The organism is Paenibacillus sp. MT124, from assembly GCF_058792755.1.
Window position 1 is genome coordinate 4197844 of sequence record NZ_CM179500.1, and the last position, 57321, is coordinate 4255164.

The following is a 57321-nucleotide window of genomic DNA, read 5'->3' on the forward strand; positions in this document are numbered from 1 at the left end:
TTTATAATATTGGAGCCATAAGGGTTTGGATGGATTCGCAAGACTGTCAGCAGCGAGCCTCAGCTTGGCAGAAGCCTGCTGAAGACCGGTATCATCACTTTTGACGCGGACGGCTGCTTGTTTGACTTCCACAATCGTTTCGGATAAGGCATGGATGCCTTCGACCGTCGTCTGACCTTCAAACGAAATATGCTCCAGTCGTTCGCTAATTCGCATAATACCGTTTCTGACTTCTTCGATATTATGATCCAAGGCATGCCTGTAGAGCGATGTCGCTTCCTGATTAAGCTGCTGAATGGAACTGTTGACAAGGGCTTGTTGATCCGCTTCCCCTTCATTCCCTTCACTTTGTGCAGATACACTGTATGACAAGTTCGTCCAAAACAACAGCGCCATGAACGATACTACCAATAACCCGGTTTTGTTCCAGAACATTCTCTTCATGGACATCCCCCCCCATACCAATGTATGGCAGGGCACAGCCACTTAGAACAAGCTTGCGAAATCAGGCTCGTTTAGCCTGTCTTAATGCCAGCCACGCACACAGAATGCTAACCAGGGTAAGCCCGAAAGTGAAATTGCGTACGCCATCCAGATGCTCATAGAGGGCACTAGGCAGCCAAGGGAAAATATTATATGTATAGTCCATCGTATCGTTCAATAACGTCCATAGACTGGCAATAAGCAGCGCTACCCATCTGAAACCAAAGAACCTGACATAAATCAAAGCTTCAATGGCCATGGCACTGTGTGAGGCGATCAGCATCCAGTCCTGCCAATGCGGCGACCCACCCTGCATCCAACCCGCAAAAATAATCGAAACGGCCCAGACCCCATATTTCACCGATGTAACCACAGCAAGAGCTTGAATAACATGTCCGATTCGGTTGAGCACCACAGACTTGGGTTTATATAGAACCCATAAAAGACCAAGGGTAAAAAACAAACTCGCTGTAGGACTGTCCGGAACAAACAAAACCTGCCATATGGGCTGTTCCGCCAGTGTTAATTTCAGCTGATCTCCGTACCATATGTACCCATACACGGTACCCACTGCATTACACCAAAACAGAAGCCACAGAAAATACCGATTGGTCAGAAACTCCCGGCTCCAGAAAAACGATAAAGACACGTTCGCTGCCCCTTCCTTCATACTATTTCTATTGTCTTTATGAAGCGTTGATTGGTAAATCACTCAAAAAAACCTGACCGCAACAACAGTCAGGTTTTTGGCTTAATTTGATTTTACTGTTCTGCCTTCTGTTTCGCAAGCCATTCCGCCAGGTGATTGATATCGTCGTCCGTAAGACCTTGGGCGATAGCTTGATCATACATCGCAGGCATTGAGTTATATCCTTCTTTGATAATGGTCAAGATCTCTTCCTGGCTGTGCTTGTCACCCACACCACGAAGTGAGGGGCCACTTGCACCCTTCATATCTGCGGCATGACATGCCACACAACCTGCCTTTTTAAACGTTTCCATTGCAGGATCATCCTTCTCAACGATGGCCACTTCTTGTTGTTGGCCCGGTGCATTGGACGTTGGCAAACCTTGTGCATGTTTCTCAAGCGCCTCTTCCTCACGCTGAATGTGCTCAGGCTTCTGGCCCGTCGCTTCAAGCTCGTGCTTGTAGTGTGTCCAAGCCACATTCGTGAGATAAAATACAGAGAGGATTGACAGAACCATGAGTGATGATGCAATTGGACGTTTGTAAAACCGTCGTTCCTTGCCTGTATCCAAGAACGGGGCAAGCAGCAACGCTCCAAAAGCAACCCCGCTGACACCCAGAACACCGAGCAGGACATAATCGCCTGACGCATAAGGATATTTCAGATATTGGTACAGAAATAGGAAATACCAGTCCGGCATTGGAATAACGGATGCGCTTGGATTGGCTGGATAACCAAGCGGCGCAGGTTCAGAGATGGTCAGTACCAGGATACCCACCAGCACCACAACACCAACCATCCATTCTTTCAGCAGAAAGTTAGGTATAAATGCTTCTGATTTGCCTGGATACGCTGTATAATCCGGCGGGGTAATAAAACCTGCCCCTTTTCGGACGCGTGAATCACCGACAAAGATAATCTTCTCCTGGTCATCAGGCTTGTGTCCGTGAGCCATTGCGATTCCTCCCTTCTCAAGTTATAGTGGTCCCGAAATGCCCTGTCTGCGGATCATGATGAAGTGTCCGACCAGAAGCACCAGAAGCACAGCGGGAAGGAAGAAGACGTGCAGGGCAAAGAATCGTGTTAGCGTCTGTGCACCGACAATGGTTCCACCTTGAAGGAATTCTTTAATAATGGGTCCGAGCCATGGGACGGTATTGGCAATTTCCAGGGTTACTTTGGTTGCAAAATAGGCTTTGTTATCCCATGGCAGCAGGTACCCGGTCAATCCAAGACCCAGCATGACGAAAAAGATCAACATGCCAACAACCCAGTTCATCTCACGGGGCGCTTTATAAGAGCCTGTAAAGAATACACGCATCGTATGTAAAAACATCATTACGATTACCAGACTGGCTCCCCAGTGGTGCATGCCGCGCACAATTTGGCCGAAAGCTACCTTGGTCTGCAGATACTCGACACTGGCATAAGCATTGATAATATCAGGTACGTAATACATCGTAAGAAACATTCCTGAGAGAATCTGAATTACGGTGATAAAGAACGTCAAGCCACCAAAGCAGTAGACGAATGCGGAAAAGTGGTGAGCCGGGTTTACGTGCTCTGGAACTTCATGATCCGCAACGTCCCTCCAGATTGGCGTGATATCGAGACGCTCGTCAATCCAGTCATAGACATTTTTAAACATCTGCGTTCACGCCTCCTATTTCACTCGGGTGTTCGGAACAATCTCGCCCAGGTATACCCAGCCCTGTTCCTCCTTGACCACATATTCATCCAGCGGTTTCGGGGCTACGGCAAGATTTTTCCCTTCCTTGTCATAGTGCGCGCCATGGCACGGGCAATGATACTCATCAGGATAATTTTTGTCACTGTTCCAGCCGACTGTACAACCCAAATGTTTACAGATCGGTGAAAGCGCATAAATTTTACCCTGCTCATCCTTACGAATCCATGCCACAAGCGAAGCATTACTCAGGTACCAACCATCTTGCTGCTGCAATTCAAATGTGAATTCTTGAGGTTCGTTCGTGATTTTGCTGATTTCAGCTACTTTGACAGAAGTGCCTTCTCCCTTGTGCTGCAAAATTGGGTCCACCGCAAAACGGACCATGGGAAGAATCGCACCGGCGGCCATATAGGCTGTAGCTCCACCAAGCGTGTACGTTAAAAACTGCCTGCGCGACATTTCCATCCGACTTGGTGGTTTGTTCGAGGCTTCGTGCTGGTCATGCTCACTGCTCATACTGTCTCCACCCCCCTTTTTCAGCCAACTCTCTCATACGTTTTCATTATCAGAAATTCCACGACTTACTAGAACATACATAATCATATAGTAGCCCTAGAACACCGTCAAGAATTTGTCACACATTTTTAAGGTTCTATTGTAAGCGTTATTAAAAAAGTGTTGATAAATTGTCACATTTCCAGTCAGATGTTAATTTTTCCACATCTCGCGCACTTTTTCCCCGACATACCCTGCTATTTTCGCTTCATCTATTTCCTCAACCATTTGAGAACGATTAAAAACCAGATCTGCAGATGAAATTTTGTCTCTGTCCAAAAAACCATCTGATGTCATTATCACCACATATTTGAATCCTGAGCGCTTCAGCTGCTCGCATATGGTGTTTAATGCCATTGACATTTCCGGAATAGCGAAATGGAATGCTGGATATGTCATGATCCTCCCTTTAAACGGGACTTCAATCAGATCCAGAAAATCTCTAAGCCTCTCTAGTGCTTCCGTGGCTTCAGCCGGCGAATGATTTCCCGTAAGACCGGTGAATGGAATAAGGCATGTATCCAGATAGAGTTGCAGTTCAGCCCAGCTGTCTTGAGTCATCTCACTGAATTTCAATTCCCTATTTCCCCTCTCTATCCATTTTATTCCCATATTATATATGAGCAAACGATGTAAATCTATAGAGTTATTCGTAAATCCCTCCCTAAAAACACAAAAGGAAATGCGTAATCACGCATTTCCTTCTTATATGGTTGGATCATCAGTTCATCAGTTTATGGTTTTCAGTTCATCCGTCAGACTCCGGAAAGCTACTTCGTCTCCGGTAGCCAACGCCTTGTCGATTTCCATATACAGCTTCTCGCTACGCTGTTTACGAAGCGCTTCGTCCCACACCATCTCAGCAGCCAGCCCCAACATGACTTCATACGTAACTTTCATTTTATCCAATAGGATGCACCTCCAAAACGGATTTAAGAGCTCCTATATTCCTTACCTTTGGCAACATAACCAAGTGAAGTCCTCGACATCCGCTCAAGGTCGGCATCCGTCAATTCACGGATCACTTTGGCTGGTGTTCCCAGAGCCAGGGTATAGGGCGGAATTTTAGTATTTTCAGTTACAACAGAACCGGCCCCAATCAGTGTGTATTCACCAATTTCAGCTCCATTGAGAAGGATGGCTCCCATACCGATCAGTGAGCCTGTTCCAATGTGACAACCATGAATAATCGCGGCGTGTCCCACTGAAACGTCATCTCCCAGAATCAAAGGTTGATTCGTATTCACATGTCCAACAGCATTGTCCTGAATGTTACAACGTTGTCCGATCCATATTGGCGCCAGATCAGCCCGTAATACGGCATTGAACCAAACCGTAGAATCTGCACCTAACTTCAGGTCACCAATCAGTTTGGCCCCTTCAGCTACATACACCGAAGAATGAAGCTGCGGTTGTTGACCCTTGAATGGGATTATCATATCAGTATCACTCCTTAATTTGGGAGTGATTTTAGCAACTTGTCCCCTAAATGTCAAACACCAGAGGAGTCGTGTCACCAGATAGCGATCGGCAGGTTGCAGCGAGCCGCAAGCCCCATGCTGTCATTTGCACGGTACTCTCACCCTCCTGCTCTCCGATGCGAAGCATCCCCAGATGCAGCATCATTTTGACAACTCTCGTTTCATAGATCGTCTCCGGTGTGTCGTAATAAAACGGCTGGATTAACGGGCCAATTTGTCGGAACAAGGACGCTGCGGTGGACCAACCAGGCGCACATTCTCCTGTCCAATACACAATGGAGGACAAGTTCGGAATAGCACCTTTATAAAGTCTTAACCAAAACCGAAATAGCTGTATCATCTCGCCTGTATTCTCTGCACCCCGTTTTTCCTCGCCGGCTGCAGTCAATTTCAGCAGCCCCTGTTCCTCCCGAACAAGCCGGTGGTGGAATGCATAGTCATATAGCAATGCAAACCGGTCAGGGTAATCCTTGAAGGAACGACCGTAGCCAAACCTCCATCCTGCTTTTCCAACCAATGTTTCACTGACATGAAGATGATCCATCACCTGCTGCTGAGAACGTCGGTACATCATGCCTTCTGCGTTCAGCGTAATTTCATGCTGCTGCACAAACTGCAGGAACAACTTCAGATCGTCTACCAGCAGATGGTATTCATCTCGATACATCGGTGGTTCATTTGTCGTTTTAATACCTGCCTTCAGGTGAGCGGATAACACATCCCGGAACCTCATTTTCAAATCCTGGGGTACCTGGTATAGGTACTTCGTATGCTGTGTTGTTCCATTGAATAACCATCCACTCTTGGTGAACCGAACGATAAGATCTCGCGGACTTGCGCCGGACTCGCTATCTTTTTTGTCCATCGATTGACGGGCAATGGCGACAAGCTCCTCCATACCAAAGTATTGACGAGGATCAAATAGCAGGTTGTTCAGGAAACGCAGATGCGCCACATTAAGTTCGCTGACCTGTTGCTCAAAAAATCGTCTACTTCCCAACGTTGTGAGAATACTCTGGATGAGTTCATGTTTGGAATTGGGTTTGCACTCACATTGGTAATAGTCCGCTATACGATTAAGCTGGCCGATATCGGCAAAAGTTAGCATATCCGCTAGATTCATGGGTCCATCGCCTCGCCGTTAACTACTATTGGGCTACTGATTCGGGGCCGGAGTAGTTTGGTTTTGTAAACATGTTTGACGGAATTCCCATGATCTAAACCTCATTTACCAAATCTTTTATCTTTTTATTCATCCTATGCCCGAACTTGTCTGCTCAGAAGAAAAATGAGAGGCACAGAATGATACCAAACGACAGTTTCGCTCTTTCAAAACAAAAAAACAACCTGAGTCCAATTACTCAGATTGTTTAGCTGCATCCAATGATAGATGTCGTGTGCAATTATATAACAAGGGACTCCAGTCATCCTGTTCTTTTTCCAGGATCGTAAGCGACAGGTTTCCAATTCGTTCCGTATAGCGGTCTTTGAACAAGGCAGACAACAGGTTTGCGAGAAAAGCGCCATGAGTTACAATCAAAATATTTTTGTCCTGATATGCAGCCCACAAATCTTCTAAAAACGCTAAAGCGCGAGTCTGTATATCAATAATCTGCTCCTGTCCCAGATCCAGCGTCTCCCAGTCCGTTCCCCAGCGGGTGATTCGTTCATCCGAGGTCAAACCTTCGATCTGACCGAAACCTCTTTCTTTTAAACGCGCATCTGGCTCAAGCATAGGCACGTCTAGCAATCCAGAGATAATCTCTCCTGTCTCCTGGGCCCGCGATAAACCACTGGTAATGATATAGTCCCATTGATAATCCTCTGTCAACAGACGGTGTCCCAGACGTTCTGCCTGCTGACGCCCTTCGGCATTCAATGGTATGTCTGTCTGCCCTTGGATCCGCCCTGCAGCGTTCCAATCGGTAAGACCGTGACGAATAAGCCCAATTCGCATCTCATCCCTCTTTTCTATACGGCGAACGCCTGGTTAACTACGCACGCGCACCTTGTTTACGTTTGTTGGTCGTTCGATGCATCCGCCCCAGCGAAAACAAAGCCATGCCAATAGCGAGTAATGACAAGGCCATCCAGTATCCCGGATACGCAGGTCCCATACTTACGACAAAGGGTTCAATGATGCTTCCTCTGTCGGCCCCTGGCATGTCGTACTGATACATACCTGAAGCAGTCAGATCGCTTCCAGCAACAGCTGTTTCGAGAATCCCCGTAGAAACGACGCTTTGCTGTTCAGCTTCTGATACCCCAGACTTAAACATCGCCATGTATAAGAAACTGCATAAAAAAATGGCCAGAAACGCAGCAATCCACAACGTCATATGCTTGCGGATCGCAGCAGAGAATCGATTCACTTTTGCCTCTTCAGGCAAAAGCCACGGGGACTCCGCATAAATGCGGTCCATTACGTTGCGATTGACTCTCTCTGCCTGCTGCTCTGTCACTGGTTCCGGTATGCTGTGCAGCAGCACTTGGGCTTCTTCCCAAACTTCAAACTGCTGCGAGCACTCCTCACAACCATCCAGATGAGCATGAAAAGCAAGCCGCTGAGGATGATTTGCCGGCAAGTCCCAGATCAGTGCAAACAAGTCCTGGGCTTCATTGCAATTCATCGGTTCTTCATCCCTTCATATGGCTCGTACACCGGTTCGAAGAAATAAGGTTCCAATTGGGTTTTTACGCTTGATCTTGCTCTGAACAATAACGATTTTACAGAACTGACGCTCTGCCCAAGAATATTCGCAATCTCCTGGTAGTCTAGTTGATCATATTCACGGAGTATGATGGCAGAACGCTGCTTCTCCGGTAAGTTGTTAATGGCATCTCTAACCAGCATGACCCGCTCACTGCGCAGTACAGCATGCTCTGGAGCGTTCTCGGAAGGAGCAATGGGTACAACCCCGCTCTCTTCTAGAGGAACACTGCCACTGCGCTGTTTGCGCAGCTCACTCAGTACCGTATTTCTGGCAATGGTATATAACCACGTCGAGAATGAGGCATCCACCTCGCGGAATGAGTGTAAACTGCGGAACGCCTTATAGAAAGTCTCAGAACAGAGATCTTCCGCAAGCAGCTCCATATTGGAACTTTTCAACATATGATATACGAAAGCCAGTATTTTACGCTGATAACGACGCATCAGCTCGGAATATAACTCCAGGTTACCTTCCTTGATCTCTCGAATCAACTGGGAATCCGTCATTTGAGTGCGACCCCTCCTCGCCCATCCATGTGCTTCTCCCCGTTCGACTCTATCCATGTATTACCGAACAGGCACAAAAAAGTTGCGGTTCTCACCGCATAAAACAGCGTAAAGCCATATCAGGCATCTACGCCAAATTCCCCTATGTAATGGCAATTTCCCCAACGTTTCTACATTAACAGTATTTATTGTACAACGGTCAGCAGCCTCCTGGCAAATTCTTTACGATTTACAAAAGCCCGACCTGTCATTCTTATGCCTCTTATTTCACGAGTATGACGACATAAGACCCAATTGGCAAAATTGCACATTGCACACTCATTAGACGCAGAGTTATTCAAAAAGGTTTCAAATTTTTAACCTTTTTTTCGATCCTTTTTTGGAGGATTTTATTTCCTGAATTTACGTAAGTTATAATTTGGTTTAACAAATTTTTATAAAGTGTTGACAAAATGAAAACGTATACATATAATAAAAGTACAGTATGGTTTCTCTCCACTCCTATCCAATAACTGTATTGCTCCACGTGAGCAATGGCCGCTTATGTAAGCGGTCTTTTTTTTGCCCTTCTTTAAGGACGTATCGTAACAACTGTTTATCAACACAAAAAAAGGAGGGCATTCGCCCTCTTTTTTTCTATCCTCATACCCAGACCTGATATCCCAGGGAATCCAATAAAAACTTCGCACGTTCCATATCCTCTTCCTGACGGAATGACAAACGCATGATGCCTGGCACATCAACCCGGTTCTCGATAATCTCAAGGTTGCTCAAGTTGATATCATGTGTCCCGAGCTCTGTTGCAATCTTCCCAATCATCCCTGGCGCATCCTGAACGTCTGTATACAAGTCAAACAGCGGCGAGATCATGCCTTTACGCCGTTCTGGCAATACGCTGCGAAATTCACGGGCCTGACGAAATGCATCTTCGATTCCTGGGCCATTCTCGTTCTCCAGCATATCCGTAAAAGCAGACATCTGGCTGTTCCAGTCCTTCAATAGACCAAGGAGTACTTCACGATTGCTCAGCAGGATATCACGCCATACAATCGCATCACTGGATGCAATACGTGTGATATCACGGAACCCGCCTGCCGCCAACATTTTATACAGGGGATTCGATTCATTATATTCACGTACCTGATTCACGAGCGCTACTGCGATGACATGTGGCAAATGACTGATAGCTCCCACAATATCATCATGTAATAATGGCTCAACTCTGACGATCTGAGCCCGCGTATAGGCTAGAAGCTCGGATAATCTGACATATGCCTCTTCAGGAACATGTGCAGACGGAGTCAGAACATAGTACGCATTCTCGAAAAGTACGGCCGAAGCCGCGTCCACACCAGCACGCTCAGATCCGGCCATCGGATGACCGCCAATGAAGTAGGCATCGGTCATGCGTACATGCTCAGCACAAGCAGCAATCGAAGCTTTGGTGCTGCCAACATCCGTAATGATGCATCCCTTTTTCAAGGGCAGCTTCGCCAATTGTTGAAAATATGATTCAAGCAAACCTACCGGAACGCACAAAAAAATAAAGTCGGCATCGTGCACCGCTTCTTCCAGAGAGAGTGTAGCGTCGTCCACTACACCACTCGCTATGTACTTTTCTTTCAATTCAGGTAGATGTGCATAGCCCATTACAGATACTCCCGGCTTGCCTTTGAAGCAAAGCGCGAGAGATCCTCCAATGAGCCCCACACCAATCATTGCAATTTTTAATTTCATGAGACCTCACTCTTTCATCGCCGGTTTTAGTGGCTTGTTGTCGCCTTCTCAGCCAGCGTGTTCTCCAGTGCCGTCACAAAAGCACGGTTCTGTTCTGGTTTGCCTACAGACACACGGATGTATGTTGGATAGACTTGGAACCCAGGGCGGACAATGATCCCTTGTTTGAGCAAGGATTGGAACGCATCCTTAGATGGCATATCCAAATCGACCAAAATGAAGTTTCCTTGTGACGTGAAGAACGGCAATCCAAGACGGGCAAACTCGTTTTGCAGATAATCACGTTCAGTTGCATTCTGATTCGCACATTCCTGAACAAATGGTTGGTCCAAAAGTGCAGCCGTTGCTGCTACCTGGCCAAAACGCGACGTGTTGAATGGTTCACGTACACGGTTAATCAGGTCAATGACCTCCGGACGTGCAATGCCATATCCAATTCGTAGTGAGGCAAGGCCATAGATTTTGGAGAATGTCCGTAAAATGACCAGGTTCGGATAACGATCCAGCATGGAAACGGTTTGTGGATAAGCCGCATCCGTTACAAACTCATAATAGGCCTCATCCACCACAACCATTACATGAGCAGGTACCCGATCCATAAACGCTACAAGTTCCTGTTCAGAGACAATTGTCCCTGTAGGGTTGTTCGGATTACATACCCAGATGACTTTGGTTTTATCGTTAATTTCTGCGAGCATAGAGGACAGGTCATGCGTTCCATCTTGAAGCGGAACTTCAATTGTCACTGCGCCCTCAATGTCTGCATTGCTTTTGTACACGGAGAACGTCTGATCCGCCATGATTGTCTCATCGCCGGGAAGGAAGAAGGCACGGGTAATTAATGCAATAATCTCGTCTGATCCGCAGCCAAAAATAATGTTGTTCCGTTCCACGCCCAAATGCTTCGCCAGCACCCCTGTCAGCTCGACGGCGCTGCCGTCAGGATAGAGACTAACATGGGCCAACTCTTCCTTAATGGCTTCCAGTACGGCAGGAGAGCTGCCATATGGATTTTCGTTGGAGGCCAGCTTGATCACTTGCTCAAGCCCCAGTTCACGTTTCACTTCTTCAATCGGTTTGCCCGGTTGGTACACAGGCAGATTGACAATCTGGGATTTCGGTTTCAACCCGACCGCCTCCTGTAGTTAAGTTATAAGTTACATGCCGAAACATGCAGGGCAATAACACGTCGTTATCTCCCTATCCTTTTAATTGTGCCACAAAGTTGCGAATTTGCAACAGTCCTGCCGCACGGGTATCCGGATTCCCAAGAAGGGGAATCGCTTCTTCCACCTGACGAACAATGGCACTGCCCACGACCACCCCGTCGCAGATGCGGGAAAAACGCTCTACTTGCTCATGACTGGATATGCCGAAGCCTACTGCAACCGGAATATCTGTCAGACTTTTCACAGTCTCAATAAAGCTTTCTACTCCTTCAAAGAAGGAGGCTCTCTCCCCCGTTACACCTAGCGAAGATACGCAGTAGATAAAACCTCTCGCTCCAGTAACGATACGCTCAATCCGCGCGTTGGACGTAGGGGCTACCAGCGGAACCAGATGCACACCTGCTGCGTCCGCCCTGCGGCGCATCTCTTCTGCTTCCTCAATGGGAAGATCCGGAATAATCATGCCGCTAATATCGTGTTTCACAAGTTCATCAAAGAACAAATCAAGTCCCGTTTGCAGGACAGGGTTGTAATACGTAAAGAGAACAAACGGCAGCTGTACCCCTGCCTCGCGTGCTTTGGCGGCTGTTTCCATGCAGGTACGAATGGAGATTTGGCTTTTCAGTGCACGCTCGGATGCACGCTGGATGACAGGACCATCCGCAAGCGGATCGGAATAGGGAACCCCAAGCTCCAGGATGTCAGCTCCTGCCTGTTCAAGCTCCTTGATAATATCAATTGTCGTCTCCACATCGGGGTCACCAACGGTCAGAAACGGAATAAGTGCTGTACGATTTTGTTCCTTTAAACGCAGGAAGGTCTGGTCCATTAGGTTCATGACAAGTTCCCTCCCGTATATTTCATAATGGATTCAACATCTTTGTCTCCCCGACCGGACAGACAGATGACAACGATATCCTCTGCTGTAAGTTCAGGTGCAAGCTTAACGACCTGAGCCACGGCATGTGCAGATTCCAGTGCAGGAATGATACCTTCTGTACGACTGAGCAGCTGCAGAGCATCCAGCGCCTCCTGATCTGTAATCGGTACATATTTAGCACGTTCAATGTCTTTTAGATAGGAATGCTCCGGACCAACGCCAGGATAATCCAGACCCGCCGAGATGGAATGTGCAGGTTGAACCTGTCCATACTCATCCTGAAGCAAATAACTCATGGAACCCTGAAATACGCCATGTGTCCCTTTACTCATCGTCGCTGCGTGGAATTCAGTGTCCACACCTTTGCCCGCAGCTTCAACACCAACCAGCTTCACATCCTGATCCCCGATAAACGGGTAAAACATACCAATTGCATTACTTCCGCCACCGACAGCCGCAACGATCACATCAGGAAGACGCCCTTCGATCTCCTGGATCTGTCTGCGCGTCTCATCCCCAATGACTCGTTGAAAGTTACGCACCATCATGGGATATGGATGAGGACCAACGACTGATCCAAGCACATAGAATGTATCCTCCACGTTGCTGACCCAGTAACGAAGAGCCTCATTCCCTGCATCCTTCAGTGTCCGTGTGCCCGACGTCACCGGAATCACTTCCGCCCCCAGCAGCTTCATTCGGAATACATTCAGTTGTTGACGCTCTGTATCTTCTTCGCCCATGAACACTTTACACTCAAGACCAAGCAGTGCAGCAACAGTTGCCGTTGCAACGCCATGCTGTCCGGCACCCGTTTCGGCGATGACTTTCTTTTTACCCATACGTTTGGCAAGCAAGCCTTGTCCGATCGCATTGTTAATTTTATGTGCGCCGGTATGATTCAAATCTTCCCGCTTCAGATAGATCTTCGGTCCTCCCAGATGGCGAGACAACTGTTCCGCATGATACAGCGGCGTCTCCCGTCCCGAATACTCACTTAGCAGATAATTTAATTCCTTATTGAATTCCTCGTCTTGAGAGTAACGATCATACGCCTCTTCCAATTCGATTAGAGCGTTCATTAGTGTCTCAGGAACAAAGCGGCCTCCGAAGGGACCGAATCGCCCGTGTTGATCCGGCAATTGATGTGTCATGCCTGCTTCACCCTTTCTACAAATGCTGTGATTTTTGCAATATCTTTCACGCCATCAGACTCTACGCCGCTGGATACATCGACGCCGTCTGGTGCATAGGTCTGTATCAGTTGCTCTACATTATCCGGATGCAGCCCCCCTGCTACGAACAGAGCAATTCCATGTTGAATGGCCCAGTCGGCATAAGCGGGAATACGATCCCACGCAAACGTCTTGCCGGAACCTCCTCCGTATAACGGATCATAGGTATCCAGTAATATGGCATCCACAACGTTTTGATAAGGATCAAGTGCCTTCTTGGCCGTATCGTTCACTTCTGCAGCTGCTTCATCTTTGGGAAAAGAAAGAGCCTTGAACACCTCGGTGCCGAAACGCTGCTTCAGCAGTCCGCAAAATTCCGGAGACTCCTGTCCATGCAGCTGAATAACATCCAGGTGAGCTGCTTCCATGACACTCTCCAGCTCTGTGATTGAAGGATTCACAAATACTCCCGCCAGTTTCGGACGATGAGAAGCATTCCAGTCCATGAGGACCGCTCTTAACTCGGCAGCCTTACGCGCATCAATTTGGCGACGGGACTCGGCAAAGACAACACCAATGTAATCAATCGGCAAGTTTATCATCGATTTTAGCACTTCAACGTCCTGAAGTCCACAAATTTTTACTGCCGCTGCCGATTCCCTAGGCGCCCCGTTATCTCTGCCGCCTACACCGTCATTCATAAGTTTATTCATCCTCTTGGCCCCATCAGTTCGTAAACGGCAGCTTCCACATCATCCTTACGCATCAGATGCTCACCCACGAGGATTCCTTGTACTCCGGCCTCTATTAGAGATCCTAAACGCTCTGGACCGTCAATTCCGCTCTCACTGATTAACGTTACGCCATCCGGAATCAGCTTCATCAGATCAAGCGTTGTACTTAAGCTGGTTTCGAACGTCTTCAGATTACGGTTATTGATCCCAACAAGAGTTGCCTGCGGAATCTCCAGTACCTGCTCCAGTTCCGTTCGGTCATGGACTTCAATTAAGACATCCAGTCCTATACTTTTGGCAAATGACAGATACTGACGGATCTGCTCTGGGGACAGGATGCTTGCAATCAGCAAAATGGCATCTGCACCAAGCAATCTTGCTTCAGCGATCTGGCGCTCATCAATAATAAAATCCTTGCGCAAAAGAGGAATATTTACAGCTTGATGAATGGCCTGCAAATATTCTCCACTGCCTTGAAAGTAGGAGATGTCCGTCAATACGGAAATACAATCTGCTCCTGCCCGTTCATAGGCTAATGCAATCTCTACCGGATGAAAGTCAGGACGTATAAGCCCTTTGGATGGTGATGCTTTTTTCACTTCAGCAATAAGTCCCAGGCTCCGATTACGATTCTTCGATAGCGCCCGTTCAAACCCGCGGGTAACCGGCAATGTTTCAATCTGTTTTAATGCCTCTTCCATCTGAAAGGTCTGGGCCAATACTTCAACCTCTTGCTGTTTCGTTGCTACAATTCGATCAAGATACATGACTGTACGCCTCCGTTGTGTGTATTAGCTGTTCCAATTTCATCGCTGCCTTTCCGGAATCCACAGCATTCGCGGCCATGGTCACACCTTCCGCAATGGTCTCTGCAAGACCCGAAAGGTAGATGCATGCTCCAGCATTTAACAGAACGACATCACGATACGCGCTCCGTTCTCCGTGAAAGATTCGTTTTATGATTTCGGCATTCTGGAGAGCATCTCCTCCAAGAACCGTCTCCAGCGGATGGAGCGACAACCCCATATCACGCGGGTCAATGTCGTACGTCTGAACTTCACCATTACGCAGTTCAGATACCTGAGTCGGTGCGGATATGCTGATCTCATCCAGTCCATCATGACTTGCAACGACGAGCGCTCTCTTTAGACCGAGACGATTGAGAACTTCTGCAATCATCGGCGTACGACTGCGGTCATACAAACCAAGGAGCTGCCGATCCGCGCCTGCGGGATTAGTGAGAGGACCAAGCATATTGAAGATCGTACGTACACCAAGCTCTTTGCGTGGTGCCGCCGCATGTTTCATGGAAGGATGGTACACCTGAGCGAAACAGAAGCAAATTCCGATCTCATCCAGACATTGTCTCGCCTGTTCTCCATCCAGATGAATGTTAACCCCCAGCGCTTCAAGAACATCCGCACTGCCTGCTTTACCTGAAGCAGATCGATTGCCATGTTTCGCCACACGAACTGAAACTGCTGCAGCAATAATGGCTGAGGCTGTCGAGATATTGAACTTGTGAATCCCCGATCCACCGGTCCCGCAAGTATCGAGCAGCCCGCTGCCATCAGTAAGAATCCGGCCACCCTGTCCACGCATCGCCTCGGCAAAACCGGTGATTTCGTCCACCGTCTCCCCCTTCATTCGGAGAGCCATCAGCAACCCTCCGATCTGGGCCGGAGTCGCTTCCCCCCTCATGATGGAGTACATCAAGTTACGTGCTTCCGTCTGCTCGAGATGGTTACCCTCCAAAATTTTGGCAAGTCCGTCCTTCATTCCTTCGTTCTGGCCTAGGGCAGATGCGGATCTCTTGGAATCTTCATTCATCACAGGGTTCATATTCATATTCGGTCTCTCCTCTCTCAGTTCTGTTCAGCCGTGACTGGCGTTACAAAATAATCTGCATTAGCAAGTGTCAGGTGGTTATCTTTCCCCTTGGGAGGGAACATGGCCTCCGCTGTACGGATTGCTTTAAGTAATGCTTTCGCCTTGTTGACTGTTTCCTCGTATTCACTTTCAGGTACCGAGTCCCATACAATGCCTGCTCCGGCCTGCACGTACGCTTTTCCTTTTTTGAAAATGATGGTTCGAATCGTAATGCAGGCATCCATGTTACCGGAGAACCCGAGATATCCGATAGCGCCTGCGTAAGCACCGCGTGCTTCTTTTTCCAGCTCTGCAATAATTTCCATCGCACGCAGCTTTGGTGCACCCGATACCGTTCCAGCTGGGAGACAAGAGAGGAATGCATCGAAGAAGTCCTTGTCTTCTCTGAGCTCACCCGTCACATTCGATACCATGTGCATGACGTGAGAATAACGCTCAATCTCCATGAACATGTCACACTTCACACTGCCAAATTTCGATACACGGCCGAGATCGTTGCGGCCCAGATCAACCAGCATGAGATGTTCCGCCCGCTCCTTCTCATCCTGCAGCAGATCAGCTGCAAGAGCACGATCCTCCGCTTCTGTTGCACCTCTTGGGCGTGTGCCGGCAATTGGCCGTGTCTCCACACGATTTCCGTCCACCTTCACCAGAGCCTCTGGTGAGGTCCCGACAATGATTTCATCATCCATTTTCAAATAATACATATAGGGCGATGGGTTCAGTGTCCGAAGTACACGATACACATGAAGCGGGGAAACTTCAGTATCGATGTGGAAGCGCTGCGACAGCACGACCTGAAAAATATCACCTGCACGTATATATTCCTTGGCTTGCTCCACATTGCCGATAAACTGTTCCTTTGTTAGGTTAGAACGAATATCCCCCAGATCAACGTCTCCCGGAATGGATCGCGGATTCAGGTTTTCCCCTGGTCCCTGCTGCTGCAAGCGCTCAGCGGCCTGCTCAAGCTTCTCTGATGTCACTGCATAAGCTTTCCGGATGTCCTCATCCGTTGCTCCTTCTTTGACATGAACGTTCCCGACAAGCAGCATTTGCTGTTTCACGTGGTCAAACACAATAATCTGGTCACAGAACATGAAGCGAATATCATCCATATTCAGATCATCCAGCGCATGAGCCGGAAGCTTCTCATAATATTGCAGCAGATCATATCCAAAAAAACCAATCGCCCCGCCTGTAAATGGCGGCAGTTCGTCATCTTTGGGACTACGGTACTTGCGCAGCAGCGCTTTTAGTTCTTCAATGGGTTTGCCTGGCAGCTCGCGCTTCTGGCCAGCTTCTTCCACTTCCATCCGACCCTTTTTGGCCGAAATCATCAGAAACGGATCCGTACCAATGAAAGAATACCTTGCCCACTGAATACCACCCTCCACACTTTCCAGCAGGAATGCCCGGTCATTCTCAGCATAACGGCGGAAAATCCGGATAGGTGTTTCCATATCAGCCAAAATCCGTTTGACTACCGGAATCAGATTGTATTCATTCGACATTTTCAGTACTTGATTAACGTTTGGCGTTATCATCAGATCACGTCCTTTCAGATTAGGTAGAAGAAAGTGGTTGTATATAACAAAAAAACCTCTACCATCAGGTAGAGGTTCTGGGTTTATAAGCTGTAATTAACAGTTTGGTGCTTCATAAATAACAAGTCCCTATACTTCCATGCTGGATCACAGACCAGTCTCATGAATGAACGTTCTACATCCACCAACCTGCACGTCTTGAATATGGATTCACTAACTCTTCCTGCTTGCACGATTCCATCACAGAAACAAAATGGGATCTCAGCAAACAAAAATGAGCTTATACCAAAACAAAACGGTGTCACTGGACACGTTTCACAATATGAGGTTCCTGTTCCTATCAATCCTGTAGCACGACGTACCGCGAATCAGTTGGCCGACCTTGTTACTCCGGCTACCACCCGCTGGACTCTGCTATATACTCCACTATCTCAGCTGCTCTCAGCTCAACTCATACTCTACTCAACTGGTTCTCACTATACAGCATTCAGAATGGTTTGACAACCACTCTATTTCTTATGAATTTGAAGGTGCAGCCAAATCAGGCCGCAGGGATTGTGCACCATTCAGGTACACATGATTGATTTCATGTTGTTCTTTGGTTGTGTTCACATGCACCATGAAACGAATGCATTGCGGCAGGGCACCCTTAACGGGTACTTCCAGTGCGCACATCAAAGGTACCAATTCCCAGCCTTCCAGTTGACGAATGGCCTTCGCTGGAAAGGCAGCATCCAAATCACCCGTCATCGTAATCCAGACGCTGCAGATATCTTCCGGTTTAATATCGTTGCGGTCCACAATCTCCTGCAGCAATACCGCTGTTTCCTTCAAAATCTGTTCTTCGTTGTTTTGCGTGACTGTTGTAGCCCCGCGAATTCCACGTGTTACCATCGTTATTCTGCTCCCTTCTTAAGCAATTCAATGACATCCCGAACTGCCGATACGGGCACGTCTTTTACAATTCGCGCTGCTCCAATCCGATCCGGAATAATGAAAACCATATGTCCTTCACGGAATTTCTTGTCATGCATCATGGCATCCATCAACGCATCCGTTTCCAGATGTTTCGGCATAGTGACTGGTAATCGCAGGGAACGAAGCATCCGCACCGTATCGTCATATAGACCTGCAGGTGCACCAAGCTTCTCGCCCAGCAAAGCCGATCCGGCCATCCCGATAGAAATAGCTTCTCCATGCAAAAACTCCCCGTATCCAGCTATCGCTTCAATTGCGTGACCAATGGTATGGCCCAAATTTAAAAGTGCACGCTCGCCGTTTTCCCGCTCATCACGGGACACAATTTCAGCCTTGATGCCGCATCCGCGTTCCAGTCCGTATCCGAGTGCTTCCGGATCAAGCGCGAGCAACGCTTCGGCATGCTCTTCACACCAATGTGCAAACGCTTCGTCGCGAATCAGTCCGTGCTTCAGCATTTCCGATAGTCCGGCTGAAACATCACGCGGCGGCAAGGATTGAAGTGTATCCACATCATAGAGCACAAGCTCAGGCTGATGGAATGCACCAATCATATTTTTGGCCAGCGGATGGTTGACGGCTACTTTACCACCAACACTGCTGTCATGTGCGAGAATTGTTGTAGGTACTTGTACAAACTTGATTCCACGCATATATGTAGCTGCCACGAATCCAGCCAGATCTCCCACAACGCCTCCGCCTAACGCAATAATAGCGGAACTACGATCCAGTTTACCCTCAATGGCAGCTGTCATCATGTCTTGATAAACCGATAGGGATTTGGAGGTCTCTCCCGAAGGAACCACTGCCGAGACGACTGTATAGTCAGCCGCTCGGAGGGTCTGTTCAAGACCAGCCAAATACTTGGGAGCCACATTCTCATCTGTAATAATGAGCAGCGGACTTTTCTTGGTCAATCCATATTGTTCAAAGAAACGAGGCGCCTCAGTGAGCAGACCACTGCCAATCAGAATGGGATATGAGCGTTCCTCCAACTGAACTGTCAGCTGACGCATATTAATAGCTCTCCAATTGAGCATTATAGTTGTTGTAGTTCGCGCGAATTTCCTCCATGGAATCCCCACCGAACTTCTCAAGGAATGCCTTGGCAATCTCCCATGCCACCACATGTTCCATAACTACGCTTGCTGCTGGAACGGCACAAGCATCTGACCGTTCGACTTGGGCAGTGAAGGCTTCTTTGGTATCAATATCAACACTTTGAAGTGGTTTGTAGAGTGTGGGAATAGGTTTCATAACCCCACGAACCACGACCGGCATTCCGTTGGTCATGCCGCCTTCAAATCCACCCAAACGATTGGTTGCCCGGTGGTAACCACGTTCCTCCGTGTGAAGAATTTCATCATGTACCTGGGAGCCACGTATCGTTCCTGCTTCGAATCCGATACCGATTTCCACACCTTTAAAGGCATTAATGGACATGACACCTTGTGCAATCCGTGCATCCAGTTTGCGATCATACTGCACATGGCTTCCGAGACCGACAGGCACACCTTCAACAATGCATTCCACGATTCCTCCGATGGAGTCGCCTTCCTGCTTGATTTGATCAATGTAGGCTTCCATCTTCTTCTCCGTCTCTGCATCCGTTACTCGAACCGAGGAAGCTTCGGTTACTTCAATCAGCTCATCGATAGGCAGGTCTTGGTAAGGTGCTTCGATCTCTCCGATACGCAGTACACGCCCCGCTACCTTAATGCCAAACTCAGCCAGAAATTGACGAGCGATCGCTCCACAAGCTACACGTACCGTTGTTTCACGTGCACTGGAGCGCTCTAGAACGTTGCGCAGATCTTTCAGGTTATATTTGAGTCCGCCGTTCAGATCCGCATGTCCAGGACGAGGGCGATGAACGCGGCGTTTCTCTTCATCACTGCCTTCAATAGGCTCAATATTCATAATGTTCTGCCAGTGTTTCCAGTCATTATTTTGAACGACCAAAGCTACCGGAGCTCCAGTTGTATATCCGTGACGGATGCCACCCACAAAATTGGCCTGATCTTTCTCAATCTGCATCCGGCGACCACGGCCATATCCTTTTTGTCTACGGTGGAGCTGGAAGTTCAGTTCCTCAAAATCAATATTCAGATTGCTTGGCAATCCTTCGATAATTGCGGTCAATTGGGGTCCGTGCGTTTCCCCTGCGGTTAAATAACGTAAACTCATAATACGTTCCCCCTTTAAACTGTTAAACTGCACATTGCTAAAATCCCATAATTTCTTTGCTCATTATAGTATAGCTGACCCGCTTTGACAAGAAAGCCCGTCGTTTCCTACCCAAAAACGAAATTTTGGTCAGCTTGTGCTGGGACAATTCGGAGCTGAAATTACACTCATTTTATCCGGGAATACAAATAACCGTCTGGACACATGTTCGTGTGTAATCCAGACGGTCACCAATCCGTTAACCTTATTTATTTTTTGCGATAGAAGAACGTTTCCGCTGTCTCCAGACCGTATTGTCCAGGGGAGAAGATCTGTTCTGTGCTGCCTACGAATAGAATGCCGCCTGGCCGTAAACTTGCTGCAAATTTATGATACAACAGATTTTTGGCTTCCTCGGTAAAATAGATCATTACATTTCGGCACACAATCAGATCATACCCATCATCAAACGGGTCCAGCAGCAAATTCTGCTTCATAAACTTGATTGAGCTTTTGAGCTTGTCATCGATTCGGTAAACCAACCCGTCCTGTTTAAAATAACGACTGGCTGTCTCTTTGGGGACATCCTTGAGCGAACGCTCCATATAACGCCCTTCCTTGGCTTTGGCCAGTGCGCCTTCGTCCAAATCACTCGCCGTAATGGAACTGTCCTTAAGAATGCCCATCGTATCCAAAATCATGGCAAGTGTATAGGGCTCTTCGCCAGTTGAACAAGCTGCACTCCATACCTTTACCCGGCGCTTTGGACCAATCAATTCAGGAAGGATCTCGTCACGGAGCACTTCCCAGCGGTTAGGATTTCGCCAAAATTCCGAAACGTTAATCGTCATCCGATCGAGAAATTCGTAAAACAGCGACTTATCCTTCTGCATGGCATCAAAAAAATTAGAAAATGTATGAAACCCGTTTTTGTTTCGAAGTGTGGTCAGCCGTCTTTTCATCTGGCCTTCCTTGTATTGAGCAAGATCAATGCCTGTGCTCTCTTTGATTTTCCGAATAAAACCGGCATAATCCGGGTCTAGTTGTTCCTGCTCCAGCATCGTATCACCCTTCTGGCTAATAAATTACAACCAGGCTGCGATGCTCTTGTCGTACGTCACCAATTCATCTGAAGTAAAGAAGTTTGCTGCTTCACGAGTGGCAGACTCCGGGGAATCAGCTCCATGAATCAGGTTATGCGGTGTGTGGCTCGCAAAGTCTCCGCGGATCGTACCGGGAGCCGCTTCCTTTACATTGGTTTTGCCAATAACGATCCGCGCAAGTGCCACAATGTCATCACCTTCCCAGACCATCGCAAATACAGGCCCGGATGTGATAAACTGCACCAGATCATCAAAAAACGGCTTTCCTTCATGTTCCGCATAATGGCGCTTTGCCTGATCCTCTGTCATCTGAACCAGTTTCCCAGCCACCATTTTAAACCCCTTGTCTTCCAGACGGCTAACGATACGCCCAATCAAACCACGCTGCACACCATCCGGCTTTACCATCAAAAATGTACGATCCATACGCTCACTCCTCACTCACGGTTCAAAGTTAGTTCATTATGTAGACGCAATCACTTTGATTGTAACATACATGTCCAATTCCTCCCAATGAGGAATATCACATCTATGTCTTTGGAGTAAACCCGAGCAATAAGCAGCATGATCATATCACTGCACTTTAATGAGTCCGCTTGACAACAAAATGTGCAATATCGCGCAAATTTTTGCTTGTCTTGATATTAGGCAGCTGTTCCAGAGCATCGAGCGCTTTCTTCATATATCGGTCAGCCAGTGCTTCAGCTTTAGCGATTCCTTGACTTTGGCGAATCATTCCAATCGCATCCGAGGCACTTGCCCGTCCGTCTTCACGCTGAACACGCGAAATCTCGTTAAGCAGCGGCTCACGAAGATCACGCTCCTGTAGAGCGTATAGAACTGGCAGCGTAATATTGCCCTGTTTCATATCACTACCCGGAGGCTTGCCCAGCTGTTTCTCTGTTCCCACCAGATCAAGTACATCATCCTGAATCTGGAAGGCCATGCCCACATTATATCCGTAAGTATACAGGAGCGAGGAAACATGTTTTGGTGCACGTGTAGCCAGAGCTCCAAGCTGGCAGCTGACCGCTATCAGCAGCGCCGTTTTGCGACGGATCCGCAGCAAGTAATTGCGAACACTCTGTCCTGTATTGAAAAAGTCACGAATCTGCTCCATCTCACCGATGGACATCTGCACCATGGCCTTCGCCAGAATACGATGGATGTCCGGATCGGACAGGCCAGCTGTCATCTGAAGTGCTTTTCCATAGATATAATCACCGGTGTACATGGCAATACGGTTATCCCATTTGGACTTTACCGTAGGTTTGCCTCTCCGTGTCTCCGCATTATCAATCACATCGTCATGTACCAGCGAAGCGGAATGAATCAATTCCAGCGGTACCGCAATCAACTTCAGGCGTTCAATGTCATATGTACCATATTTACCGCCGAGCAGTACAAATACTGGACGCAAACGCTTCCCGCCGGCTTTAAGCAGATGTAGTGAAGTTTCACTTAGCAGTTTCTGATCTCCCTGCACACTGCGATACAATTCTTTTTCAATGTAATCCATGTCTTTTTTTAACAACCCGAAAATATCCAATAGTTTCATTCGTTCACCCGTGTCAGCGTATTATCAGTCCAAAAATCCATGCTTACCTTCCCCTCCAGCAAGTCGGGCCTGCAGGTATAACGAAAAACCAGGGCTTACCGTTCCTGCTTGTGTTCTACTAAGTCGTACTTACTTCATCGAATGTCAAGGCTGACATCCGGGAATTAAACTCTTCGACTTGTTCTGAAACAAATCCAGAAGTTGCCGGAGCATGGGTCAAGGCTGTGGTTTCACAGAAACTCTACCATCAGCGCTCACCAATACCCCGGGATACCGGGGCGAGCAGGTCGTATCCTGCATAAAGTTCAAACCGTTATAGAAAAAACGGCTAGCCCCGTTGATCCGGTTCTCCCCATCTTGCGAACAGTTGATGCTGAATGCGCAAACTATCCAGCACTTTACCTACCAAAAACAAAATCAACTCTTCCATCGTCTGAGGTTTGTGATAAAAAGCCGGCATGGCCGGAATCATTCGAACACCCAAGCGAGAGAGCTTGAGCATATTCTCCAAATGGATCGCATGCAGTGGAGTCTCCCGTGGTACCAGAATTAGTGGCCTTGCCTCCTTCATCATGACATCCGCAGCACGAGACATCAGATTATCTGACGCCCCCTGTGCGATGGAGGAAAGTGTGCCCATGGAGCATGGCATGATGATCATGCCATCAGCCAGGTAAGATCCGCTTGCAATCGAAGCCCCTATATCACTAACAGGATGATAAACCAGCGAACCGCCGAGGCCGCCGAATTTCTCTTCCAGCACACCTTCACGATTCGTGACATCCCAATCCACTTCTTCTTTTAAAACCCGCCAGCCGGCATTAGAAATCACCAGATGAACCGTGAAATCCAGGCCGAGCAGCGTTTCAATAAGTCTTATGCCATAAATACTTCCGCTGGCTCCGGTAATTCCGACAACAAGTCGTTTATTGTCCAGCTGCTGCATGTTTATTTCACCGCCAGGTCTATCAAAGTAAAGGTAAATACGACCAGACTCAAAACACTATTCATGGTAAAGAAAGCCGTCTGTACACGACTCATATCGTTAGGCGATACAATATAGTGCTCATAGAAAAGAATACCATATGTAATCAGCATGCCTGCACCATACCACCAGCTCAGATCCGTCATCAACAGAAGCGCCAAAAATCCGATGGCTGTAATAATGTGAAAGAACTTAGCAATATTCAACGATTTAATAAGTCCGAAACGGGAAGGAATGGAATGAAGCCCCTCTTCCTGGTCGAACTCCAAGTCCTGACATGCATAAATAATATCAAAGCCTGCTGTCCAGAACACAATCGTAACGTACAGCACAATGGCTGTCCAATCCATGGACCCCGTAACAGCTACCCAGCCTCCAAGTGGAGCAAGGCCAATAGTCATTCCTAGTACAACATGGCAGAGCCATGTGAATCGTTTGGTGTATGAATACAATACCAGCATAAACACTGCGATTGGAAGTAATTGCATGGATAACACATTAAGATTGGATGAAGCCCAGAATAACAGTACAAACGAGACAATAATAAAGATAACAACCTCGCCATTTTTGAGCAGGCCCGCTGGGATGGCACGCATAGCCGTCCGCGGATTTTTGCCGTCGATCGCTTGGTCAATCATCCGGTTAAGTCCAAATGCCGCACTGCGTGCACCAACCATGGCCAGCAGCACCCACATAATCTGCATCCACGTTGGGAACGCTCCGTTCACGACCATAGACCCGAGAATGGCACCCATAAATGCAAAAGGTAAAGCAAAAAGCGTATGTTCAATCTTGATCATTTCTAAAAAGATGCGAATTTTCCTAAACATGCTGATTCTCCTTGGTTCCAATATGCAATGCCGCGATGCCTCCGGTCAGAGGATAGGCCTGCACTTGCTTCAATCCGGTTTCTTCAAAAATGGTAGCCAGTTCCTTCCTTCCCGGAAATAATGCCAATGAATCAGGCAGCCACTTATACTGCTCATAACGTTTGGCGAACAATTTGGCAAGTCTCGGCAGTACTTGTTCAAAATAAAAATAATAAATACCTTTAAACGGTTGCCATGTCGGCTTGGACAATTCCAGGCACACAACCATACCACCTGGTTTCACTACACGTTTCATTTCCGATAAAACCTGTCTCAGATCAGGAACATTACGAAGGCCAAATCCAATGGTAACATAATCAAATGAATTATCTTCAAAAGGAAGTGACATGGCATTCCCCTGAACAAGCGTAATCTGCTTTTGTCTGTTTACGGCATTAACCTTGTTCTGCCCGACTTCAAGCATGTTGCTGCTAAAGTCCAGTCCATGCATGTGACCTGTTTCACTTGCCTCTGCCATCGCCAGCGTCCAGTCACACGTACCGCAGCATAGATCTAAGCCTGTATCCCCTTTGGACATGTTCATTTTCTTCATTGTGAATTTGCGCCAAGCTTTATGCCTGCGGAAACTCAGGATGTCATTCATGACATCATATTTTCCGGCTATACTCTGAAACACCGAATGGACAAACTCTTCTTTTGGTTTCGACTCTGCGCTCCCCATTTGTCTCCCCCTCAATCTTCCCTTACTGCTGCGTGTGAAGGCTCCAGATAACCCAAATAGGTTTCCAAGATGGCATACAGCTCAGCTAATCCCCGCTGGTCTTGTTCTTCCTGAAGCAATTGCTTTATGCGGTTTGTACTTTCACGAAGCCTGTCCAGCAGAAGCCCATCAATTTGATACTTCACTGCCATGGCCCCACATGCCCGCATATCTGGCTCCGGCTGGACAATCAGGTTCCGCTCATCGGCTGTACCTTGCTTGTATATATGCCAGAAAGCATAGCTATGGCTGAATTTCTTCGCGTCATTCATTCGCTGCAGCTCTTCCACAACGGTCTCGCACAAGCTGAATTCGGCAAGAAGACTCTCCCATAGCTTCTGTTCCTTTGATTCGATCATGTCCGCAAAAGAAAGAAACAGCTGCATCTTCAGCTGTACCGTTTCACGCAAGTATTCTTCAGCCGAAACGAGAAGCTTTTTCATCCGATCATACAGCGTCATCTTGCGCACGTTGACTTCAGATACGGCGCCACTGAGTTTGCCGATCATCTCAATACGACCCGCATGGGCAAGCAGCTGATAAAAGCGACTGCTCAAGTAATCACCAGCAAGAACGTTCAACTGGCGTGAGCGCATATCCTGCTCTTTCCGATCCCCGGAGATCGTATCAATTCGATCATGCGTATCCATGGCCAGCTGGACGAGCGAGGTAGCCAGAGCATACAACTCATCATGCTCCTTTTCATCTGTACGGCCCACAAACGCCTGCAGCAGACGAGCCCGGCTATCCGGAAACGGTGGTATTTCCGTATGTTGTCGAATCATGTCGTAATCCGTATATTTTTTTGCTAGTTGGGGTACGCGATATGAATTCATTCTCAGCCTCCGAGCCTTTGCATTGTTAAACCATTTCTGCACTACAATCTTATATATTATAGCATATGTTGAACAGACACGCACTGAATCCTGCTATTCTATTACCCTTCGTTCAACAATTCGAATTGCTTCTTCCACAGATCGGTCTCCATGATGTGAAACCATTCTTTTATTTCACCGGATAGGACGGGGCTTTTCCAATTTCGAAGTGCTTCGATTGCATCTGTTGGCCACTCATTTCTTCGTATATCTGCAGCAAGCAGCAGATGCCTTTTGTGCAGCCACTCATCTTCTGCCATGACACGAAGCAGTATTTGCTCTACGTTATCAAGACCGTGAAATCCAAGCTCGGCCACTGTTGCCATATTATCATAGATTTCGGTGTAACTTGTTCCGGTACCTGTCACCTTCAGATCCAGTTTCAAAATGGACTGCTTCCACTCCACTTTTGCAATCGGTGTAGTCAAATGCATGGAGCTCAGCACGTCCACCAAATTCTCGTCAGACAGTTCCAGCTTTTGCTCAGCTGCAGATACCGGCTGTACCCGCTCTCCGCCCAATGTTCGCATATGTAAGGTTTGCACAGCAACCAACAGGAAAACTGCTGCAACCGTTGCCAGCAGCGAAGCCGTCACGATCATCCGCGGTTTCATAAACGCCTCCCTGCCTTTACATGTTAGTGTAGTCTGTCCGGTAAAGGCTCATACCTCATTGTACAATGAAAAAAAGCAGGCTATGCCTGCAATTTTTCGTTCATACCCAAAGTATCGGCTCTACCCCAATCCACTTCGTGAACAGGCAGGAGATTTCCGTAAAACGACGCTTAGCTCTGATGCAACAGACTCTTAACTCGTCTTTTTATTCTGATTCTATTTGGCCATGCTTTGTAATCATGGTAGCCTTGCCGCGGATTTTGATCGCGGAAGTATGATTCGTAAACTGGGCAATCATGACTTCACCTTTGTCCAGCTTCTCGGTATGATGAAAACGCGTGTCCTGTCCTCGCGTCAAACCGATGACCTGAACTCCGTTTTCCTCTGCCTTAATGACAATGTAATCACTGCCGGTTGGATGGTCCATTACGTAGCGTCCCCTCTCCTAATTGTTCAATAGCGTTAATGATGATTAAGATTGATTCATTTGTCAACTGAGTTTTGCTTGTTAAGCTGCAATAATCTATGGGAACCGGGTCATACTACAGTATACATTCCATAGAAAGGAGCCTCTGCATGAAGTACACCCCTGCAACCTTGACAGACGAGCACATTCATCAGCTACAGGACATTGAACAGCACCTTTCGGAATCAGCAGGAGAAGATCTGATATTGATCGCTTATAGCAAGCAACCGGACGACCCTGAGGACACAAAAAACAGCGAGGCATATCGTTAGAAGACAAAAGAAAAGGCCGTGAACGAGTCACGGTCCTTTCTTTGACATATGGAATATGTAGAAATCTTATTTAATTCCGTCTTTGAGCGCTTTACCTGGTTTGAATGCAGGAATTTTGCTCGCAGGAATTTCGATTTCTTCACCTGTTTGCGGGTTACGCCCTTTGCGTGCAGAACGCTCGCGAACTTCGAAGTTCCCAAAACCAACCAATTGTACTTTGTCTCCGCTTTGAAGAGCCTCAGAGATTGCTTCGAATACGGCATCAACCGCTTTCGTTACATCCTTTTTGGACAATTCAGTCGCTTCGGACACGTGTGTAATCAAGTCTGATTTGTTCATTTGTTTTCACCTCCTGAATCAATGTCCTGAATGTTATACTGTGTTTCCGTTTTAAAGCGAAATATACGTTCATACGCAAAAAATCTACGTACATCTTGAGCGTGATGAACACAATTATCCGCCTGCGGTCAACAGTCATTTCCGGCAGAATGCCGCCTGAAACCAAGCGCGTTTCAGACGCGGAACAAATTTTATACTAATACAGACAGCACACAATTTCAAGTGCGGTTGCGGTTTAGCACGTAAAATGTCACCGCCAGGGCAAGCACGAGGACGCCACCTTTTACAATGTCATGAGTAAAATACTGAACATTCATCATGGTTAAACCGTTCACCAGTACCCCTATCAGAACTGAACCAATGAAGGTTCCGATAACATTTGGTTTCCCCGCACCGAAGACAGAGAACCCTACAAACACAGCTGCTACGGATTCCATTAACAACGGAGATCCTGCATCAATCTGTCCTGATCCCACTTTGGAGGCGTAAATAATGCCCCCTATTGCAGCAAACACGCCAGCAGCCACATAAGCAAGCGTACGCACCTTTTTCACCTTGATTCCGGACAAGCGCGCCGCCTCTTCATTGCCTCCAGTAACGTACATCTGGCGTCCGTATTTCGTATACGTCAAAAAGATATGAACACCAATGACTGCAACGAGCAGGAGGATAACCGATATAGGCATGCCGAGCCATTTTCCTTGACCAATCAGCAAGAACGTAGGATCCATCTCTCCGGCTGCCTTGCTGCCATCAGGAAATTGCATATGATTATAAATGGTGTACCCTTGCGCGTAAGTTTTGTGAATACCTCCAATGATGTACATGGTCGCCAGCGTGGCGAGCAGATCAGGAATGCGCAGTTTTACAATCAGCAAAGCATTCAGGAGGCCAATGACTGCACCGATCACGAGCGGAACAATAATGACAACGGCGAGCGGCTGCTGATACCAGATCATTAACGATGCCGTTACAACGGTCGTCAATGAGACGGTAGCCCCAACCGAGAGATCGAAACCGTCCACAATGAGAGATAACGTTACACCGATGGCAACAAAAGTCACAATCGATATCGATCCCAGAATGTCAGTCAGATTACTGTAAGTAAAAAAATAAGGCAACTTGATGCCAAAAAAAGCAATAACTCCGATAATAACAATAATCGCCCCGTAACGGAACGCAAAATCCATAGATTTGTCCTTCATACCTGCACCTCTTGTCCACCGCTTGCGTAGTATAGCAGCTGTTCTTGGTTGGTCTCGCCACGCTTGAATTCTTTTACGATTTTCCCTTCACACATCACTGCAATGCGGTCTCCTATACCGAGCCCCTCGTCCAGCTCACATGTGAAATAGATGACCGCCTTGCCTGCCAAAGCCAGCTCGTTAATGATACGGAAGATGTCACTTTTGGCTCCAATATCCACGCCCTTGGTAGGTTCATCAAATATAAAGACATCAGCGTCTGCATTCAGCCATTTGCCAATAGCTACTTTCTGCTGGTTACCTCCGCTCAGATACTTCACTTCCTGACGTACCGAAGATGTTTTAATGCCAAGCTGTTGAACCAGGGATTCCGCGTTCTCCCGCTCCTTTTTGCGACTCACGAATCCGAATGTACTAAGACGTCCGAGCAAGGGCAGGCTCAAATTTCGTTCCACATTTTCCTGAATGAGAATCCCCTGCTTGCGACGTTCCTCGGGTACGGAAACAATGCCTGAAGCTGCAGCATCCGCCGGCTGTGAGAAGCGAAGCGGTTTATCGTGTAAACGAATATCCCCTTTCTCCAGCTGGTCTGCTCCAATCAGAAGACGGGAGCATTCCGTTTTGCCCGCACCGACCAGACCGACAACAGCCAGAACCTCACCACGGTGTACAGACAACTCAACCCCCTTCACCTTGATCCCCCGGTGCAGTCCACGTGCTTCAAAGATTACCTCGCCTATAGGTGCTTCCGTCTTCGGAAATTCCTCTTCGAATGGCTTGCCCAGCATTTGTGTGACCAGATCATTGACAGTTAGTCCACGCGCCTCACCCGTAAATACATGCTGCCCGTCTCTCATGACGGTCACTCGATCACAATGCCCAGTCACCTCAGCAAGCCGGTGGGTTATAAAAATGCAAGCTACTCCCCGTTCTTTTAACAAATGAACAATCCGGAAAAAGGCATCGGTTTCTTCCTGGCTCAGCGGAGCAGTCGGTTCATCAAATATAATCACCTTGGCATCCTGAATCAGGATGCGTGCCAGCAGGATCATCTGTTTCTCTGCAAGGGTAAGGTCTGCTACCTTTTTCTGAACTGCAATGTCTGCTCCCAATTCTGTGAGTGCCTCAAGAGCACGCTGCTGGAGCTTACGCGGGCTTTTCCACCATCCACCAACTGGAGAAGCCAGCTGGTCCAGCATAATGTTCTCTGCAGCCGTCAGCTGCGGTACCAGTGCAGCGTCAACCTCCTGATAGACACAGTGAATTCCGTTTGCCTTAGCGTCCCCCGGTGAATTTAGACGTAAATGCTGATCATTTAAACGAATCTGGCCCTGATCCAGTTGATAGGCACCCGACAGAATTTTCATCAAAGTACTTTTCCCTGCTCCATTGGCGCCAAGCAGTGCATGAATCTCTCCACCTTTTACAGAGAAATCAACGTCTTTCAGCGCAGGAACGCCGGCAAACTGCTTATGAATATGTTCCATTTGAAGCAAAATCGGTGCTGTTGTCATCATGTAGACCTCCAATCCCTCCTCCAGGGAGTCATGCTATCCTACAATTCTTTTGTTTTACATACCTGCCTGCGAAAAAAGCGCACCTTCCGGCGCGCCTTCTAACGCTGCTTTATTTAGCAGTGATTCCGTATTCCGCCATCCAATCCTTGATGCCCTGTGTACTTCCTCCCCAACCCTCAACATATTGGGACAATTCGGAAGTAGAGATTTGTGTCTCAGGCAGTGCTTCGCGTTGAACATAAACCGGATTAAGGACCACCTGATCTTCAGTCTCATCACCATTCAGTTTCTGATAAGCGTAACGTACCTGAACACGTCCAATGTCTGTCGGGTCTACCGCTGCGGAAGCAACCCAAGGATTTTTCGGATCCTGAATCATTTGCAAATCCTCATCACTCATATCGATGCCGTAAACTTTAATTTCGTCACGACCCGCTTGCTGGATTGCACGTGCAGCACCTTTGGCAAACTCATCCCACGCAGCCCACACGGCTGTGATTTCGCCTTTCGGGTATTGTTTCAGAATCGCTTCCATCTTGGCTTGTGTATCCAGAGCAGGGTTTTGCGCTGAGCCAAATGTGGCAATCTCCTTGATGTCCGTATTCTCCTTCATGAATTCGCCGTAAGCAATCTGGCGGCGTTCCATAGGAGCGAATCCGGCCACCCATACTTTCACGATATTCCCCTGGCCGTTAATATCCTTTTTCATTTGTTCCAGTGTAAGTTCCGCCATCTTCTGGTCATCCTGAGACAGTACGGTTGCCCCTGGTACTTGGATGGCTGCATCGAAGACTACTACCGGAATGTTTTGTTCTACTGCTTTTTTCACACCCGGTTCCAGAAGCGAGTCCCCGTGATCCGTCAAGATTGCATCGAACTTCTGGTTAATTGCGCTGTCCAGCAAAGAAACCATTTTGGCTTTATCATTATCAGCAACAAACGTAGTTAGCTCACCGCCGAATTTCTCAATTTCCTCTTTTACGCCTTGTACATACTGCTGTGAGAAGGTGCCCGTGTTAAATTCCATGATTAGGGCAATTCGTTTACCACTAAGCGGGCCCGTCACTGCCTCCGTCTTGGGCTTGTCCTCTGATGCTCCGGAAGCTGGAGCTGCTGCTGGTTCTTTTTTGATCCCGCAAGCGGACAGTGCCAATGTAAATACAAGCAGAACACTTAACCATACCCATTTTGTATCTTTCTTTTTCATCTCTGTCTCCCCCTATTCGTGCACTCTCAGTGACCTTGATCACAATAGTTGAATATTAATATAACGGCTAATCCCCAGTATGTAAATGGGTTTTAACAATTTAAAGCTAAAACTCGCTAAGTTTTTCTTGTAGCATGTAGTATACATCCAGTAGTACCGTTTATAGGAAATTAAAATCATACAGCAAAAAGACCACAAGGATGGCCTTGTGGTCGTCTTTTGTCTTACAGAATGATGGCAATCAAGCCGCCTGAACCTTCGTTGATGATACGTCCCAATGTCTCCTGCAATTTGTATCTTGCATTGTCCGGCATCATGGCGATCTTGCCCTGAATCCCTTCGCGCACGATGGAATGCAGTGAGCGACCAAACATGTCTGAATCCCACACCTTGATTGGGTCGTTCTCGAAGTCCTGCATCAGGTACCTCACCAGTTCCTCACTTTGCTTCTCCGTACCGATAATCGGTGCGAACTCGGACTCGACATCGACCCGGATCATGTGAATGGATGGTGCAGTTGCTTTCAAACGCACACCGAACTTGGTGCCTTGGCGAATAAGCTCGGGTTCATCCAGTGCCATCTCAGCAAGCGAAGGTGCCGCAATGCCGTATCCGGTCGTTTTGACCATCTCCAAGGCTTCAGCGAAGCGATCATATTCCCGTTTGGCATGAGAGAATTCCTGCATCAGCTGCAGCAGATGATCCTTGCCTCTGATTTCAATGCCGACCACTTCCACGAGGATCTGATCGTATAATTCATCAGGTGCGTACAGATCAATTTCGGCCACACCCTGGCCCATGTTCATGCCGCTGAGTCCTGCGCGGTCAATGAACTCATACTCCATGAACTGGGATACAACCCGGTCCACGTCACGCAGTCTACGAATGTCCTTCACCGTGTCGCGCACGGAATTTTCGTAGTTGTTACGCAGCCAGTGGGTTTCATTCAGGACCATAACCCAGCTCGGCAGATTCACATTCACCTCATGAACAGGGAACTCATACAGGACTTCACGCAGCACGCCTGTCACATCATCTTCCGTCATGGTGGCCGCGCTTAATGTCATTACCGGAATATCATATTTAGCTGCCAATTCGCTTCGCAATTGAAGAGCCTCTTCACTGCGAGGACGGGTAGAGTTGATGATCAGTACGAACGGTTTGCCAACCTCTTTCAGTTCGGCAATGACTCGTTCTTCGGATTCCACGTAGGAACTACGGGCGATCTCGGCAATGGTGCCGTCTGTGGTAACCACCACACCCAATGTGGAATGCTCCTGAATGACTTTTCGCGTGCCAATCTCCGCTGCTTCCTGGAACGGGATCGGCTCTTCGAACCACGGCGTGGAGATCATGCGTGGACCATTTTCATCCTCATAGCCCTTCGCACCCTCCACAGCGTACCCTACACAATCCACCAAACGTACATTAACATCGAGCCCTTCAGCCACTTTGATCTGGACTGCGTTATTCGGTACGAATTTCGGCTCGGTGGTCATAATCGTTTTGCCTGCTGCACTCTGTGGAAGTTCATCCACTGCACGGGCACGATCAGCCTCGCTTGCGATGTTTGGCAGTACGATCGTTTCCATGAATCGTTTAATAAATGTTGATTTCCCCGTCCGGACTGCGCCGACAACCCCGAGATAGATATCCCCTCCGGTCCGCTCAGCTATGTCCTTAAAAATGTCCACTTTCTCCAATGAAATCCCCTCCCTAAATTACTCCGAAGGAAAAATGCTAAAGAGCATCCGCTTCGTTTTTTCAATCAGAAGACTGAAATCCCTGCAACGGTAGAGCCGCCTTTGTGAGTGCCCGGAAGTCGTCCGCCGCCGAACGTTGCATTCTGATGAAACCGGCGAAAGCGGCGTTAACTCGTACATGCAATTGGACTAGTATCATCTTATGTATCCGTATGCAGCAATATGACGCGTTTTTTTGTTTTTTTCTCAGGTCTTCAGCTCAGGGAAGTCGCCCCGCTCTCGGACTGCGCGTCATTATTTCAATCTACTTTATGAACACCTGGTCGCATTTATGCTGGTTTCATTCATTTCTATTTGGGGTATCGTACACTTGGAGTTAGAGGTATACTGTGAAGAAAACATGGTTTTAGAGCCGAGCTGAGTTAGATTGAAAACGAGATGAGAAAGGTGAGATGAGCATGGCACAGATTAAAGTTTTCGGTATACGTGAGCAGTTAAATCCAATGAAAGAACAGCTTGCTATCGTAATTCATTCCGTTCTGATGGATGTGCTGGGACTGCCTGAGAACAAAAAATTCCAACGTTACTTCCTCATGGATTCGGAGAACTTTCAGTACCCGCCAGATCGATCAGCAGCATACACCATTGTTGAAATCAGCATGTTCGAAGGAAGATCTATGGAAACAAAGAAAGATTTAATCCAGCAGTTATATAAACAAATACATGAAAAACTCCAGTTGCCTTTCCATGATTTGGAGATTACTATTTTCGAGACACCACGTGCACACTGGGGCATTCGTGGAATGTCCGGCGATGAACTTATGTTGAATTACAAGGTTGAGGTCTAACGTATTATCTGATCTGGTTCTTTGAAGCTCCTGAGAACGTAATGCAACAATAAAATAGAAGAGATACTCCTTAATAAGGAGTATCTCTTTTTTGGTGCATTTCATCTATGGTTTTTCTTGTGCCACTGGGGCATTATTCTGCCACGTATAACTAACCGATTTTACAGGAACGAAATGGGAGTGCTCCAGCAAATACTCGCGCACATCATCCCCCTCCACAGGAGAACGATCCGATTTTTCTACCGCCTGCATGATATCGAAGGCATAATCTACGTACACATTGCCTTCACCGTCCATGATAAATGGTAACTCCTGACCGGAATATACACTGTTCAGTGTAACCTCTGGAGCACCTGCCTGAGCAGCTTGTTTCATATCTACAGCATACAGACCGGTATACAATTCCTCTCCGACAGGCAGTTTGCCGTTATGTACTGATTTATACTGGTTAACCATGCGCTGTACATCATTGACCTTCTGTACCGTCTGCAAGTCCATTACTTTTACAGTGGGTGCTACCTCTTCATTTTGAATAAGGAAGTAAGCGCTCCCACCACTTTCAAAGGCAGTACCCGGAATCTCGTCCAGATAACCTTGCTGTTTCAGCTTCGGCAGATCCACTCTGAATTTTTCATATTTTGGTGTATCCATATCCGCATTAATCATGGGCAGAATCCCCTGATCCTTCTGAAATGCCTCTACAGCACTCTGTATCCGGTTCACACTCTCCCTGTATGCAATTTTGGGATCATCGTTACCCTGGGTTGGATACATGCAGCCACTTACTATAGCAAGCATTAAAATCAAGAGAAGGCAGCGGACTCCCTGAATCCCGTACCTCTGCCCTAAACTGATGAAGAGTCTATCTTTGTTTTCGCTCATCCGCATCCTCCTTGAATCTGAAGAGACCAACGGGACAACCCATTCCAATTGAGCTCCATTCAGGTAAGTTTCAGAACCAATCGTCATTCTCCTGCTGCTGGCGTTCCAACTGCTTACGTATCGCAGCTTTGAGTGGATCCTCCGGAACATGAACAGACACTGATCCCCTCACCTTGGCCTGACAAGCAAGACGAGTTCCTGCTTCCAGCAGGGAACCCAGTTTCCGTTGTTCAGCATCTGTAGGGGGGTGCAGCGCCTGCAGCTGATCACCATCTACTTTGACCTTGCACATTAGACAAGCGGCTTTTCCATCGCAACGGGTTGGAATCTTCACTCCTGCACGGCGTGCGGCACTGAGCAGGTTCACTCCCGCTTTTAGGCGAATGCTCTTATTTTGCGGTAAAAATGTAATCGTGTGCTCCATCCTCTTGCCTCCCCAGCTATGAAGTCCATGTAAAACCAACCAACTCTTCTACCTCAGCGGAGAATCGGCTTGTCCACACATTATGCTTACCCAATGAAGCCAGTAAGGACTGATGAAGCTGTGGATCTTTCCGGATTGCTTCGGCAATAGCCTCATAACGGTCAGCTCGACCTCTCAGCAGATTAAAAAGCAGCTCATGAGCAAGGGGCATCAATCTTAACGTGTAAGAACCAATTTGAGCCTGAGGCGCATGATGAATCAGCAGTTGTTCAATCTCAACCCGGTACCAGCTCTGCCTGGACCATACTTCAAAGCCACCTACGAGTTCAAGCGAACACTCTCCGACTTGATAATGACTCAGCAATGAAGCGTATGGCCCTGTTCGATCTATCAACGGTTTATCCAGGGCAATTCCTGGGGCAGCATGATGCAGCCCATGTGCAGCAGCCAGATCGGCGTACACATCAATATCTCTGGGAGCCTGCTGCAACTCGACCTGCTGCAGCAGCAGTCCACAGCTCCCCCCAAGAAGCCAAGTATAAGGTACTGTATTCCAGGTTTTTGCCGTTTCCAGCAACGCAGCGTGCAATTCCGGATAGCGCTCTGTAAGGCCCTCTGTTCCATGCGGTCCCAACCGGCTCACCTTCCCTTCATCCGTTTTCATTGTGTCAGTTCTCTGGTGTACATATGCGGATGTTAAAGCTGCACGCAAGAATAAGATCAAGTGAGCGATGCAATTCCGCCGAAAAAACCAATCAGCATAATCAGAAACGCGATTAATGACAGGATCCCTCGCACAAAGCCTTTGGTTTTGGCTCTCGCGAAGGTGATCAGGAATACAGACAATCCCATTATCAGAATTGCAACCAATGACAGCCACATCTTGTCCATTGCGCTCATAATCCAGCAGTCTCCCCTTCAATCTGTTATTCATCACTGACACGGTGACAATTGAAATTATTATAACACGAAATTCAGAGGACTTTTCCAAAAAAAAGACAAAAAGAAAGCCAGCCTTAGCTGACTCATCTTTTTGTCTTGCTTACCCACGTTGCAGAAGCAAAAACGATCTATTATTTTTTCATCATCATCTTCATTAATGATTCCATGCTGTTTGGATTCAGTCCACTTTTTTTGACCGCACTTACAATATCCTGAACCGTATCTTCAGATACCGGAACTTTCGCCATGGCGGATACTTGTTTAATCAATTGGCGAAGCTGAGCTTCATTTTGCATGGTGGACGGTTTTACTGTGCTCGCCAATTTCTTGACAGCACCTTCTGTAATTGTTTTGCCCGTCTTTTTATTGATCGCTTTCAGTGCATCCTTAGAAATGTTGTTACCCATTCGTCTCCCCTCCTCCGGCAATACTCATGTGTATAGTATGAGTGTAGCGATGAAAAGGTGAATGAGCTTCTTTATTTCTGGTGAGTAAAGCAATGGAGAATCAGGAGTGCCACTGTTCCCATGTTTCCAGTTTCATAACTTCCATTTCGGTCTTGGGATCTCTGCCCATAAGTGCCTCAACCGCATCACGCGGCTCACGATCCTGAAAGAGAACATGGTATAGTTGATCCGCAATCGGCATCTGCACTCCGTATTTCTGGGAGATAAAATAGGCTGCTTTTGTCGTACGAATTCCTTCTACGACCATTCCCATGGAATTCAGTACATCCTCCAGCTTTTGTCCTTGTCCCAGCATGGAACCGGCCCGCCAGTTCCGGCTATGTTGGCTTGTCGCGGTAACGACCAAATCACCGATTCCTGCGAGGCCCGCAAACGTAAGCGGGTTTGCTCCCATCTCCACGCCAATCCGGGTGATCTCTGCCAATCCACGAGTCAATAGAGCGGCTTTTGCATTATCTCCGAAGTCCAGGCCATCCGACATCCCTGCACCAAGTGCGATAATATTTTTGAAGGCACCTGCCAGCTCCACGCCAAGCATATCCCGATTCGTATACACACGGAAATAGGCATTCATGAATAATGCCTGAGCAGCATCTGCTGCGGCTTTGTCGAGTGAAGCCACAACCACTGTTGTAGGACAGCGTTTGACCACTTCCTCCGCATGACTCGGACCCGAAAGTACAACGATATGTCCTTCTTCGCATTCAAGTTCCTCAGAGATCACCGTCGACATCCGTTTGAGGCTTTCCGTTTCAAATCCCTTGGTTGCATGGATTATTAACATGTCTGACGTATAATACGCCTTGAATTGGTTGACTACCGAACGCATGGCTGAGGAAGGCGCAACAATCAAAACGGCCGATGCCCCTTGAACGGCATCCCCCATATTAGTCGTTGCCTGAATGCGAGGTGATAACTCTGCACCAGGTAGAAAACGACTGTTCCGATGCTGGTTGTTAATTTCGGCGGCCTGCTCTTCACCACGTGTCCACATCGTCACTTCCAGCCCATTGGCGGCCAGCACACTTGCGAGAGCGGTCCCCCAACTGCCTGCGACCAGGACGGCAACTTTTTTAGACAACGCGTTTTCCACCCCCAGGTTTATTAGCTCCTAATTTATTTTCCTGTCCTCTGGCGAGCTTCGCAATGTTGGTGCGATGTCTCCAAAAAGCAAACAGACAAATAATCAGACTTCCCCAGAATAGATTCATGGAATATCCCGGGAACACTAGGATGAAGATTGGTGTTAATGCTACAAAAATAAGAGAACCCAGTGAAACGTAACGTGTCAAAACGATGGACAGGATTGCAAAAATTCCGGCAGAAACTGCAGGAACGAATGCAAGAGTGGCGAGTACGCCAATTGCTGTTGCAATTCCTTTTCCCCCACGGAATCGGAAGTAGAGCGGCCAGTTATGTCCTGCAATCGCTGCTATACCGCAAATTGCAGGAATCCACTCGGAGCCGTTACTGAGCCACACTCCGATCCATACAGCTGCAATACCTTTAAGGACATCCAACAGCAGCACAAGAATAGCCGGTCCTTTACCCAATATTCGCAATGTATTGGTAGCGCCTGCGTTTCCGCTGCCATGCTGACGAATGTCGATCCCCCGTATTGCCTTTGCAAGGAGGACACTAAAGCTGATTGAACCGAGCAGATAGCTCAGTACAATCGCTGCGATTGGTAAGATCACAAACTTCTCCCCTAACCTTCGTCGGACTTCCTCCGAGTAAATATGCGAATTGGCGTACCTTCAAAATCAAACGCTCCGCGGATTTTATTCTCCAGGTAACGCTCATAAGAGAAGTGCATCAATTCCGGATCGTTTACAAAAATAACCATGGTCGGCGGTTTGACAGCAACCTGTGTAACGTAGTTAATCCGCATTCTGCGTCCTTTGTCTGTAGGCGGTGGATTAATAGCCACGGCATCAGATACAACATCATTAAGCAAATGCGTCTGAACACGCATAGCATGCTGCTGGGCTACACGAGTTACCACAGGAAGCAATTTTTGTAAGCGTTGTTTTGTTTTGGCTGACAAAAAGACTACGGGAGCATAAGTCATAAACAGGAAGTGATCCCGAATTTTTTTCTCAAACTCATTCATCGTTTTATCTGTTTTATCCACCACGTCCCATTTATTCACAACGAACAGGGAAGCTTTACCGGCTTCAAATGCATAACCTGCAATGTGCTTGTCCTGTTCAATGATGCCTTCCTCGCCGTTTATAACGACCAAAACAACATCAGCACGTTCGATGGCACGCATAGCACGCATAACACTGTATTTCTCGGTAGTTTCATACACTTTACCACGTTTACGCATACCTGCTGTATCAATCAGCACGTAACGCTGCCCATCCTTTTCGAACGGGGTATCAATGGCATCACGCGTCGTTCCGGCTACATCGCTTACGATTACGCGTTCCTCACCCAAAATGGCATTCACCAATGAAGATTTACCCACGTTTGGACGTCCGATTAGAGCAACACGGATGACGTCTTCATCGTATGTCTCTTCTTCAAGTTCAGGCAATTTTTCAACGATCGCATCCAGCAAATCACCAATACCCGTACCATGACTCCCGGATACACCGATGGGATCTCCAAATCCAAATCCGTAAAACTCGTAAATGAGCTCACTGCGCCCAATATTATCCACTTTGTTAACGGCTACAACAATGGGCTTGCCTGAGCGGTACAACATCTCTGCGACTTCTTCGTCAGATTGCGTAATTCCTGCTTTTGCATCACACATGAATACAATAACATCCGCTTCTTCAATAGCGAGCTCTGCCTGCATCCGAATTGATTTAAGAATGACATCCTCGCCGTCGATTTCGATACCACCTGTATCGATAATACTGAATGGTTTACCGTTCCATTCACCGATTCCGTAGATCCGGTCACGGGTAATACCCGGCTTGTCTTCCACAATGGCCAGTCTGTCGCCGATAATCCGATTAAAAATAGTGGATTTACCCACGTTCGGTCGCCCGACAATTGCCACAACGGGTCTTGCCATACATTCCACTCCTCCTGTCCATACTTACGTTACTCATCATAGCAAAAAACACATGTCTTGGCTAACCTTTCATGCCAAGAATGCTTACAATAACAACAATCGGCGAACCCGCTGGGGCTCGCCGATCTTGCTTTTATTGTTCAGCAAAATATGCAGTATAACTTAGAACCATGCATGAATAACTTATTTGAATTTGCTGAGTTTGTCACCGAAACGTTCGCCGAGTGTGATGCTCATACCTTGATTGCTCAAGGAAACGTTCGGGTTGTTGATTTCTTCACGCGGAGCGTTGTTTCTAGCAGGTCTTTCAGCTTTTGGCGCTTGGGCAGGAGCTTCTTCTGTTTCTTTGATGCTCAGGCTTACACGTTGCTCAGCAGGATTCATGTCGAGAATCTTAACTTGAACTTCCTGACCTTCTTTCAGCACTTCGTGTGGAGTGCCGATGTGTTTGTGGGAAATTTGTGAAATGTGCACAAGTCCCTCAACACCAGGAGCGATTTCAACAAAAGCTCCGAAATCAACCAGACGTTTAACAACACCTGTTACGATATCACTAGTGTTGAATTTCTCGCCAGCTGTTTCCCATGGTCCTGGTTGAACAGCTTTCATGCTCAGGCTGATTTTGCCTTTTTCAGGGTCAACTTTCAGCACTTTAACGCTGACTTTATCACCTTCGGAAAGGACATCGGATGGTTTGTCCACATGAGTCCAAGCGAGCTCGGAAACGTGAACCAGACCGTCAACTCCGCCTACATCAACGAATGCTCCGAATTGAGTCAAACGTTGTACTGTACCTTCGATAACTTGGCCTTCTTGCAGACCAGCCATAACCTCAGCTTTGTTAGCTTCGAATTCTTGCTCCAGAACGTCTTTTTGGGAAAGGATCACTTTGTTGTTCTCACGATCGATCTCTTTCACTTTAACGCGCAGTGTGCGTCCTTTGTAGTCGCTGAAGTCTTCTACGAAATGGCGCTCAACCATGGAAGCCGGGATAAATCCGCGTACGCCCACGTCTGCTACCAGACCGCCTTTTACCACGTCAGCTACAACAACTTCGAAAACATCTTGGTCTTCAAAGTGCTTTTGCAATTGATCCCAAGCGTTTTCGCTGTCGATTGCACGTTTGGACAGAACGAGTTTTTCTTTCTCGTCGTCGATGCTAAGTACTTTAGCTTCAACTTCTTGTCCAACTTCTACTGCATCAGACGCGCTGTCAACATGCAATGAGGACAGTTCACGAATTGGAATTACACCGTCATATTTATATCCAATGCTCACATAGGCTTGGTTATCTTCCAATTTGACGATGGTTCCTTTTACAGTATCTCCTTTTTTCAAGGAAACGAATTGATCCAACTCATCTTGGGTTGCTTCTTGATTTTTCATTTCTTCCGACATGTCAAATACCCTCCTCAATTCAAAAACCCCATTATATTCAAACCTGCCTGTAGCAGAGTTCAAAACACTTTCAACGCTGAATGGCTTGGATTAGTTTCCCTCAAAAATATGGAAATAATGCATTCAGACTTTCGGCGAAGAGCAAATTATTTGCTCGGTACACCTGTTTTCACCATCTCATTAATTTTGGACATAATCTTTTCAGTTGCTCTTTCCAGTGCATCACCAGAAGGATCTTCCTTAAACTCGTCCAAATTCACCGGTGCTCCATACACCACTTTCATCTTACGAAATAGCTTGTAGTTGCCGATAATAGCAGTAGGGATAACGGTAGCACCACTCCGAAGAGCAAAGCTCGCTGCACCTTTTTTGCCGATGCCTCCATCGTTGTGCCGACTCCCGGATGGGAAAATGCCGAGCACTTCACCATTGCGCAAAATGTTTAGTGAAGTTTTGATGGATTCCTTGCTAACGCCTCCACGCTTAACGGGAAACGCGCCCACAGCCTTGATGATCTTGCCAAGTACCGGAACATCAAACAATTCACTTTTGGCCATGAAGCGTACCTGCCGGCGAATTTTAATACCTACCGTTGGAGGATCAAAGTTACTGATATGATTGGAACATAAAAGTACGCCGCCCTCTTGGGGGATATTCTCCCGTCCAACTGCTTCCAGGCGGAAAAGAATGGTGTAAATGATCCGCAGTACTGTGCTGCAAAATGTGTAAATCATAGACCAACCTCTCCTCTGACCATTGTGCAATAAGATACGATTTTGTCAACCACTTCATGAATACTCATCTTGGTTGTATCAAGAACAGTTGCGTCCTCGGCACAGCGAAGTGGGGATATTTCCCGCTCTTCATCCAATTTGTCACGTGTGGCAATGTCTCGCTCTAATTGCTTCAACGTCAGTCCTTCAGAGGGGTCCAGTTCTTTGAAGCGGCGAAGTGCGCGCTCTTCCACACTGGCAGTCATGAAGATTTTCACTTCCGCATCGGGCAATACTGTCGTTCCGATATCGCGTCCATCCATAACGACGCCCTTGCGCAAAGCCATTTGCCGCTGAGTATCCACTAATTGCGAACGCAGCCCCTCGATTTGCGCATATCGGGACACGATCCCCGTAACTTCACGGGAGCGGATTTCCGAGGTTACATCTTCCCCGTTACAGAACACTTTCTGTCCGCCCGGGTCCGGCTGTAAATCAATGACCAGTTTGTGGGCTTCTTGAAGTACCTCTGATACATTATCCGGAGAAATCCCTTTCCGAATCATGTGTAGGGTTACCGCACGGTACATTGCGCCAGTATCGACGTAAATATAACCGAGCGCCTCTGCAACCAATCGGGCCACGGTACTTTTCCCGGCACCAGCAGGTCCGTCAATTGCAACGTTCATCTTCCCGTTCTCTGATGTGTTCTGGCTTGCCAACGGGGCATTCCTCCTCAAACGATAAGCCTCAATAAAAAAACAGGCATTGCCTGCATCGTGAAAATTATACCACACTATACACATGGATGCAAAAACAGCCAATTCAGTGATGTTCTCTTTTCGTTGAAAACTCCATGTGAATTGGTGTCCCCTCCATTCGGTCTATCCGGGTCACATTTTGTTTGAAATATGGAACCTGAAGCAGCAATTGGTATACCACCAACAACAAGAATAAAACGGCAATAAGCTGAAGGAGTCTTCTTTCCATTCGTTTGGAGAACACGTAATACAGACGCTCATATCTTCGGGATGTACGTCGGTGATTCATACCCAAGCACCTCCGTTTTTCCCCTTACGTTTCCCGCTACATTTCCTTTTTATTCAAAAAACGTGCCCTTACTTCGTACGATAATCCAGCTGCCGTTCAAAGCAGAACTTAATGATTTTTTGCCGCTCCGAATCTGTGATCTGAGTAAACTTCAACATACAGAGCTGTCTTCCAGACTCAAGGGTTTTAATACGAACCACTTCAGCTTCGAAAGCCACATGCTCAATCGTTGAATTCCGATAAGGAACGAGCAGCCAGCAATTCAACTTTTGCCCTTCCGCAATCGGGAAGTTTGGTTCTCCATATATGGACAATCCCCCGCCACCTATATCCTCGGTCAACCCCACGGCACGAGTCAGATCTTCTGCTTGAATGGCTAGTTCAAGATTCGCATGAACACGAAGGAAGCTGCGTCGTTGTATTTTCGAGATATCATCAGGCAGCGGTTTGCGTATACGCACAAGCCTTACCACATCTTCTTCAAATCCGGTCACGTACGTATTGAAATAATGTCTGACGCCATCTTCAGTGATATAAGAGATGGACAGCTCTTCGCCGAAATACAATCTTTTCAAACGACTGCTACCTTGCTGCATTGGTACTTCAATCAAAAAACTGTGATCATCCATGTCTGCTATACGGGATTTGTATTCCTTGCTCTCTTCTTTTTCATCGGCTGAGGCAATTTGGATGTGTAAAATTTCATTAATTTTTGGATACAAGCTCTTCACCGCCACCTTACTATTCATCATCGTATGTACAAGGACTATTATACCATGACCTTTCTCATAGCGGATAACAAAAAACAGACCACGAGGTGGTCTGTTTGGTAAAATTATTGAGTTTCGTTTTCCCTTTAAATTCTAGGAAGTCGCATTCACAGGTTTAATTTCTTCAACTGCTTCTTCGACTCCTGTATTAGCGTTGATATAAATTCGGTATTTCGTCCCGTTGATGCGTCCACCGAATTCATAACATAATACTTCCTTGCTGTAATCATTCTCAATTAATGACTTACGTGCATAGCTCTCCTCAAATTCAGGATTGAGCTTTTTGCGAGCCTGTGCTTCGGTAAGAGCCGCTTTTGGTATTTGCCGTTGTTTCTGATGCTCATAGACATAATCACTTGCCTGGAAACCAGTAACGTCTCCTGTATCCAGACCGACGCGTACAGACATTTTCTCCGGATAAAGCAGGGTATCCCCTTGTTTACGCACGTACGTTAAGTTTGCTAGGTTACCATACTCATCGTAGTTTACTGCTTTCATATCTTTGTAGCCCTTATTGACGAGAAATTGATCCGCTTTGGCCATGGCATCTGAACGTGAGACCTTTTTCGCGCCAATCGGTCTAGTATCGCTGTAGGAAATCAGCATTCCCCCATTGCGGGTAAAATCCATCATCAACTTGCTTTCTTTGCCTTGATTGATCGTAGCGGTATAGGACTCCCAGTCCGTACCTTTACCATTCTCCTGTACATGGATCTTATTGGTGTCTGCATTGGAGAATTTCGCTGCTTTGCTCTGAATTTGCTCTTTCGATACTGGAACACCATCCAACTTCTTGACTGAACGTTTTGCATAAATGCTGGATACTGAAGGACCCCAATCAAGTTCAGGATACTCCTGTACTTTTTTGTTCACTGTGCGAAATCCATCGACAATCGTGTTATCCATCGTTTCTTCTTCTGTCGCCATAGCCGTTTCGGCATCCATCCAGCGCAAGCGGTCAGAAAGAACTTTTTGCTGGACTTCCTGCAGGTTTTTAGTGATCTCGGAGGAATTCTGGTACAGCCTTTTCAGGTTGCCCACTTCCTTCTCACTTAGTGGTTCATTGGTTAAATCACGCATGGAAGCCTGATAAGCAAAGTTTGAGATACGAGAAAGAAATTCCTCCGTCTCGTTAAAAGGCAGCATCGTCAGCGGCAGTTGGTTAATCTCATTTTGCGCCTCGCTGGTAAGCCGCCACACATTCATCAGACCTTTACGGTGCATGCCCTGGGAAGTGGAGTTCACCGCCAGTGTATTACCGATTTCAGAGTGCAGCTTGTCCATATGGAAAGACAAATCATGAAATGCACGCTGATACTGATTCTCCGCTTTGATCAAGATCGCATTTTTCTCCTGGTTCTCCTGGTATCCCCACACAAGGGCACCGATCAGCAATACTGCAAATATCGGAAACATGACTGAACTTAAACGTTTATACATCGGTAGAGTCTCCTTTCATCTGAACCACTATCTATATTGTGGATCGAAGAAAGTCCTCTTATGCATCGGTTTTCCAGCCGGCACAATGTTTGACTCTTTACGAGCTATTTAATTCATTTGAATCCAAGACGTACCGCCATCTTCCTCAATCTCAAATTGATCCCGATTATCACACAGACACTGCTTGAATCCGGTCTCAATTCGCCCTCTTTCTTTTTTACCGCGCAGCGTAAACCGCTCTCCGCACTGTTTGCATCTGATTTTTATTTTTATTCTCATTACGCTGTCCCCGTTTCTGTTGTTCATTCCCCGGGATTCTTTAGGTCAAAAACAAAAAACACACCGGGGCATCAGGCGCAGTACGCGCTCCATGTCCACCAGTGTGTCCGTATTTCTATAATTTAACCTCTTCCTCCCGTTTCACAAATCGAAAAGGAGAGCGGTTATTAGCCCGCGTAATTTTGCCTATGGCTCCATACCACAATCCCGCCATTAGCGGTGCTATGAACCACAGCCAATAGTTTACCATTGTGTTCATGATGACATCGTACAGTGCATGCCAGAAAAATGGAAGCAGCAGCGATAGCATCAGGAACCAACGTTTTTTCTTGCCGTCCGTAAACCTGGCCCGCCCCATGTAATATCCCATAATTACCGCAAACATGGCGTGTCCTGACACAGGAAGTAATGCACGGAGAAACATGGCTGAGACGGAGGCATTCCCCGCAAAGGCATACAATACATTCTCCACTGTTGCAAAACCAAGTGAAACAGCAACAGCGTAAAGAATACCGTCATATGGCTCATCAAATTCCGTGTGATTATAAATGATGTGGTATAACACAAACCATTTAACGAATTCCTCAACCCCGCCGGAAATGAGAATAGACTCAACATAAGGGTTATCTCCGAGCCACAGCATCATACCTCGCTGAATAATCATCACAGGCAACACCATCAAAATACCCATAACGAATACTCTCAGTACCATATGAAGCGGCTCGGAATCATAACGGTCTTTCAGATAAAAATATGTTAACAAGGCGAGACCCGGAGCTACTGCTGCCGCTAAAACCGAAAACAAAAGCACCGAAATTCCCTCCTCTGACTAAGACGCGTTTGCAATTGAATTTAATCCTGACGTTTGAAATGGGTGCAGATCACTTCAATGGCCTGTTCAGGCATAATCACTTTACCGTATTCTTCCATAACCGCTGGCGTAACCGAAGAACCCTCACCAAATTCAGCAAGCAGTGCTATTAGAGCAGCATGTTTGGTGCTATCGACTTCGTCCGGTTCCAGATGCAGGAACCACTTATCTTTATAGGAATAGAGTCTTCCCGCATTGGTTACATGTTCACGCAGCATATGTGCAGCCTCGATCAAGATTTCAAAATCCTTAAAGGCATATACAATGGAATCGCTCTGCTCCAGTGTAACTTCCATCTCGTATACTTCTTCAGGCAGATCATCCTCATGGCCGGAACCATATTGTTGCGGATCATATTTCCCACGCGTAACAATGACCACCATTCCTTGAGCGGGAAGTGCGAATACTTCGACAGCAAGAGGACCTGTAGCATCGAACCCAAGTTCGGAATATGCCTGATCCATCATTTCAGTGAACAGTTCATGAACTTTAGGTATTTCCTGCCACATATCTTCTTTTTGTATTCCGCGCTCGCTCAGATCGTCAAAGGTCAGGAAAATCCGTATCTTATCGTGACTTAATCGTTCTATTTTCATACAGGATCTCCCCTTTATAAGCAAGTCTTATAACAGATTATGAAGCACAAAACAATATGTGCTGAAAATAAATCTATGTAGTTATGTTATCATTTTATACCTGCAAATGCACGAAGTAAAATCGACAAAAAAAGAATCAATCCACATCCAACAAGACTGTGGTTGATTCTATTCCAGTAGTTTTGGTTTATAAACCGGGTACTGTTGTGTTTGTTTGACTCAAAATTTGCTCAACTTCATGTTTAACATCCGGATTGGTGCGAATAAAATCTTTGAGCATGTTCATGTTTTCTTCTTTTTCCTGCGGGGTAATGGCTCTTGCTGTTTTTTTCAATGCACTTTTGTGGGATTCACCATGCTCATTATTCTTAGGACTGAATCCATCCATGCCTGGAAAAGTCATTTCCATCATCTTGTGCTTGGCTTGACCCATCATGTTGCCGGACGAGAGTGAAGACAACATGGGAATTTTGCCCTTGGACAGATATGAACTGGCAGCAACACCAACTACAATCCCCCAAAAAAAGGATGACGCCTTCATTACACCAACCTCCTCTTATGTTAAGATCACAACTAGTGTTTGCGGAAGCACGAAATCTCATTCCGCATAAATACAGGAAAGTGAGTTGAAATTATGTTTAAAACGACTGCCGCAATCCTTATTTCCGCATGTCTCCTGTTGTCAGCATGTGGGGAGCAAGAAACACCTACTGCCGAAAACACCGCTCCTGAAAATGAAACAGTCTCCTCTGTACCAAGTGAAGAAAGCAAAACTTCAAACGCAGTGGAAGATGACCTACCTTCGTCTCAAGACAGCTTAGAGCAAACACAAGAACAAGAGACGACCGAGGATAAAAAAGAACAACACATTGAGAAGACATATCATATGAATGAAAATTATTACATCAAACCCAATGACGAAAACGGTGAGAAGAAGGTCGTTCTTCTGACATTCGATGACGGCCCTAAGGAAGCAGAAATGATTAATGGATTAATTGATACACTTGACAAGCATAATGCTAAAGCCATATTTTTCGTTAATGGATATCGCGTTAAAAGCCATCCGGAATTGCTAAAGCTTATTTACGAGCGTGAGCAGATTATTGGTAATCACGCTTGGGACCATGAGGATCTCAAAAAAATGTCCGCTTCAGAAGCTTCCAAGCAGGTAACGGATGTTCAACACATCGTCAAAGAAACCATTGGTGTGGAGCCTGAATTCTTCCGCCCTCCCTTTGGTTCTGGTAATGACGCTTTGAAGGAAACCGTCAAACAAAATGGCATGTTATACATGACATGGTCCAATGGTTCGCTGGACTGGGACAAGAGCACTCAGAACAAACCCGATAAAGTCGTTCAGAATGTGCTTGATCAGTTAAATCCCGGAAGCAATATATTAATGCATGAGCTTCCCTGGACTGTAGAGGCATTAGATGATTTGTTAACGAAGCTGGAGAACAAGGGATATTCTTTTGTTGACCCTCGTTCGATAGAGCTCGAGGCCAGGTGAGGATATAGATAAACAGCCCTGATCCATGTAGATCAAGGCTGTTTTATTTTGTTTTTATCGATTTTAAAGTAATCTTGTGCATCTCAGCTGGACAGCATAATCTGAGTGGCAAATGATTCGTTCCATAACCTCTGCTGACGAGCATTTTGCCATCAGGATCACCGTTCATCCGTTTCAAGGTGTACCATCCGTTCGACACATTTCGGTATGCTTGGTTAAGGAAAATCGGTCCAAGAAACGGGATCACGAGTTGTCCCCCGTGTGTGTGCCCACATAAGATAAGATCAGCATCATCATGAACACTCTTCGCCTGAAGCGGATCATGAATTAATACAATTAGGCAATCATTTCTGTCCTTTTCCCTTAGGTGATTGCTAAGTTCACGAGACCGATAATCCGCTCCAGCCAGCTTTATGCGGGAATCCCTTTTTTGAAGAGACACAACCTGATCCTGCAGAAGCCGAACCCCAGTTTCCTCAAAAATCCGTGTCAACTGAGCCGTTCCGGCATGTTTGTCATGGTTTCCATAAACCGCATAAGCAGGTGCAATATTGGTCAGTAGTTGCATATTGTGTCTGACGATGGACCATGAAATTCCCTTCTCTGCCACATCTCCACCTATCAGAACCCAGTCCACCTGGCCCAATAATGGCCTAATGTCCTCCTGCCTCAATCTCCTCTTATGAAGGTCAGATACATACAAAATGACGCTTCCATCGAACGAATGGGGTAAGGCGTTTATTTCAACCTCATCCTCCACGACCCGGTGAAGGTGCGCTTCACGCCACATATGAACGATCAATATGAAAACCACCATCAACACAGATGCGAACCAGACCATGATTACCAAGGCCAAGGAAGAAATGTGTTTAGTGGCGGAGCCCCTTTTATGCCCCACCAGACCAAGCTGATCGTGAGTAAAACAAAAATAATGATGAGTGAGTTGACAAACCGTTTACTTAACCGCAATCGGCGAGAAGGATGAAGCTCAGTCCGGGTAGGAAGTGAACCTGCTTCCGTGACCGTTTCATCGGTCGCTTTTTGCTGAGATTTGGAACGTGCCGGAGCCCGGCTGGGGAGCACTGGGCTTTCCAGTGCTGATGCATACGACTTGCGTTGTGATCTTGGTACGGATACGGTGGACAATGATGCCCCCGCCCCCTCCAGTGCAGCTGCCGGTTCAGCAACCAGGTTCACTTGAGGAGCCGTAGTCCGCTCGGTCTTCTCTGTTTTGTCCGAGTGGCGGTGGCGCTGACTGCCATATGTCTTCATTCTGCTTAATTGCTGGTTCATGATCCCCTCCGAAAACGTATCGCTAATCCGGACACCAAATCAATAATAAAGTGACATAATATTGGCGCCCACAATGTGCCGGATTGCAAATAAATCCAACCCAATCCATAGCTAGAAACAAATACCCAACCTGTAGGAATCCAGTGGCGAAGATATCGAATATGAATTACTGCAAACAATATGCTAGTCCAGTAAGGGCCAATGGCATGCTGTATGGCTCCGCGAAACAATAATTCTTCACAAACAGCGACAATAGCTGCTATACATACGATATGCCAGATGGGGCGTGACCTGAACAGCATATCATTGATTCCTCCGTCATCCATGCTCTCCTGAGGAATGACATAAGACAGGACCAAATCCATGACGAGCATAATGCCTGCAAGACCAAGCCCCCACCAAATAAAATGAACACTTTCCGGCCAAGCAAGCACGTCGAACAGATTTCGCTTCTGCAATAAAATCCATACAACTCCAATGATCAGAGTTAAACCTTGTGTAATGTATAGATTGATCAGAAGCAAGCGCTCGGTAAGCTGCTGTGGTTCAGCCCTCTGAATCTTGAACTTGGAAAACTTTGATTTTTTCATTGCCTGCGTCTGTCCTCTTACTAGATATTTGATGGATAACCTACTTGGCTGCCCAATCGGATAGTATACTAAATGATAGCCAAAAATCCAAATTGGTTCAAGACCTGCCTCAAGTCCTGGTTTCCTATCCTTTGTTACCCGAAATTCACTCTCATCGTAACGTCTGATTTGATTTTTTGAATCTTGATTTTTCTTCGACTTTCAGTTATATGATTCAGGCATCTTTCATAGTAAACCGCTGATAAATGAACGTGATCCAAGTTATCTGCATTAAAACATTTATGCCTATTGACATGGTCATGTTAGCCATGATACATTATGAAAAAATTAGTCACGTTAAACACGATGATGGAAAAAAGATGTTGCTTTGTTCTTACAGAGAGCCGATGGATGGTGCAAATCGGTGGCAGGCAATGGATCTTGAGCGTTCCTGAGTTATTGCATTGAAATTGGAGTAGGTGCAATCGGTTTAGACCCGTTATCCTCTTCGGTCTTTATTGACCGTGAAGACTGTCGTTGCGAAGCGGCAGTGAATTAGGGTGGTACCACGACAACTCTCGTCCCTTATTGCGCAAGCAGTATGTGGATTGAGAGTTTTTTGATTTATTTTTAGGAATATACGTGGGTCCACTCTATTATTACACCCCTCTCCTCTGCTGCGACACCGCGTTGTTGGGCGGAAGGATGAACCCGGTTTTAAGGAACACCTCATTGCAGAGGTAAGTCCTTGACGATATAGATACACATACTAAGGAGGAAGAAACCATGTACAAAGTGTTAGTATCGGACCCAATCAGTGATCTGGGTATTCAGCAACTGGTGGATGCAAATGATGTTGTAGTTGAGAAAAATACCGGTCTTAGTGAAGATGAGCTTGTAGCCATTATTGGTAATTATGACGCCCTTCTCGTTCGAAGCCAAACTCGTGTTACAGATCGTATTATGGCTGCTGGAACAAATCTCAAGGTCATTGGCCGTGCAGGGGTTGGGGTGGATAACATTGACCTGGAGGCTGCCACTCAACGCGGTATCATCGTTATTAATGCGCCAGATGGTAATACCATCACGACATGTGAGCATACATTTGCCATGATGATGGCATTGGCACGTCACATCCCACAGGCCTACGCCAAAACCATTCAAGGTACATGGGATCGCAAGACCTTCCTGGGTGTGGAACTCAGAAATAAAACTCTGGGTGTACTCGGAATGGGACGAATCGGCAGTGAGGTAGCCAAACGCGCCAAAGCCTTTGGTATGGATATTCTGGCATACGACCCGTTCCTGACTCAAGAACGTGCAGAGAAGCTTCAAGTTAAACTGGCCAGCGTGGATGACATCATTCGCAATGCTGACTTTATGACCGTACACACTCCATTGACACCTGAAACTCGACACATGATCTCCCGTGCACAATTTGAAATCATGAAAAAAGGTATGCGCATTATCAACTGTGCTCGTGGCGGAGTCATTGATGAGATGGCCCTTGTGGAAGCAATCGATGAGGGTATTGTTGCAGGTGCTGCCTTTGACGTGTTTGAAAGCGAGCCACCAGCACAGGATCATCCTTTCCTGAACCATCCAAGTATCATCGTTACGCCACACCTTGGAGCTTCCACTGTGGAAGCACAAGAAAATGTAGCGATTGATGTATCGGAGCAGGTACTTCATATTTTGCGGAATGAACCGTTCAAAAACGCTGTGAACATGCCAGCGGTTGCACCAACCGTGATGAATAAGCTCCAGCCGTATTTTAAGCTGGGTGAAACCCTGGGTAGCTTTGCAGCCCAAATTACACAAAATGCCGTGCAAGAGATTCGAATTGACTATGCTGGGGATCTTTCAGAAGTGGATACGTCGCCACTCACTCGTTACATTGTCAAGGGAATTCTCGCCAGACATCTGGGCGGAGAAGCAAATATAGTTAACTCCATGCATCTAGCCAAAACCCGTGATCTGAATGTAGTTGTAAGCCAAACATCCACAACTAAAGGGTTTACCAACCTCATCACTGTTACGTTGGTAACAACACAAGATGCAGAGGAACGCCGTGTAGCCGGAACGCTCCTTGCAGGTTACGGAGAACGGATCGTACGCCTGGACAAATTCCCGGTTGATATCGCTCCAGAAAGTCACCAAATTTTGATCTCCCATAACGATAAGCCAGGTATCATCGGACGGGTGGGTACACTGCTTGGTCAAAATGATGTCAACATCGCCTCCATGCAAGTGGGACGGAAAATTATCGGTGGTGCTGCAATCATGATTCTGACCGTGGATAAAGCAGTTCCAAAAGATGTCCTTGTCCAGCTTACAGGTCTGCCTGAGCTTAATACAGCTGTTGAAATTGTTCTTGAATAGATGCCACATCGTGCATAGATAGTCAAAAGAGACGAACCCACAAGGATTCGTCTCTTTTTTTGTACTTAGCTTAATCGAATAATGTTGAGTGTGGCGCCTGGAGGTGACAATACTGCTGTTGCAACCAAACCGAACAATTGCAGTTGAATGGTTGATCCAGCCGTGACAGTTACAATAAAGTCTGTTGCTAATTGGCTAAGAGAAAGTACTGGCGAGATTACACTTGGTGGAACTACAGCACCATTTAGCAGTATTCGAGATTGGACAGCGAGCGCTGCTGTAAGATTGATTTTGTAACTAATATAATAACGTCCTGCCGTAGCAAGAGTAAATGTATCACTGGTTCCATTTACGGTAATTCCGGTACCAATGTTTTGATTATTAGGCAGAGGTACAACCGTTCCGCCCAAAAGAACAAGAATTGTACCACTTGTATTCTCTGCGTATGAAGATGCTGCTGTAACTGAAGTTCCTGTTACACCTGTAGCGCCAGTTACTCCTGTGGTTCCGACACCTGTAGCTCCTGTTATGCCAGTCGCACCCGTCACTCCAGTTGCACCTGTAAGTCCCGTTGTACCTGTGGTACCTGTGGTACCTGTTGCTCCGGTACTTCCCGTTATGCCTATTCCAGTAGCTCCCGCTATACCCGTCTCTCCTGTTACTCCAGTTGTTCCTGTCGCTCCAGTACTTCCTGTTACGCCTACCCCAGTAGCTCCTGTTGCCCCGGTACTGCCGGTTACACCTACACCAGTTGCTCCTGTTACCCCGGTACTTCCCGTTATGCCTACTCCAGTAGCTCCCGTTATACCGGTTTCTCCTGTTACTCCTGTTACTCCCGTTGCTCCGGTAATTCCGGTTACCCCTACCCCAGTAGCTCCTGTTACACCTGTCGCACCAGTTGCACCTGTAAAACCTGTGATGCCTGTAGTCCCTGTAACTCCGCTCGCTCCGATTATCCCTGTGGCTCCTGTTGCGCCAGTTACTCCAGTTTCACCTGTACCACCGGTTACTCCGGTGAATCCTGTAACACCTGTTGCTCCTGCGCCAGCCAGTAATGTGTAATCTGGGGAGGTTCCTGGTGTCCCGGTCGGTGCGGCAACATTGGCGATATACGTACTGCCGTTAAATGTAACCACTTGACCTGCCGGATACGTTGGAGCCACAGCCGGATCGAATGGTACCACTCCGCTCAAACCAACCCCTGTCGCACCCGTGATACCTGTAATTCCTGTCGCACCAGTTGCACCTGTAAAACCTGTGATGCCTGTAGTCCCTGTAACTCCGCTCGCTCCGATTATCCCTGTGGCTCCTGTTGCGCCAGTTACTCCAGTTTCACCTGTACCACCGGTTACTCCGGTGAATCCTGTAACACCTGTTGCTCCTGCGCCAGCCAGTAATGTGTAATCTGGGGAGGTTCCTGGTGTCCCGGTCGGTGCGGCAACATTGGCGATATACGTACTGCCGTTAAATGTAACCACTTGACCTGCCGGATACGTTGGAGCCACAGCCGGATCGAATGGTACCACTCCGCTCAAACCAACCCCTGTCGCACCCGTGATACCTGTAATTCCTGTCGCACCAGTTGCACCTGTAAAACCTGTGATGCCTGTAGTCCCTGTAACTCCGCTCGCTCCGATTATCCCTGTGGCTCCTGTTGCGCCAGTTACTCCAGTTTCACCTGTACCACCGGTTACTCCGGTGAATCCTGTAACACCTGTTGCTCCTGCGCCAGCCAGTAATGTGTAATCTGGGGAGGTTCCTGGTGTCCCGGTCGGTGCGGCAACATTGGCGATATACGTACTGCCGTTAAATGTAACCACTTGACCTGCCGGATACGTTGGAGCCACAGCCGGATCGAATGGTACCACTCCGCTCAAACCAACCCCTGTCGCACCCGTGATACCTGTAATTCCTGTCGCACCAGTTTCGCCTGTAAAACCTGTAATGCCTGTAAGTCCGGTAGCCCCTGTAACGCCAGTTGCACCGGTTATTCCCGTGATTCCTGTGGCTCCTGTGGCTCCTGTGGCTCCAGTTTCGCCTGTACCTCCGGTTACTCCAGTTAATCCGGTAACACCTGTTGCACCAGCTCCTGCCAACAACGTGTAGTCTGTAGATGTGCCCGGTGTTCCCGTTGGGGCTGCAACATTCGTAATATACGTGCTGCCGTTAAACGTAACCACTTGACCTGCAGGATACGTTGGAGCCACGGCCGGATTGAATGGTACCACTCCACTCAATCCGATACCCGTTGCTCCCGTGATACCTGTAATTCCTGTCGCTCCAGTTTCACCTGTAAAACCTGTGATGCCTGTAAGTCCTGTAGCCCCTGTAACTCCGGTCGTTCCGGTTATCCCCGTGATTCCTGTGGCTCCTGTTGCGCCAGTTATGCCAGTTTCGCCTGTACCTCCGGTTACTCCAGTTAATCCGGTAACACCTGTTGCACCAGCTCCTGCCAACAACGTGTAGTCTGGAGATGTGCCCGGTGTCCCAGTCGGTCCGGCAACATTCGCAATATACGTACTTCCGTTAAACGTAACCACTTGACCTGCCGGATACGTTGGAGCCACGGCTGGATCGAATGGTACCACTCCGCTCAAACCTATTCCTGTCGCACCCGTGATACCTGTTGCCCCGGTTTCACCGGTAACACCCGCTATACCTGTGACACCTGTTGCCCCAGCTCCCGCCAACAACGTGTAGTCTGCAGATGTGCCCGGTGTCCCAGTCGGAGCGGCAACATTCGCAATATACGTACTACCGTTGAACGTAACCACTTGACCAGATGGGTACGTTGGAGCCACAGCCGGATCAAATGGTACTACTCCACTCAAACCGATTCCTGTTGCACCCGTGATCCCTGTTGCCCCAGTTATACCAGTGTCTCCGGTAATACCTGTGACCCCAGTCAATCCAGTAACTCCAGTAACTCCTGTCGCCCCTGCTCCCGCCAATAACGTATAGTCTGGGGATGTCCCCGGTGTTCCCGTTGGGGCTGCAACATTCGTAATATACGTGCTGCCGTTAAACGTAACTACCTGACCTGCTGGATATGTTGGTGCCACCGCCGGATCGAATGATACTACTCCGCTCAAACCGATACCCGTTGCACCCGTTATCCCCGTGATCCCTGTTGCTCCAGTTTCACCTGTAACTCCAGTTACTCCGGTCACACCTGTTGCACCAGCTCCTGCCAACAACGTGTAGTCTACAGATGTGCCCGGTGTCCCAGTCGGTCCGGCAACATTGGCAATATACGTACTTCCGTTAAACGTAACCACTTGACCCGCCGGATACGTTGGAGCCACGGCTGGATCGAATGGTACCACTCCGCTCAAACCAATACCCGTTGCTCCCGTGATTCCTGTGGCTCCTGTTGCGCCGGTTACCCCAGTTTCGCCTGTACCTCCGGTTGCTCCAGTTAATCCGGTAACACCTGTTGCACCAGCTCCTGCCAACAATGTGTAGTCTGCAGATGTGCCCGGTGTCCCAGCCGGTCCGGCAACATTCGCAATATACGTACTTCCGTTGTACGTAACTACCTGACCTGCTGGATATGTTGGTGCCACCGCCGGATCGAATGATACTACTCCGCTCAAACCGATACCCGTTGCTCCCGTCACCCCCGTGATCCCTGTTGCTCCAGTTTCACCTGTAACTCCAGTTACTCCGGTGAAACCTGTTGCCCCAGCTCCCGCCAACAACGTGTAGTCTGCAGATGTGCCCGGTGTCCCAGCCGGTCCGGCAACATTGGCAATATACGTACTTCCGTTGTACGTAACCACTTGACCTGCCGGGTACGTTGGAGCCACAGCCGGATCAAATGGTACTACTCCACTCAAACCGATTCCTGTTGCACCCGTGATCCCTGTTGCCCCAGTTATACCAGTGTCTCCGGTAATACCTGTGACCCCAGTCAATCCAGTAACTCCTGTCGCCCCTGCTCCCGCCAATAACGTGTAGTCCGGAGACGTTCCTGGTGTTCCTGTTGGGGATGCAACAGTAGCAATATACGTACTTCCATTAAACGT

The 57321-nt window shown here is 47.4% G+C and carries 63 protein-coding genes and 1 other annotated feature (2 of these 64 cut by a window edge); of the genes, 4 read left to right on the forward strand and 59 right to left on the reverse strand.

Annotation, left to right across the window (positions count from 1 at the left end):
• The 32 genes from AC3RCI_RS18865 to mtrB all read right to left on the reverse strand — a co-directional run.
• Positions 1-444 carry the 5' portion of a sporulation protein YpjB gene (locus AC3RCI_RS18865; RefSeq protein ID WP_492525990.1) on the reverse strand. 426 nt of this gene lie to the left of the window's left edge, so only the first 444 of its 870 coding nucleotides appear in the window; the start codon lies at positions 442-444; its stop codon lies off the left edge, out of view.
• 61 nt (positions 445-505) lie between these two features.
• Complete coding sequence (locus AC3RCI_RS18870) at positions 506-1132, reverse strand: DUF1405 domain-containing protein (protein WP_492525992.1); 627 nt, start codon at positions 1130-1132, stop codon at positions 506-508.
• A 113-nt stretch (positions 1133-1245) separates the two neighbouring features.
• Positions 1246-2127, reverse strand: coding sequence for a c-type cytochrome (locus AC3RCI_RS18875; RefSeq protein ID WP_492525993.1), 882 nt, complete (start codon positions 2125-2127; stop codon positions 1246-1248).
• A 21-nt stretch (positions 2128-2148) separates the two neighbouring features.
• Complete coding sequence (gene qcrB, locus AC3RCI_RS18880) at positions 2149-2820, reverse strand: menaquinol-cytochrome c reductase cytochrome b subunit (protein WP_017687726.1); 672 nt, start codon at positions 2818-2820, stop codon at positions 2149-2151.
• A 15-nt stretch (positions 2821-2835) separates the two neighbouring features.
• A complete protein-coding gene (locus AC3RCI_RS18885) occupies positions 2836-3378 on the reverse strand; it encodes a QcrA and Rieske domain-containing protein (RefSeq protein WP_095361914.1) in 543 nt (180 codons plus the stop codon).
• A gap of 192 nt (positions 3379-3570) precedes the next feature.
• Positions 3571-3993 carry a DUF2487 family protein gene (locus tag AC3RCI_RS18890; RefSeq protein WP_154895627.1) on the reverse strand — a complete coding sequence of 141 codons (423 nt, stop codon included), beginning with the start codon at positions 3991-3993 and terminating at the stop codon, positions 3571-3573.
• 153 nt (positions 3994-4146) lie between these two features.
• Positions 4147-4326: an IDEAL domain-containing protein gene (locus AC3RCI_RS18895; RefSeq protein WP_095292837.1), complete on the reverse strand. Its 180-nt coding sequence runs from the start codon at positions 4324-4326 to the stop codon at positions 4147-4149.
• 23 nt (positions 4327-4349) lie between these two features.
• Entirely contained in the window at positions 4350-4856 is a 507-nt protein-coding gene (locus tag AC3RCI_RS18900; RefSeq protein WP_127540304.1) for a gamma carbonic anhydrase family protein, read from the reverse strand.
• Positions 4857-4902: 46 nt separating this feature from the next.
• On the reverse strand, positions 4903-6021 hold the full coding sequence (locus tag AC3RCI_RS18905; RefSeq protein ID WP_492525995.1) for a hypothetical protein: 1119 nt from the start codon (positions 6019-6021) through the stop codon (positions 4903-4905).
• A gap of 234 nt (positions 6022-6255) precedes the next feature.
• Positions 6256-6855 (reverse strand): histidine phosphatase family protein, encoded by a 600-nt coding sequence (locus AC3RCI_RS18910; protein ID WP_127540300.1) that lies wholly within the window; start codon positions 6853-6855, stop codon positions 6256-6258.
• 37 nt (positions 6856-6892) lie between these two features.
• Positions 6893-7528 (reverse strand): anti-sigma factor family protein, encoded by a 636-nt coding sequence (locus AC3RCI_RS18915; protein ID WP_110758995.1) that lies wholly within the window; start codon positions 7526-7528, stop codon positions 6893-6895.
• Positions 7525-8118 carry an RNA polymerase sigma factor gene (locus AC3RCI_RS18920; RefSeq protein ID WP_095292846.1) on the reverse strand — a complete coding sequence of 198 codons (594 nt, stop codon included), beginning with the start codon at positions 8116-8118 and terminating at the stop codon, positions 7525-7527. Before AC3RCI_RS18920 ends, AC3RCI_RS18915 begins: the two co-directional genes overlap by 4 nt.
• Positions 8119-8760: 642 nt before the next feature.
• Positions 8761-9855 carry a prephenate dehydrogenase/arogenate dehydrogenase family protein gene (locus tag AC3RCI_RS18925; protein WP_492525997.1) on the reverse strand — a complete coding sequence of 365 codons (1095 nt, stop codon included), beginning with the start codon at positions 9853-9855 and terminating at the stop codon, positions 8761-8763.
• A gap of 26 nt (positions 9856-9881) precedes the next feature.
• Positions 9882-10982: a histidinol-phosphate transaminase gene (gene hisC / locus AC3RCI_RS18930; protein ID WP_492525999.1), complete on the reverse strand. Its 1101-nt coding sequence runs from the start codon at positions 10980-10982 to the stop codon at positions 9882-9884.
• Positions 10983-11055: 73 nt separating this feature from the next.
• The gene (gene trpA / locus AC3RCI_RS18935; RefSeq protein ID WP_336780743.1) at positions 11056-11862 is read right to left on the reverse strand and encodes a tryptophan synthase subunit alpha; all 807 of its coding nucleotides are present in this window, start codon (positions 11860-11862) and stop codon (positions 11056-11058) included.
• Positions 11859-13058, reverse strand: a complete 1200-nt coding sequence (trpB, locus tag AC3RCI_RS18940) for a tryptophan synthase subunit beta (protein ID WP_154895619.1) — start codon at positions 13056-13058, stop codon at positions 11859-11861. The genes trpA and trpB overlap by 4 nt, the downstream gene beginning before the upstream one ends.
• Positions 13055-13780, reverse strand: a complete 726-nt coding sequence (locus AC3RCI_RS18945; RefSeq protein WP_492529947.1) for a phosphoribosylanthranilate isomerase — start codon at positions 13778-13780, stop codon at positions 13055-13057. Before AC3RCI_RS18945 ends, trpB begins: the two co-directional genes overlap by 4 nt.
• Before the next feature lie 8 nt (positions 13781-13788).
• Positions 13789-14580: an indole-3-glycerol phosphate synthase TrpC gene (trpC, locus tag AC3RCI_RS18950; protein WP_492526001.1), complete on the reverse strand. Its 792-nt coding sequence runs from the start codon at positions 14578-14580 to the stop codon at positions 13789-13791.
• The gene (gene trpD / locus AC3RCI_RS18955) at positions 14570-15592 is read right to left on the reverse strand and encodes an anthranilate phosphoribosyltransferase (RefSeq protein ID WP_492472670.1); all 1023 of its coding nucleotides are present in this window, start codon (positions 15590-15592) and stop codon (positions 14570-14572) included. Before trpD ends, trpC begins: the two co-directional genes overlap by 11 nt.
• Positions 15593-15678: 86 nt before the next feature.
• Positions 15679-17250, reverse strand: coding sequence for an anthranilate synthase component I (gene trpE, locus AC3RCI_RS18960; protein WP_492472607.1), 1572 nt, complete (start codon positions 17248-17250; stop codon positions 15679-15681).
• Positions 17251-17766: 516 nt separating this feature from the next.
• Positions 17767-18144: a chorismate mutase gene (aroH, locus tag AC3RCI_RS18965; protein WP_492472606.1), complete on the reverse strand. Its 378-nt coding sequence runs from the start codon at positions 18142-18144 to the stop codon at positions 17767-17769.
• Positions 18145-18146: 2 nt separating this feature from the next.
• Positions 18147-19244 (reverse strand): 3-dehydroquinate synthase, encoded by a 1098-nt coding sequence (gene aroB, locus AC3RCI_RS18970; protein ID WP_492472605.1) that lies wholly within the window; start codon positions 19242-19244, stop codon positions 18147-18149.
• Position 19245: 1 nt separating this feature from the next.
• Positions 19246-20415, reverse strand: a complete 1170-nt coding sequence (gene aroC / locus AC3RCI_RS18975; RefSeq protein ID WP_095292861.1) for a chorismate synthase — start codon at positions 20413-20415, stop codon at positions 19246-19248.
• A 248-nt stretch (positions 20416-20663) separates the two neighbouring features.
• Positions 20664-21455, reverse strand: a complete 792-nt coding sequence (locus tag AC3RCI_RS18980) for a CheR family methyltransferase (RefSeq protein ID WP_153979185.1) — start codon at positions 21453-21455, stop codon at positions 20664-20666.
• A gap of 24 nt (positions 21456-21479) precedes the next feature.
• Positions 21480-21923, reverse strand: coding sequence for a nucleoside-diphosphate kinase (gene ndk / locus AC3RCI_RS18985; protein WP_127540275.1), 444 nt, complete (start codon positions 21921-21923; stop codon positions 21480-21482).
• Positions 21924-22080: 157 nt separating this feature from the next.
• Entirely contained in the window at positions 22081-23055 is a 975-nt protein-coding gene (locus AC3RCI_RS18990; protein ID WP_127540273.1) for a polyprenyl synthetase family protein, read from the reverse strand.
• A gap of 328 nt (positions 23056-23383) precedes the next feature.
• Positions 23384-24001, reverse strand: a complete 618-nt coding sequence (locus AC3RCI_RS18995; RefSeq protein WP_336780737.1) for a UbiX family flavin prenyltransferase — start codon at positions 23999-24001, stop codon at positions 23384-23386.
• 2 nt (positions 24002-24003) lie between these two features.
• Complete coding sequence (locus AC3RCI_RS19000) at positions 24004-24870, reverse strand: UbiA-like polyprenyltransferase (RefSeq protein ID WP_492526003.1); 867 nt, start codon at positions 24868-24870, stop codon at positions 24004-24006.
• A complete protein-coding gene (locus tag AC3RCI_RS19005) occupies positions 24863-25591 on the reverse strand; it encodes a demethylmenaquinone methyltransferase (protein ID WP_095292874.1) in 729 nt (242 codons plus the stop codon). Before AC3RCI_RS19005 ends, AC3RCI_RS19000 begins: the two co-directional genes overlap by 8 nt.
• A gap of 11 nt (positions 25592-25602) precedes the next feature.
• The gene (locus AC3RCI_RS19010) at positions 25603-26466 is read right to left on the reverse strand and encodes a heptaprenyl diphosphate synthase component 1 (RefSeq protein ID WP_492526005.1); all 864 of its coding nucleotides are present in this window, start codon (positions 26464-26466) and stop codon (positions 25603-25605) included.
• Positions 26467-26567: 101 nt separating this feature from the next.
• The gene (locus AC3RCI_RS19015) at positions 26568-27119 is read right to left on the reverse strand and encodes a hypothetical protein (protein WP_153979189.1); all 552 of its coding nucleotides are present in this window, start codon (positions 27117-27119) and stop codon (positions 26568-26570) included.
• 205 nt (positions 27120-27324) lie between these two features.
• Positions 27325-27546, reverse strand: coding sequence for a trp RNA-binding attenuation protein MtrB (gene mtrB, locus AC3RCI_RS19020; RefSeq protein ID WP_095292880.1), 222 nt, complete (start codon positions 27544-27546; stop codon positions 27325-27327).
• A gap of 149 nt (positions 27547-27695) precedes the next feature.
• Here mtrB and AC3RCI_RS19025 point away from each other — a divergent pair, with 149 nt between their 5' ends.
• Positions 27696-27857 carry a hypothetical protein gene (locus tag AC3RCI_RS19025; RefSeq protein WP_336780735.1) on the forward strand — a complete coding sequence of 54 codons (162 nt, stop codon included), beginning with the start codon at positions 27696-27698 and terminating at the stop codon, positions 27855-27857.
• Positions 27858-27923: 66 nt separating this feature from the next.
• On the opposite strand, the gene AC3RCI_RS19030 is transcribed toward AC3RCI_RS19025, so the two are convergent.
• The 5 genes from AC3RCI_RS19030 to spoIVA form a co-directional block, all read right to left on the reverse strand.
• The gene (locus AC3RCI_RS19030) at positions 27924-28196 is read right to left on the reverse strand and encodes an HU family DNA-binding protein (RefSeq protein WP_024630670.1); all 273 of its coding nucleotides are present in this window, start codon (positions 28194-28196) and stop codon (positions 27924-27926) included.
• Positions 28197-28414: 218 nt separating this feature from the next.
• Positions 28415-29401 carry an ABC transporter permease gene (locus tag AC3RCI_RS19035; protein ID WP_095292881.1) on the reverse strand — a complete coding sequence of 329 codons (987 nt, stop codon included), beginning with the start codon at positions 29399-29401 and terminating at the stop codon, positions 28415-28417.
• Positions 29398-30915 (reverse strand): sugar ABC transporter ATP-binding protein, encoded by a 1518-nt coding sequence (locus tag AC3RCI_RS19040; protein WP_492529949.1) that lies wholly within the window; start codon positions 30913-30915, stop codon positions 29398-29400. Before AC3RCI_RS19040 ends, AC3RCI_RS19035 begins: the two co-directional genes overlap by 4 nt.
• Positions 30916-31027: 112 nt before the next feature.
• Positions 31028-32125 carry a sugar ABC transporter substrate-binding protein gene (locus AC3RCI_RS19045; RefSeq protein ID WP_095292884.1) on the reverse strand — a complete coding sequence of 366 codons (1098 nt, stop codon included), beginning with the start codon at positions 32123-32125 and terminating at the stop codon, positions 31028-31030.
• 224 nt (positions 32126-32349) lie between these two features.
• Complete coding sequence (gene spoIVA, locus AC3RCI_RS19050) at positions 32350-33828, reverse strand: stage IV sporulation protein A (RefSeq protein ID WP_127540262.1); 1479 nt, start codon at positions 33826-33828, stop codon at positions 32350-32352.
• 458 nt (positions 33829-34286) lie between these two features.
• On the opposite strand from spoIVA, the gene AC3RCI_RS19055 reads away from it, so the two are divergent.
• Positions 34287-34676: a tautomerase family protein gene (locus tag AC3RCI_RS19055; protein ID WP_492526007.1), complete on the forward strand. Its 390-nt coding sequence runs from the start codon at positions 34287-34289 to the stop codon at positions 34674-34676.
• 105 nt (positions 34677-34781) lie between these two features.
• Here the strand turns inward: AC3RCI_RS19055 and AC3RCI_RS19060 are convergent, their stop codons facing one another.
• The 18 genes from AC3RCI_RS19060 to AC3RCI_RS19145 form a co-directional block, all read right to left on the reverse strand.
• A complete protein-coding gene (locus tag AC3RCI_RS19060) occupies positions 34782-35558 on the reverse strand; it encodes a YphF family lipoprotein (RefSeq protein WP_492472600.1) in 777 nt (258 codons plus the stop codon).
• Between the two features lie 70 nt (positions 35559-35628).
• Positions 35629-35982 carry a 2Fe-2S iron-sulfur cluster-binding protein gene (locus tag AC3RCI_RS19065; protein ID WP_153979195.1) on the reverse strand — a complete coding sequence of 118 codons (354 nt, stop codon included), beginning with the start codon at positions 35980-35982 and terminating at the stop codon, positions 35629-35631.
• A 16-nt stretch (positions 35983-35998) separates the two neighbouring features.
• Positions 35999-36646 (reverse strand): hypothetical protein, encoded by a 648-nt coding sequence (locus tag AC3RCI_RS19070; protein ID WP_336780731.1) that lies wholly within the window; start codon positions 36644-36646, stop codon positions 35999-36001.
• Between the two features lie 56 nt (positions 36647-36702).
• On the reverse strand, positions 36703-36882 hold the full coding sequence (locus AC3RCI_RS19075; protein ID WP_095292896.1) for a DUF2768 family protein: 180 nt from the start codon (positions 36880-36882) through the stop codon (positions 36703-36705).
• A gap of 173 nt (positions 36883-37055) precedes the next feature.
• Positions 37056-37331, reverse strand: a complete 276-nt coding sequence (locus AC3RCI_RS19080; protein WP_056696692.1) for a stage VI sporulation protein F — start codon at positions 37329-37331, stop codon at positions 37056-37058.
• Positions 37332-37431: 100 nt separating this feature from the next.
• A complete protein-coding gene (locus AC3RCI_RS19085; protein ID WP_336780730.1) occupies positions 37432-38472 on the reverse strand; it encodes an NAD(P)H-dependent glycerol-3-phosphate dehydrogenase in 1041 nt (346 codons plus the stop codon).
• Positions 38465-39088, reverse strand: coding sequence for a glycerol-3-phosphate 1-O-acyltransferase PlsY (gene plsY, locus AC3RCI_RS19090; protein WP_127540253.1), 624 nt, complete (start codon positions 39086-39088; stop codon positions 38465-38467). The genes AC3RCI_RS19085 and plsY overlap by 8 nt, the downstream gene beginning before the upstream one ends.
• Before the next feature lie 11 nt (positions 39089-39099).
• On the reverse strand, positions 39100-40422 hold the full coding sequence (gene der, locus AC3RCI_RS19095; RefSeq protein ID WP_095292901.1) for a ribosome biogenesis GTPase Der: 1323 nt from the start codon (positions 40420-40422) through the stop codon (positions 39100-39102).
• Between the two features lie 183 nt (positions 40423-40605).
• The gene (gene rpsA, locus AC3RCI_RS19100) at positions 40606-41820 is read right to left on the reverse strand and encodes a 30S ribosomal protein S1 (RefSeq protein WP_095292903.1); all 1215 of its coding nucleotides are present in this window, start codon (positions 41818-41820) and stop codon (positions 40606-40608) included.
• Positions 41821-41966: 146 nt separating this feature from the next.
• Positions 41967-42554, reverse strand: coding sequence for a lysophospholipid acyltransferase family protein (locus tag AC3RCI_RS19105; RefSeq protein ID WP_127540251.1), 588 nt, complete (start codon positions 42552-42554; stop codon positions 41967-41969).
• Positions 42551-43255: a (d)CMP kinase gene (cmk, locus tag AC3RCI_RS19110; protein ID WP_095361940.1), complete on the reverse strand. Its 705-nt coding sequence runs from the start codon at positions 43253-43255 to the stop codon at positions 42551-42553. Before cmk ends, AC3RCI_RS19105 begins: the two co-directional genes overlap by 4 nt.
• A gap of 103 nt (positions 43256-43358) precedes the next feature.
• A complete protein-coding gene (locus AC3RCI_RS19115) occupies positions 43359-43583 on the reverse strand; it encodes a hypothetical protein (protein ID WP_492472598.1) in 225 nt (74 codons plus the stop codon).
• 68 nt (positions 43584-43651) lie between these two features.
• Entirely contained in the window at positions 43652-44305 is a 654-nt protein-coding gene (locus AC3RCI_RS19120; protein WP_095292911.1) for a flagellar brake protein, read from the reverse strand.
• Positions 44306-44446: 141 nt separating this feature from the next.
• Positions 44447-45793, reverse strand: a complete 1347-nt coding sequence (gene ypeB / locus AC3RCI_RS19125) for a germination protein YpeB (protein ID WP_154895595.1) — start codon at positions 45791-45793, stop codon at positions 44447-44449.
• Between the two features lie 108 nt (positions 45794-45901).
• Positions 45902-46072 (reverse strand): hypothetical protein, encoded by a 171-nt coding sequence (locus AC3RCI_RS19130; RefSeq protein ID WP_164764345.1) that lies wholly within the window; start codon positions 46070-46072, stop codon positions 45902-45904.
• A 115-nt stretch (positions 46073-46187) separates the two neighbouring features.
• A complete protein-coding gene (gene prsW / locus AC3RCI_RS19135; protein WP_154895593.1) occupies positions 46188-46883 on the reverse strand; it encodes a glutamic-type intramembrane protease PrsW in 696 nt (231 codons plus the stop codon).
• 41 nt (positions 46884-46924) lie between these two features.
• Positions 46925-47539 carry a genetic competence negative regulator gene (locus AC3RCI_RS19140; protein ID WP_153979202.1) on the reverse strand — a complete coding sequence of 205 codons (615 nt, stop codon included), beginning with the start codon at positions 47537-47539 and terminating at the stop codon, positions 46925-46927.
• A 187-nt stretch (positions 47540-47726) separates the two neighbouring features.
• Positions 47727-48080: a hypothetical protein gene (locus tag AC3RCI_RS19145; RefSeq protein ID WP_095361945.1), complete on the reverse strand. Its 354-nt coding sequence runs from the start codon at positions 48078-48080 to the stop codon at positions 47727-47729.
• 93 nt (positions 48081-48173) lie between these two features.
• On the opposite strand from AC3RCI_RS19145, the gene AC3RCI_RS19150 reads away from it, so the two are divergent.
• Complete coding sequence (locus AC3RCI_RS19150; RefSeq protein ID WP_336780726.1) at positions 48174-49049, forward strand: polysaccharide deacetylase family protein; 876 nt, start codon at positions 48174-48176, stop codon at positions 49047-49049.
• Between the two features lie 43 nt (positions 49050-49092).
• On the opposite strand, the gene AC3RCI_RS19155 is transcribed toward AC3RCI_RS19150, so the two are convergent.
• From AC3RCI_RS19155 to AC3RCI_RS19165, 3 genes are read right to left on the reverse strand one after another with little or no spacing between them, the layout of a single operon-like run.
• On the reverse strand, positions 49093-49851 hold the full coding sequence (locus AC3RCI_RS19155) for a metallophosphoesterase (protein ID WP_336780725.1): 759 nt from the start codon (positions 49849-49851) through the stop codon (positions 49093-49095).
• A 41-nt stretch (positions 49852-49892) separates the two neighbouring features.
• Positions 49893-50342, reverse strand: coding sequence for a hypothetical protein (locus AC3RCI_RS19160; RefSeq protein ID WP_336780724.1), 450 nt, complete (start codon positions 50340-50342; stop codon positions 49893-49895).
• Positions 50339-50932, reverse strand: coding sequence for a CPBP family intramembrane glutamic endopeptidase (locus tag AC3RCI_RS19165; RefSeq protein ID WP_492526009.1), 594 nt, complete (start codon positions 50930-50932; stop codon positions 50339-50341). The genes AC3RCI_RS19160 and AC3RCI_RS19165 overlap by 4 nt, the downstream gene beginning before the upstream one ends.
• 336 nt (positions 50933-51268) lie before the next feature.
• Positions 51269-51500 (forward strand) — a binding site (T-box leader).
• A gap of 197 nt (positions 51501-51697) precedes the next feature.
• On the opposite strand from AC3RCI_RS19165, the gene serA reads away from it, so the two are divergent.
• Positions 51698-53293: a phosphoglycerate dehydrogenase gene (gene serA, locus AC3RCI_RS19170; protein ID WP_492526011.1), complete on the forward strand. Its 1596-nt coding sequence runs from the start codon at positions 51698-51700 to the stop codon at positions 53291-53293.
• A gap of 65 nt (positions 53294-53358) precedes the next feature.
• Here serA and AC3RCI_RS19175 read toward each other — a convergent pair whose 3' ends face one another.
• Positions 53359-57321 carry the 3' portion of a BclA C-terminal domain-containing protein gene (locus AC3RCI_RS19175; RefSeq protein WP_492526013.1) on the reverse strand. Its footprint extends 1812 nt past the window's final position, so 3963 of the gene's 5775 nt are visible here — the last part of the coding sequence; the start codon falls outside the window, past its right edge; its stop codon occupies positions 53359-53361.

What these genes read in the sequence shown, in the direction of transcription:
- AC3RCI_RS19070 (WP_336780731.1), bottom strand. Translation starts at nt 36,646, where the DNA reads ATGAAAACGGATGAAGGGAAGGTGAGCCGGTTGGGACCGCATGGAACA.
- AC3RCI_RS18905 (WP_492525995.1), bottom strand. Translation starts at nt 6,021, where the DNA reads ATGAATCTAGCGGATATGCTAACTTTTGCCGATATCGGCCAGCTTAAT.
- rpsA (WP_095292903.1), bottom strand. Translation starts at nt 41,820, where the DNA reads ATGTCGGAAGAAATGAAAAATCAAGAAGCAACCCAAGATGAGTTGGAT.
- AC3RCI_RS19160 (WP_336780724.1), bottom strand. Translation starts at nt 50,342, where the DNA reads ATGAACCAGCAATTAAGCAGAATGAAGACATATGGCAGTCAGCGCCAC.
- AC3RCI_RS18925 (WP_492525997.1), bottom strand. Translation starts at nt 9,855, where the DNA reads ATGAAATTAAAAATTGCAATGATTGGTGTGGGGCTCATTGGAGGATCT.
- AC3RCI_RS19140 (WP_153979202.1), bottom strand. Translation starts at nt 47,539, where the DNA reads ATGAAAATAGAACGATTAAGTCACGATAAGATACGGATTTTCCTGACC.
- der (WP_095292901.1), bottom strand. Translation starts at nt 40,422, where the DNA reads ATGGCAAGACCCGTTGTGGCAATTGTCGGGCGACCGAACGTGGGTAAA.
- AC3RCI_RS19005 (WP_095292874.1), bottom strand. Translation starts at nt 25,591, where the DNA reads ATGGGGAGCGCAGAGTCGAAACCAAAAGAAGAGTTTGTCCATTCGGTG.
- AC3RCI_RS18990 (WP_127540273.1), bottom strand. Translation starts at nt 23,055, where the DNA reads ATGAAACTATTGGATATTTTCGGGTTGTTAAAAAAAGACATGGATTAC.
- AC3RCI_RS19165 (WP_492526009.1), bottom strand. Translation starts at nt 50,932, where the DNA reads ATGAAAAAATCAAAGTTTTCCAAGTTCAAGATTCAGAGGGCTGAACCA.
- AC3RCI_RS19075 (WP_095292896.1), bottom strand. Translation starts at nt 36,882, where the DNA reads ATGAGCGCAATGGACAAGATGTGGCTGTCATTGGTTGCAATTCTGATA.
- AC3RCI_RS19105 (WP_127540251.1), bottom strand. Translation starts at nt 42,554, where the DNA reads ATGATTTACACATTTTGCAGCACAGTACTGCGGATCATTTACACCATT.
- trpE (WP_492472607.1), bottom strand. Translation starts at nt 17,250, where the DNA reads ATGATAACGCCAAACGTTAATCAAGTACTGAAAATGTCGAATGAATAC.
- ndk (WP_127540275.1), bottom strand. Translation starts at nt 21,923, where the DNA reads ATGGATCGTACATTTTTGATGGTAAAGCCGGATGGTGTGCAGCGTGGT.
- aroH (WP_492472606.1), bottom strand. Translation starts at nt 18,144, where the DNA reads ATGGTAACACGTGGAATTCGCGGGGCTACAACAGTCACGCAAAACAAC.
- AC3RCI_RS19010 (WP_492526005.1), bottom strand. Translation starts at nt 26,466, where the DNA reads ATGAATTCATATCGCGTACCCCAACTAGCAAAAAAATATACGGATTAC.
- AC3RCI_RS19025 (WP_336780735.1), top strand. Translation starts at nt 27,696, where the DNA reads ATGAAGTACACCCCTGCAACCTTGACAGACGAGCACATTCATCAGCTA.
- AC3RCI_RS18885 (WP_095361914.1), bottom strand. Translation starts at nt 3,378, where the DNA reads ATGAGCAGTGAGCATGACCAGCACGAAGCCTCGAACAAACCACCAAGT.
- serA (WP_492526011.1), top strand. Translation starts at nt 51,698, where the DNA reads ATGTACAAAGTGTTAGTATCGGACCCAATCAGTGATCTGGGTATTCAG.
- AC3RCI_RS19045 (WP_095292884.1), bottom strand. Translation starts at nt 32,125, where the DNA reads ATGAAAAAGAAAGATACAAAATGGGTATGGTTAAGTGTTCTGCTTGTA.
- mtrB (WP_095292880.1), bottom strand. Translation starts at nt 27,546, where the DNA reads ATGGACCATCCAACCGGCAGTGATTACATTGTCATTAAGGCAGAGGAA.
- AC3RCI_RS18995 (WP_336780737.1), bottom strand. Translation starts at nt 24,001, where the DNA reads ATGCAGCAGCTGGACAATAAACGACTTGTTGTCGGAATTACCGGAGCC.
- AC3RCI_RS19015 (WP_153979189.1), bottom strand. Translation starts at nt 27,119, where the DNA reads ATGAAACCGCGGATGATCGTGACGGCTTCGCTGCTGGCAACGGTTGCA.
- AC3RCI_RS19145 (WP_095361945.1), bottom strand. Translation starts at nt 48,080, where the DNA reads ATGAAGGCGTCATCCTTTTTTTGGGGGATTGTAGTTGGTGTTGCTGCC.
- AC3RCI_RS19060 (WP_492472600.1), bottom strand. Translation starts at nt 35,558, where the DNA reads ATGAGCGAAAACAAAGATAGACTCTTCATCAGTTTAGGGCAGAGGTAC.
- aroC (WP_095292861.1), bottom strand. Translation starts at nt 20,415, where the DNA reads ATGAGTTTACGTTATTTAACCGCAGGGGAAACGCACGGACCCCAATTG.
- aroB (WP_492472605.1), bottom strand. Translation starts at nt 19,244, where the DNA reads ATGCGTCAGCTGACAGTTCAGTTGGAGGAACGCTCATATCCCATTCTG.
- AC3RCI_RS18875 (WP_492525993.1), bottom strand. Translation starts at nt 2,127, where the DNA reads ATGGCTCACGGACACAAGCCTGATGACCAGGAGAAGATTATCTTTGTC.
- AC3RCI_RS18920 (WP_095292846.1), bottom strand. Translation starts at nt 8,118, where the DNA reads ATGACGGATTCCCAGTTGATTCGAGAGATCAAGGAAGGTAACCTGGAG.
- AC3RCI_RS19080 (WP_056696692.1), bottom strand. Translation starts at nt 37,331, where the DNA reads ATGGGTAACAACATTTCTAAGGATGCACTGAAAGCGATCAATAAAAAG.
- AC3RCI_RS19030 (WP_024630670.1), bottom strand. Translation starts at nt 28,196, where the DNA reads ATGAACAAATCAGACTTGATTACACACGTGTCCGAAGCGACTGAATTG.
- qcrB (WP_017687726.1), bottom strand. Translation starts at nt 2,820, where the DNA reads ATGTTTAAAAATGTCTATGACTGGATTGACGAGCGTCTCGATATCACG.
- trpC (WP_492526001.1), bottom strand. Translation starts at nt 14,580, where the DNA reads ATGTATCTTGATCGAATTGTAGCAACGAAACAGCAAGAGGTTGAAGTA.
- AC3RCI_RS18910 (WP_127540300.1), bottom strand. Translation starts at nt 6,855, where the DNA reads ATGCGAATTGGGCTTATTCGTCACGGTCTTACCGATTGGAACGCTGCA.
- AC3RCI_RS19055 (WP_492526007.1), top strand. Translation starts at nt 34,287, where the DNA reads ATGGCACAGATTAAAGTTTTCGGTATACGTGAGCAGTTAAATCCAATG.
- trpB (WP_154895619.1), bottom strand. Translation starts at nt 13,058, where the DNA reads ATGACACATCAATTGCCGGATCAACACGGGCGATTCGGTCCCTTCGGA.
- AC3RCI_RS19000 (WP_492526003.1), bottom strand. Translation starts at nt 24,870, where the DNA reads ATGTTTAGGAAAATTCGCATCTTTTTAGAAATGATCAAGATTGAACAT.
- AC3RCI_RS19065 (WP_153979195.1), bottom strand. Translation starts at nt 35,982, where the DNA reads ATGGAGCACACGATTACATTTTTACCGCAAAATAAGAGCATTCGCCTA.
- ypeB (WP_154895595.1), bottom strand. Translation starts at nt 45,793, where the DNA reads ATGTATAAACGTTTAAGTTCAGTCATGTTTCCGATATTTGCAGTATTG.
- AC3RCI_RS18945 (WP_492529947.1), bottom strand. Translation starts at nt 13,780, where the DNA reads ATGAATGACGGTGTAGGCGGCAGAGATAACGGGGCGCCTAGGGAATCG.
- AC3RCI_RS19115 (WP_492472598.1), bottom strand. Translation starts at nt 43,583, where the DNA reads ATGAATCACCGACGTACATCCCGAAGATATGAGCGTCTGTATTACGTG.
- AC3RCI_RS18915 (WP_110758995.1), bottom strand. Translation starts at nt 7,528, where the DNA reads ATGAATTGCAATGAAGCCCAGGACTTGTTTGCACTGATCTGGGACTTG.
- AC3RCI_RS18900 (WP_127540304.1), bottom strand. Translation starts at nt 4,856, where the DNA reads ATGATAATCCCATTCAAGGGTCAACAACCGCAGCTTCATTCTTCGGTG.
- trpA (WP_336780743.1), bottom strand. Translation starts at nt 11,862, where the DNA reads ATGAACCTAATGGACCAGACCTTCCTGCGTTTAAAGGAACAAAATCGT.
- AC3RCI_RS19150 (WP_336780726.1), top strand. Translation starts at nt 48,174, where the DNA reads ATGTTTAAAACGACTGCCGCAATCCTTATTTCCGCATGTCTCCTGTTG.
- trpD (WP_492472670.1), bottom strand. Translation starts at nt 15,592, where the DNA reads ATGAAGGACGGACTTGCCAAAATTTTGGAGGGTAACCATCTCGAGCAG.
- AC3RCI_RS19130 (WP_164764345.1), bottom strand. Translation starts at nt 46,072, where the DNA reads ATGAGAATAAAAATAAAAATCAGATGCAAACAGTGCGGAGAGCGGTTT.
- AC3RCI_RS19040 (WP_492529949.1), bottom strand. Translation starts at nt 30,915, where the DNA reads ATGACAACAGCACCGATTTTGCTTCAAATGGAACATATTCATAAGCAG.
- AC3RCI_RS18980 (WP_153979185.1), bottom strand. Translation starts at nt 21,455, where the DNA reads ATGCTGGAGCAGGAACAACTAGACCCGGATTATGCCGGTTTTATTCGG.
- AC3RCI_RS19035 (WP_095292881.1), bottom strand. Translation starts at nt 29,401, where the DNA reads ATGAAGGACAAATCTATGGATTTTGCGTTCCGTTACGGGGCGATTATT.